A 54,828-nucleotide genomic window follows, 5' to 3' on the forward strand; every position below is an offset into this window, starting at 1 on the left:
ACGTCTCGATCATGACCGTCGCGTCGTCGCTCGGCCTGCTGGCCGGCTTCCTCACCCGCTGGGGCATGTGGTTCGGCGGCGGCAACCGCGACAAGAGCGGTCCGGCCATGATCGTGGTGATCCTGGTCAGCCTGGTCGTCACCGCCATCAGCTTCCTGCTGACGCGTGCGCTCTCGCGCTACCGCGAGCTCAGCGCCGACCGCTCGGGCTCGTACCTGACCGGCCGGCCCTCGAAGCTGGCCTCTGCGCTGGTGAAGATCTCGGGCGACATGGGCCGCATCCCCACCTCCGATCTGCGCGAGGCGCAGCCGATGAACGCGTTCTTCATCGCGCCGGCCGTCAAGGGCGAGACCGCCGCCGTGCTGATGTCGACGCACCCGCCCCTGCAGGCGCGCCTCGACCAGCTGGCCCGCATCGGCGCCGACCTCACCGAGCGGCGCTGAGGTGGGGTTCCTCGACGGCCTCCTCGGTCGCAGCAAGCCGCCCAAGGCCAACCTCGACGTCCTGTTCTCGGTGCCCCAGGCGGCGTTGACGCTGCAGGCCGAGGGCTTCGCCTTCAGCGGCCACGGCGCCGTCTGCTTCCGCGACGCCGAGGGGCGCGCGGACGACGAGGTGATCGCGTCGGCGCAGGAGATGATCCGCACCGACCCGACCGCGACGGTCGAGATGCACCACGACGAGTTCGGCTTCACCTGGCTCGAGGTCGTCCGGCCCTCCGGCGACGTCAGCGGCCTGGTCACCGACCTGCACGCCGTGAACTCGACGATGGCCGACCAGGGCTTCGACACGTCCATGCTGTGCTCGACGGTGGTCTTCGAGTACGAGGGCCGCCGGCTCGCCCTGGTCTACCTGTTCAAGCGCGGCACGTTCTACCCGTTCGTCCCCGATCCGTCGGCGGCCCGACGTCGTGACAACCCCACCGAGCTGCGGGTGCGGGCCCTGGTCGAGAACGACGTGCCCATCGAGCAGGACCTGGGCCGCTGGCTCGCCATCTGGGGTGCCCCCGGACTGTGACGATCTCGGTCTAGACTCAGCGCCCATGGGCGAGGTCCGGGGGGTGCTGCGCGACGCGATCGCCGTGGTCTGGAACGGCTTCCGGCTCGTCGGGGCGCACTGGCCGGTCCTGGCCACGGTCTTCCTGCTGGGCGCCGCGGGCCGCTACGGCTTCCTGTGGCTGGCGGTCGTCCTGAGCAAGGACCACTCCACCCTCGCGGGACTGATCGTTCCGCTGGCGCCGCTGGCGACGCTGGTCTCGATCATCGTGATGCTGCTGGTCGTCTCGAGGTCGCTCACGGCGCTGAGCCCCGACACGAGCGAGCCGTCGCCGGGCACGGAGCCACGCTCCGACGGTTGGCTGGGCGTCCTGGCCGGCGCGCTGCTGCCGTTCCTCACCGTCTACGCCGCCCAGGGCCTGCTCAAGGCCGACGTCCGGGCCTACGTCAACGAGGCGACCTACGACGAGCTCTACGGCAACGCGGGCGTGTTCTACGGCGAGTCCGCCAACATCGACCGCACGGCCATCGCGACCGGGTGGCTGCTGGTGGCCATCGTCGTGATCGCCCTCGTGCTGCGGTTCCTGTTCGACCGCTTCAACCTGCCGGCGCGCAGCCGGCCGCTGGCGTTCGGCGCCGCCTACGTCGAGACGCTGTGGATCGTCACGCTCGGCGTCACCTTCACCCGCTTCCAGGACCGCATCTGGCAGTGGATCACCGAGCGCCGGTTCGTGCAGTGGGTGCAGGACCGCTGGGCCGACCTGCTCGACGTCCTCGGGCCCGTGGGCGATCCGGTGGCCACGGTGGTGGGCTGGATCGGCACGTTCATCGACAACGCCGACGACGTCGTGCTGGTTCCGCTGGCCTGGCTGACGGTCGCCGCGGTCGTCTTCGGCGGCAGCATCGTCCCGCCCCCGCCGAAGGGCTCCTCCCGGTTCAGCCGGGCGCGTCCCATCGCGGCCGTCGGCGCGCGCACCCCCGCGGTCGTGAAGCGCTGGGCCGGCGAGGCGACGTCCGGGTTCCGCAGCAGGTTCAGCGGGCTGCGCGACGGCTTCCGGGTCCTGGCGCTCGGCGGGCTCGTGCCGATGGTGATGTTCTGCCTCGTGTTCGTCATCGCCGACCAGGCCAACGCGCTCGTCAGCGAGGCCGGTCGCTTCCTGCTCGGACCGCGCAGCCGCGACACCGCCCTGGCCTTCTCGCCGTGGGAGGACATCATCGCCTCCGCGCTCGAGTACGTGATCCTGGCCGGACTGCTGGCGGCCGCGATCGAGCGCATCCTCACGAACCAGCGGCGCTGGGCGCAGGAGGCGGCCGAGCGTCAGTCGGCCGAGGCGTCCACCGGCAGCTCGACGTAGCGCGGCAGGGCGTACCAGAGCCGCACGGCGGCCGGGACCGCCTCCGCGGGCAGCACGAACACGGTGTCGGTGCGGTACGTCGGCGGGCGGGGATCCTCACCGTCGGGAACCGCCGGCGGCGCGGTGCTCCCGTACGTCGTCCGGGGCCCGGGCGTGGACTCGGGCACGCACGACGCGAGTCGCGGGGCATCGACGTCGAGTCCGGAGTCGGTCGCGCCGTGACGGTTGCCCGCCGTGTCGACGAGGGCGACGGTGCAGCCGCTCAGGGCGACGTCCGGGTCGGCCTCGACCGCCAGGCTCAGCCGCCACGCGCGGACGCCCGACGGCAGCGGGTCGCCGCCGTAGAGGGTGACGTCGTCGGCGGGACGGAAGGAGGCCACCGAGTAGCGGGCCTCGATCGGGTACCGCAGGTAGCCGTCGTCGTACTCGTCCGTCAGCGTGGCGACGCCGGAGGAGACGGGTGCCTGCTCGTGGAAGCCGCGCTTCCACCAGTACTCGTGCAGGCGCGAGCTGCCGGCGGCGAGGGCCAGGACGAGCGCCAGCGGCAGCGCGACGAGGCCCCACCGGTTGCGCCGCCACCAGCCGCGGCGGTGCTCCATCGTCGAGGTCATGGGGCCTCCGTGCGGGTCATGACGCCGGCCTGGGGCAGGTCGAGGAACTGCTTCCTCGCCGACCACTCGGTGACATCGTCCGCATCGATGCCGAGGTCGACGACGGCCATGGAGTCCCAGCGCTCGTCGATGTCGCTCGGCGCGACGGCGAGGCCGGCCCCGGCGAGTGACGCGGGATCGGCCTCGACGACGGCGAGGCAGCGGGTGGGCCGGTCGACCAGGCGGCCGACGCAGTCGATCGAGCTGCGCCCGCTCGAGCCGAAGAAGGGCAGGACGCGGCCGGAGTTGTCGCGCAGCTCCCCGTACCGCAGCGACGACGACTCGCCGCGGGGCGTGAACGTGAACTCGACCGCCACGAACAGGCCGGGGGAGAGGAGCACCGGACCGTTCTTCCGGGCGACCGAGGGAGCACCGTCCACCGAGAGCACCTCGACGTCGCCGGACCGCAGGCTGGCCGTGCCGCCGACCGCGACCGGCTCCTCGAACGGGCGCGACGCGTCGGCTCGCTCGGGCAGCTGCTGGTGCAGCCACTGGCCCAGGACGAGCGCGAGGACGACGAGGACGCCGGCCGTGGCCTGGGGGCGGCGGACCGTCGGGGCCCTCATGACTCCTCCTTCGCCTTCTCGATGGCGATGGAGCCCGCGTGGGTGACGGTGGGGTCGAACCACAGGTATTGGTCGTCGAGGGTGCTCTGGCGCCATGTGCGGGCGGCCACGGCCACGGTCGCGTCCTCGGGCACCGGCATGTACTCGGCCTGCTCCCAGAGGAAGACCACCTCGTACTCCAGGCCCGGCGCGGCGCTGGCGAGCTCGGAGGCGTCGGCGACGACCAGCACGCGCGGGGTGGCGGCCTCGCTCGGGCCGGTCTCCTTCCCGCTCTCGCGCCGGAAGACCCCGTCGAGACCGTGCAGGCGCATCGTGTCGCGGATCTCGGAGCGGTACACCGGGTGGTCGGAGGTGTTCTTGATCGTGGCGACGACGCTGATGTAGCGGCCCCGCGGGGTCTCGCCCTCCAGACCGAGGTCCGTGAGCCAGCGTGCGCGCTCGACGGTGACGTCGAACGGCTCGGCGTGGACCTGCTCACCGGCCACCAGCTCGGTCGGTCCGGAGGTGCGCGCCGTGGCCAGTCCGCCGAAGAGTCCCGAGGCCAGGACGACCAGCGCGGCGACGGCCGACAGCGCCTGGCGCAGGGTCAGCGTGCGCGACAGCCGGAGCACCCACCGGCGCAGGCGGTTGTCCTCGGCCCCCGTCATGGCCCCGATGGTAGGGCAGCGATGCGGTGGTCCGGTGCGGACGTCGCGAATCGGACGTCGCGCGATACCTTGACCGTGTGACCCTCGACTCCCTCTCCCGAGACCAGATCGACGCGTTCCTGGCCGAGCAGCAGCAGGCGTACGCCGCGCTGCAGCAGGCGGGGCTGAAGCTCGACATCACGCGCGGCAAGCCCTCGGCGGCCCAGCTCGACCTCTCGCAGGACCTGCTGACGACGCCGGTGCAGGACCACGTGTCCGGCGGCGTCGACGTGCGCAACTACGGCGGCGGCACCGGCCTGGCCGAGCTGCGCGCGATCTTCGCCGAACTGCTGGGCGTCCCGGTCGAGCAGCTGCTGGCCGGCAACAACGCCAGCCTGTCGATGATGCACGACTCGATCGTCTTCGCGCTGCTGCACGGCACGCCGGAGCAGCCCACGCCGTGGCGCGACGGCCCGGTCAAGTTCCTGTGCCCGGCGCCGGGCTACGACCGTCACTTCGCGATCTGCGAGCACCTCGGCATCGAGATGATCCCGATCGCGATGCTCGTGGACGGCCCCGACATGGCCGCGGTGCGCGAGCACGTCGCCGACCCGGCCGTGAAGGGCATCTGGATCGTCCCGACCTACGCGAACCCGACCGGCGCGGTCGTCAGCGAGGAGGTCGCGGCCGAGCTCGCCGCCCTGCAGACGGCGGCGCCCGACTTCCGGATCCTGTGGGACAACGCCTACGCGGTGCACGACCTGACCGAGGACCACGCGAAGTCGGCCGACATCCTCGGCCTGTGCTCCGCCGCGGGTCACCCCGAGCGGCCGCTGATGTTCGCCTCGACCTCCAAGATCACGCTGGCCGGCTCGGGCGTGAGCTTCCTGGCCGGATCGCCGGCGAACATCGCCTGGTACCTGTCGCACACGGCGATCCGCACGATCGGCCCCGACAAGGTCAACCAGCTGCGCCACGCCCAGTTCCTCGGCAGCGCCCAGGGCGTGCTGGACCTCATGGCGCGTCACCGCGAGATCCTGGCGCCGAAGTTCGCCACGGTCCTGCGGATCCTGTCCGAGCGGCTCGCCCCGCACGGCGTCGCCTCGTGGACCGAGCCGAAGGGCGGCTACTTCGTCAGCCTCGACGTCGTCGACGGCACGGCCTCGCGCGTCGTGCAGCTGGCCAAGGAGGCGGGCATCTCGCTGACGCCCGCCGGCGCCTCGTTCCCGTACGGCAAGGACCCGCGCGACCGCAACATCCGGATCGCCCCGTCCTTCCCGCCGCTCGACGAGCTGACGCAGGCGATGGAGGGCCTCACGACCTGCGTGCTGCTCGCCGCGGCCGAGAAGGCCGTCGCCGGCTGACGTGCGCATCGTCGTCGCCCCCGACAAGTTCGCGGGCACCCTGACCGCGCCGGAGGCGGCGCGCGCCATCGCCGACGGCTGGCGCCGCGCCGCACCCGGTGTCGAGCTCGTCGAGGCGCCGATGGCCGACGGCGGCCCGGGCTTCGTCGATGCCCTCCACGGGGCCTTCGGCGGTGCCGCGCGCCTGGAGGTCGTCACGGTGCCGGGACCGCTGGGGGAGCCCACGCCGGTCACCCTGCTCGTGGTCGGCGACACGGTCTACCTGGAGTCCGCCCAGGCGTGCGGCCTGCACCTCGTGCCGGAGCCGCGGCCGATGATCGCCTCCACCCTCGGGGTCGGGCTGGCGGTCGCGGCGGCGGTCGACGGGGGAGCACGACGCATCGTCGTCGGACTCGGGGGCAGCGCCACGAGCGACGGCGGTGCCGGACTGCTCGCGGGGCTCGGTGCCCACGCGGACGTGCCGCTCGACGCCGGGCCGGACGGGCTCGAGGGTGTCACCGCGGTCGACCTGGCGCCGGCGCGGGCCCGCCTCGCCGGGGTCGAGCTCGTGGTCGCGGCCGACGTCGAGACCACCCTGCTGGGCATGTTCGGCGCCGCGCGCACCTTCGGACCGCAAAAGGGTCTCTCGGACGAGCAGATCCTCACCGTCGACCACCGCCTCGACCGCTTCGTCGACGCAGTCTGCGGCACGACACCCGCCGAGCGGCGCGTCGCCGACGCGAAGGGTGCCGGTGCGGCCGGCGGCCTCGGGTTCGCCCTGTTGGTGCTCGGTGCCGAGGTCACCTCGGGCATTGGCCTGGTCGCGCGGGAGGCGGGGCTGGACGACCTCGTGGCCGGCGCCGACCTCGTCGTCTCGGGCGAGGGCGCCTTCGACTACTCCTCCCGTGCGGGCAAGGTCGTGCACGGCGTCGCCTCGGTCGCCATGCGGCACGCCACGCCCTGCGTGGTGCTGGCCGGTCGGGTCGACGTCGGCAGCCGCGAGATGCGGGCGCTGGGCGTCGAGTCCGCCTACGGACTGGTCGACCGGGTGGGGGAGCAGGCCGCGCTGGCCGAGCCCGCCCGGCACCTCGCCGACCTCGCCGCCCGGGTCGCCCGGTCCTGGTCGACCTGAGCCCGCCGGTCCGCGGACCGGCCGCGACGCTCGATTCCCACGTCCGGCCGCGTACCATGGGAATCGAACCGGACCGGGCTGTGTTCCAACTGACAGCACCGATCCATCCGAAGACCGAGGAGCCTCGATGACCGCCACGGACCAGACCAGCACCGAAACCGCCACCACGCCCGCCGATGGGATCACCCTGAGCGCCGGGGCGGCCGGCAAGGTCAAGAGCCTGCTCGAGCAGGAGGGCCGCGACGACCTCGCGCTGCGCATCGCCGTGCAGCCCGGCGGCTGCTCGGGCCTGCGCTACCAGCTCTTCTTCGACGAGCGCACGCTCGACGGCGACGAGATCCGCGAGTTCGAGGGCGTCAACGTCGTCGTCGACCGGATGAGCCTGCCGTACCTGCACGGCGCCACCATCGACTTCGTCGACACCATCGAGAAGCAGGGCTTCACCATCGACAACCCGATGGCGACCGGCTCCTGCGCCTGCGGCGACTCCTTCCACTGAGTCGTAGCGCACCGACCTGCGATCGGGGCACGCCACCGGGGTTTCCGGAGGCGTGCCCCGATCGCATATGGTGGCGGCCGTGCACCTCGCCATCGCCGGATCGGTAGCCACCGACCACCTGCAGACCTTCGCCGGGAAGTTCTCCGACTCGCTCGTCCCCGACCAGCTCGACAAGCTGGCGGTGTCGTTCCTCGTGGAGGACCTCGACGTCCGCCGTGGCGGCTGCGCCGCCAACATCTCGTTCGGACTCGGCAGCCTGGGCCTGCAGCCGACCCTCGTCGCTGCCGTCGGGCGCGACTTCGACCTCGGCTACCGCGCGTGGCTCCAGGAGGCCGGCGTCGACTGCGACCGCGTGCTCGTGCACCCGTCGCTGCACACCGCGCTGTGCACCATCACGACCGACGAGGCGCACGCCCAGATCGTGACGTTCTACCCCGGCGCCATGTCGCAGGCCCGCGAGATCGACGTCGCGGCGCTGCACGCCGAGAACCCCATCGACCTCCTCCTGATCGGCCCCGACGACCCGGACGGCATGCTGCGGCACACGCGCACCGCCCGTGAGCTCGGCATCCCGTTCGCCGCCGACCCGTCCCAGCAGCTCGCCTGGGCCGACGGCGAGCTCATCCGCGCCCTGATCGACGGCGCCGCCTACCTGTTCAGCAACGACTACGAGGCCGCGCTCATCGCCAAGAAGACCGGCTGGAGCGACGCCGACATCGCCGAGCGGGTCGGCGTCCGCGTCGTCACGCACGGCAAGGACGGCTGCGTCGTCCACGAGGCCGACGGCACGGTCCACCAGGTCCGCGCCATCGACGGCGTCACCGCCGTCGACCCGACGGGTGTGGGCGACAGCTTCCGCGCCGGCTTCATGGCCGGTGTCGCGGCCGGTCTCCCGCTCGAGCGGGCGGCCCAGGTCGGGTGCACGATCGCGGCCAGCGTGGTCGAGACGATCGGCACGCAGGAGTACGTGCTGGACCGTGCCGGGTTCCTCGACCGGGTCGGCGCCACGTACGGTGATCAGGCGCGCGAGGAGATCGGCGCAGCGCTCTCGATCAGCCATGAGGCCGCCGTCAAGTCAGGCTGACCTAACCCGCCGCGACCCGGTCGTCTGCGTTACTGTTCTTCAAAACCCTGTGTGGTCGAAACCTTCTGAGAAAGGCGCTCCGTGGGTCGCATGAAATTGGCGGTTCTCACCGCCCTGGCCGCCGTGATGCTCGGTGGCTGCTCGCCCCTGGACGAGTCGGACCTGAGCCGACTCGCGCTCCCTGTGGCCGGATCCGACCGATCCATCCACATGTGGTACCTGTGGCTCGGCACCTGGATCGCCGTGCTGGTGGTCTTCCTGCTCGTGTTCGGCATGATCCTCTATGCGCCGATCCGCTACCGCCGGAAGAACGTCGACGATCCCGCGCCCGTCCAGGTTCGCTACAACCTGCCCCTGGAGGCGCTGTACACGATCGCCCCGGTGATCATCGTCGCCGTGTTCTTCTTCCACACCGTGGAGTCGCAGAACGCCCAGCTCGAAGAGGTCGAGAACCCCGACCACACCATCGAGGTCGTCGGCAGCAAGTGGCAGTGGACCTTCAACTACCTCGAGGGCGCGCCCGGCGGTGAGCCGGTCTACGACCAGGGCGACACCGCGAACCTGCCCGAGCTGTGGCTCCCGGTCAACGAGTCGGTCAAGTTCGAGCTGATCTCGCCGGACGTCATCCACTCGTTCTGGGTCCCCGAGTTCTACTTCAAGATGGACGTCGTCCCGGGCAACATCCCCGGCAAGGACGGCAACAACTCATTCACGATGACGCCGAACCGCGAGGGCACCTTCACCGGTCGCTGCGCCGAGCTCTGCGGCGTCTACCACACCCGCATGCTGTTCAAGGTCAAGGTCGTGTCCGCCGACGAGTACGAGGCCCACCTGGCCGAGCTCGAGTCCGCCGGACAGATCGGCACGCCCCAGGGCTCGACCACAGCTGACACCGTCGCCGGCCTCGAGGCCAGCGGCGAGAGCGACACGGAGGACTGATGGCCACCGCAACGTTCGACGCCCCCGAGGCACGGACTCCCGCCAAGGAGCGCACGCTCGGGACGAAGGCCTTCACGCTGCTGACGACGACCGACCACAAGGTCATCGGTCAGATGTACGCCGTCACGACGTTCTTCTTCTTCATCTTCGGCGGCATCCTGGCGCTCATCATCCGCGCCGAGCTCGCCCGCCCGGGTGGACAGTTCGTCGGTGACGAGACGTACAACCAGCTGTTCACGATGCACGGCACGATCATGCTGCTGATGTTCGCGACGCCGCTGTTCTTCGCGTTCGGCAACATGATCATGCCGCTGCAGATCGGCGCGCCCGACGTCGCGTTCCCGCGCCTGAACATGTTCAGCTACTGGCTGTACCTGTTCGGCTCGCTGATCGCGGTCTCCGGCTTCATCGTTCCCGGCGGCGCCGCCAGCTTCGGCTGGTTCGCGTACATGCCGCTGTCGGACTCGATCAACAGCCCCGGCGTGGGTGGCGACCTGTGGGTCATGGGCCTGTACATGTCGGGTCTGGGCACCATCTTGGGCGCCGTCAACTTCATCACCACGATCTTCTGCATGCGCGCCCCCGGCATGACGATGTTCCGCATGCCGATCTTCGTGTGGAACACGCTGGTCACGAGCATCCTGATCATCGTCGTCTTCCCGGTGTTCGCCGCGGCGCTGCTGGCGCTGGGCGCGGACCGCATGCTCGGCGCGCACGTGTTCGACCCGTCGACCGGCGGCCCGATCATGTACCAGCACCTGTTCTGGTTCTTCGGTCACCCGGAGGTGTACATCATCGCGCTGCCGTTCTTCGGCATCATCACCGAAGTGCTGCCCGTCTTCAGCCGCAAGCCGGTCTTCGGCTACGTCGGCCTGGTCGGCGCGACGCTCGCGATCGCCGTCCTCTCGGCCGCGGTCTGGGCGCACCACATGTTCGTCACGGGAGCGGTGAACCTCGCGTTCTTCAGCTTCATGACCTTGTTGATCGGTGTGCCGACCGGCGTGAAGTTCTTCAACTGGATCGGCACGATGTGGGGCGGATCGGTGTCGTTCGACTCGCCCATGCTCTTCGCGCTGGGCTTCCTGACGACCTTCCTCTTCGGTGGCCTCACGGGCATCGTGCTGGCCTCGCCGGCGCTGGACTTCCACCTGTCCGACACCTACTTCGTGGTGGCGCACTTCCACTACGTGGTCTTCGGCACGGTCGTCTTCGCGATGTTCGCGGGCTACTACTACTGGTGGCCCAAGATCACCGGCCGGATGCTCGACGAGAAGCTGGGCAAGATCCACTTCTGGCTGCTGTTCGTCGGCTTCCACCTGACCTTCCTGGTGCAGCACTGGCTCGGCGTCGAGGGCTTCCCGCGTCGCTACGCCGACTACCTGCCCGGTGACGGCTTCACGCGCCTCAACGAGATCTCCACGATCGGCGCGTTCCTGCTCGGCGCCTCGACGCTGCCGTTCCTGTACAACGTCTGGAAGTCCCGTCAGGCGCCCCTGGTCCGCCAGGACGACCCGTGGGGCTGGGGACGCACGCTGGAGTGGGCCACCTCGAGCCCGCCGCCGCGCCACAACTTCGTGTCGCTGCCGCGGATCCGCTCGGAGAGCCCCGCGTTCGACCTGCACCACCCCGACGTGGTCGAGCTGGAGATGGCCCAGAACCCCGACGCCAACGAGCCGCTGGCCGACACCCCCGATCTCGAGGGTCGTCGCGAGGCGCTCGGCGGCAACAACCCCAAGGCTGGTGAGTGAGCGGTGCGCAAGGAGTTCTGGCTGTTCCTGAGCTGTGGCGTCTTCTTCGTCATCGTGACCCCCGTCTACTGGGCGGTCGCGCACGAGGTGACCGGCACGGTCGCCCTCGTCATGGCGATGCTGCTGTTCTTCATGATCAGCTTCTACCTGTGGTTCGTCACCAAGGCGATCCCCGAGCGTCCTGAGGACCGCAAGGACGGCGAGATCGCCGAGGGCGCGGGCGAGCTGGGCTTCTTCCCGCCCTACAGCTGGTGGCCGCTGTTCGCCGCCATGGCGTTCGGCCTGCTCGTGCTCGGTGTCGTGTTCGGCTGGTGGATGTTCATCATGGCCGTGCCGATCGGCGCCATCTGCGTCATCGGGTGGATCTTCGAGTACTACCGAGGCGCGCACGCTCACTGAGTCGTCCGTCTCGCGTCAACGCCCCCGGTGTCTTCACGCCGGGGGCGTTTCGTCGTCCTCCCGGCTGGGGCGGCTGCCTAGACTCTCAGGCGTGAGAAGTGTGGGACGCCTGGTCATGGCCCTGTCCGTCGCGGTGCTCGTGCTGTCGGGCTGCACCGACGGGGGAGTGAGCAACCCGGTCGACGTGATCGCGGCGAAGGATCCGCTGTCGATCTCGACCAGCGTCGAGTCCGGTGACTCCGACGTGCCCGTCGACACGCTGGTCACCGTCGACGGCTTCGACGGCGACCTCTCGGAGGTCTCGCTGGTCTCGCAGGACGGCAAGGCCACAGTCCCCGGGGAGATCCACGGGGTCCGCTGGACCGCTCAGCAGCTCCTCGAGCCGGCGACGTCGTACGTGCTGACGGCCGCAGGCACCGGCGACGACGGCAAGAAGGTCTCGTCGGTGACGCGGTTCACCACGAAGGCGTTGACCCTCGACGAGCAGACGTACCCCGCGGTGGCGCCGCTGCAGGATGAGACCGTCGGGGTCGGCATGCCCGTGATCGTCAGCTTCGACGTCCCCGTCAGGGACCGGGCCGCGTTCGAGAAGCGGATGAAGGTCACGGCCGAGCCGGCGACCGTGGGCGGCTGGTACTGGCTGAGCAACCACACGGCGCACTGGCGTCCGAGGCAGTACTGGAAGCCCGGCACGAAGGTCTCGGTCGACCTGGCGCTCAACAGCGTGCACGCCGGCGAGGGGGTCTACGGCCAGCAGGACCAGCACGTGGACTTCACGGTGGGGCGCTCCGTGGTGCACGTGGTCGACACGAAGCGCCACCGCCTGACCGTGAAGATCAACGGCAAGAACCGCCGGGTGATCCCGGTGTCGACCGGCGACGCGAAGCACCGGAGCCGTAACGGCGTCAAGGTCGTGATGGAGAAGCACCGTTCGATCGACATGGACGCGGCGACCACCGGGGTCGACTCCGACGACCCCGGCTACTACAACCTCAAGGGCGTCAAGTGGGCGATGCGCGTGACGAACTCCGGCGAGTTCCTGCATGCGGCACCGTGGTCGGCCGCCTCCCAGGGCAACGCCAACGTCAGCCACGGCTGCGTCGGCATGAGCACGAAGGACGCGGCGTGGGTGTTCGCCCAGACCAAGCGCGGCGACGTCGTCAACTACATCGGCAGTCCGCGCCGGTTGGAGCCGGGCAACGGCTGGACCGACTGGAACCGGTCGTGGGACGAGTGGCTCGAGGGCTCGGCGCTGGCGGCCGGGGCCGACGCCGCCTGACCCTCAGCGGGCCTTGGCGGCCTTCGCGGCGGCCTTCTGCTCGCGCTTGAACTCCCGGACCTTCGTCAACGACTCCGGGCTCGTGATGTCGGCGACGCTGCGGTACCCGGGCTGGCCGTAGTCCCCGGCCGCCTCGCGCCACCCGTCGCCCGCGTAGCCGTACTGCTTGCCGAGCAGGGCGAGGAAGATCCTGGCCTTCTGCTCACCGAAGCCCGGCAGCGCCTTGAGCCGCTTCAGCACGGTGGCGCCGTCGGGGGAGTCCTGCGTCCAGATCGCGGAGGCGTCGCCGCCCCACTCGTCGCGCACGGTGGCCGCGAGGGCCTGCACCCGGCCGGCCATGGAGCCGGGGTAGCGGTGCACGGCCGGGGTCTGCCGGAAGACCGCCTCGAGCGACTCGGGGTCCTGACCGGCGATCTCGGCGGGGTCGAGCGTGCCCACCCGGTCGCGGATCTTCGCCGGGCCCGCGAACGCGGACTCCATGCTGACCTGCTGGTCGAGCAGCATCCCGACCAGGAGCGCGAAGGGGTCGTCGGTCAACAGCTGGTCGGCCGCGGGGTCGCCGGTGATGGAGAGGCTCATGCCCCCATCCTCGCCCCTACGGCCGGGAGCTGGGCACCGGCCGCCACGTCGCGCATGCGGGCGACGAGGTCGTCGAGCCAGGCACCGACGCTGCGGCGTGCGACGTGGGTGTCCGGGTAGCGGCAGCGCAGGTGCACGCCGGTGTCGTCGATGATGAACCACAGCATGACGCCGCTGGTGGTGATCGCGGCGCTCACGTACTGGGCGTCGAGGCCGGCCGTGTCGATCCGGACCGGCAACCGGCGCATGTCGAGCCACGAGACCGCGAACATCCCCGGAGCCTCCGGCATCCCGCCCCACGGGGTCATGATGTCGGCCAACGGCCACGAGCCGAGCCGGATGGCCTCACGGACGGCGGAGGAGCACGCCTTCGGATCGGGGTCGGGGGACTCGAGCACGGCGTTGGTGATGAACCAGCCCACCGAGTCGTGCCAGCGGTCCTCGTAGCGGCTGTGCACGGGGAACACGGTGCGCAGGGCGATGCCGGCGAGCTCGCGCGTGGTGGCCGTCATCACCGCCACCGCCAGGGCGAGGGTGGAGACGCCCTCGGTGGCGGCCCGCGCCGAGAACGCGGCGAGGCTCTCGAGGTCGAGGACGTCGCGGATGACGACGCGCTCGGGCTGGGGCGTGGGGTCGCCGAGGGGGAGGGGGAAGCGCGGCATCGCGCCGCCTCCGGACTCGATCACCTCCGCCCACCGGCGGTGCACCTCGGCGGGTGCGGGCGGTCGTTGCTCGAGCGCCACGGTGTGCTCGGAGAAGGCCGGGGTCGCGGCCGGGACCGGATCCACGCCCGCGCGGATCTGGTCGAGCGCTGACAGGACGTCTCGGGCGATGACGAGCATGGACCACATGTCGACGTGGGCATGGTCGGCGGCCACGACGAGGGTGGGCCCGTCCGTCGTCTCGATGACGCAGAAGCGATGGGACGGACGCGCGAAGGGTCGGCACCCCGCGTCCAGGACGGCCGCGAGGGCGTGGTTCATCGCCTGGCCCGGCGCCACCTCGTGCTCGGTCCAGTCGCCGGCCGCGACACCGACCTCGTGCAGGGTGGGCGGGCCGTCCTCGTGCGGCACGAAGACGGTGCGCAGCGTCCCGTGCGCCTCCACCACCGCCCGCCAGGCCGCAGCGAGGTCGTCACGGGGGACAGGAGCGGGCAGGCGCATCGCCAGCGCCATCCAGGAGCCCGCGCGGTCGCCGAGACCCACGTGGCGGGCCTGGTCGAAGGAGACCGGCAGCGGCGGACCCGGTTCGGACACCGTCAGGTCGTGGCTGAGCAGCGGACCGAACGGCAGGCGCAGGTGCGCGACGTGCGTGAGTCGCATGCCAGTAACCTATTCCCCTGATCCGACCAGCACCGCGGGAGGCGACGTGCACAGGTTCGTGGTTCCCGGTGCCGAGCTCGCATGGGCCTTCAGCGACGAGTCCGGGCACGCCGTGGTGCAGCTCCACGGGCTGACCTCCAGCCGGTCGCGGGACCGGGTCCTGGACCTCGACCTGGGCCGCGGGCTGTCCGACACCCGGCTGCTGCGCTACGACGCGCGGGGCCACGGTCACTCCACGGGCCGTGCCGTGCCCGAGGACTACACGTGGCCGTCGCTGGCCGACGACCTGCTGCGCCTGCTGGACCACTGGTTCCCGGACGAGCCCGTCCACGGCGTCGGGCCGTCGATGGGCACCGGCACCCTCCTGCATGCCGCCGTGCGCGAGCCGGAGCGCTTCAGCGGCTTCACGCTGCTGCTGCCGCCGACGGCGTGGGCCACCCGGACGGCGCAGGCGGGGGAGTACCGCCAGATGGCCGACCTCGTCGAGTCCGGGGGCCTCCACCAGATCCTCGAGGCGGCCCGGGTGGCCCCGCAGCCCCCGGCCGCCGTCGGCCGTCCCGACACCGTGCCCCACGTCCGACAGGAGCTGTTACCTGCGCTGCTGCGAGGTGCGGCGCTCAGCGACCTACCCGCTCCGGAGGATGTCGCGCGCCTGGACCAGCCGACGACCATCCTGGCGTGGGTGGGCGACCCGGCCCACCCGGTCTCCACGGCCGAGGCGCTCGTCGAGCTGATGCCGCACGCGAGCCTGCAGGTGGCGCAGACGCCCGACGACGTCGACCGCTGGCCGACGATCCTCGCCGCGGACATCGCGCGCTACGCCTGACAACCACGCCCGGACGCACGAGGGCCCCGACCGCAACGGTCGGGGCCCTCGTGAGGTGCGGATCAGTGGACGCGCGGGACGCCCGTCTCGGAGACGCCCTGGAAGTCGTCTCCCAGGACGACCGGGTGCTCGCCGCCACCGGCCAGGTGCTCGGACGCGTGGTCCATGTCGTGGCTGGTCGGCTTGTCGACGGAGCCGTCGTAGTAGAACTTCCGCATCTTCTGCCGGAAGGACTGCTTGCGGTAGTCCGGGTTGCGGACACCGTACGCGTCGCTCTTGTGCACGGTCTCGGCCTCGAGCTCGGGCAGACGCTCGCGCGAACCGGTGAGCGCGTACGCCGCCGTGTCGGGCAACGGGGCGTGACGCTCGGCGTACCCGCCGTCGGGGGAGCGGTCGATGACACCGGTCTCCCAGCCGTGGGTGAGCGTCTCGTTGTCCTTGCGCTGCAGCGAGATGCAGATGCGCTTGGTGACGATGAACGCGATGACCGGGAAGATGAACAGCCCGAACCGCAGCACCCACGTGATCGCGAAGATGTCCAGGCCGAACTTCAGCGCGATGATGTCGTTGCCGCCGGCGATGAGGCCGACGACGTAGGCGGTGATGCCCGCGGCGCCGAGGGCGGTGCGCACCGGCGCGTTGCGGGGACGCTCGAGCAGGTGGTGCTCACGCGTGTCGCCGGTGATCCAACGCTCGATGAACGGCCACAGGGCCAGCGACGTGAACAGGACGCCCAGGCCGCCGACGCCCGGCAGGAAGACGCTCCAGGTCCACGTGCGGTTGAACCACGTGGTCTCGAGCGGCGGCATGAGGCGCACGAGGCCCTCGGACAGGCCCATGTACCAGTCGGGCTGCGAGCCGGCCGTGACCTCGGACGGGTTGTACGGGCCGTACGCCCACACCGGGTTGATCTGGATCAGCGCGCCCATGAGGGCCAGGAAGCCGAACACGATGAAGAAGAAGCCGCCGGCCTTAGCCATGTAGACGGGGAGCATCGGGTAGCCGACGACGTTCTCGTTGGTGCGACCGGCGCCGGGCCACTGCGTGTGCTTGTGGTAGACGAGCAGCAGCATGTGCGCGCCGATCAGGCCCAGCAGGATCGCGGGGATCAGCAGGATGTGGGCCATGTAGAGGCGCGGGATGATGATCTCTCCGGGGAACTCGCCACCGAAGATGAAGAACTCCAGGTACGAGCCGACCAGCGGGATCGAGCGGATCAGGCCGTCGACGAACCGGAGGCCGGTGCCCGACAGCAGGTCGTCGGGCAGCGAGTAGCCCGCGAAGCCCTCGACCATGCCCAGCGCCAGCAGGCCGACGCCGATCATCCAGTTGATCTCACGCGGCTTGCGGTACGCGCCCGTGAAGAACACGCGCAGCATGTGCACGATCATCGCGGCCACGAACAGCAGCGCCGCCCAGTGATGGATCTGGCGCATCAGCAGGCCGCCGCGGATGTCGAACGAGATGTCCAGCGTCGAGGCGTAGGCCGCCGACATGTCGATGCCGTACAGCGGCGCGTAGGAGCCGGTGTACTCGACCTCGGCCATGCTCGGGTCGAACCAGAGCGTGAGGAAGACGCCCGTGAGCAGCAGGACGACGAAGCTCCACAGGGCGATCTCGCCGAGCATGAAGGACCAGTGCTCGGGGAAGACCTTGCGCAGGTTCTTCTTGCCCGCCGCAGCCAGGCCGAGGCGGTCGTCGAGCCAGCCGACGGGGCCGGCCAGCTTCTTGCCGGTCGGGGAGTCCTCGACCCGGGTGAAGGTGTTCTGACTCATGCGTCACCGCCGGTCTTCTCGTTGAGCTTCTTCTGGTCGCGAGCGAGCTCGGGGTAGCTCGGGGCCACGATCTCGGGGAAGTCGCTGACCGCGACCAGGTAGCCCTCGCCGTCGACCGCGAGCGGCAGCTGCGGCAGGGAGCGGACGGCGGGACCGAAGATCACCTTGCCGTTGTCGGCCAGGTCGAACGTCGACTGGTGGCACGGGCACAGCAGGTGGTGGGTCTGCTGCTCCCACAGGCTGATCGGGCAGCCGACGTGGGTGCAGATCTTGGAGTAGCACAGGATGCCGTCGACACCCCAGTTCTCGCGGCCCTTGGCCGGAGTGATGTCCTGCGGGCGCATTCGCACGACGATGACCGCGGCCTTGGCCTTGGCGGCCAGCAGGTCGTGACCGTGGACGACGGGGTGACCCTCGTCGTCGGTTTCGAAGAAGATGGCCGGCTCGGCGTTGACCAGCTGGCCGACCTCGAGGTCGGCGGGCTTGATCGGCTCGCCCGAGACGTCGTTGACGACGCGCATGCCCTTCTTCCAGACCGTCTCGGCCTGGCTGTGGGGGAGCGGACCGAGGTCGCGCAGCAGGACGATCGCCGGCAGGCCCATCGCGCCGACGGCGCCGAGCAGGCTGTTGCGGATCAGGGGACGACGACCGATGCCGCTCTCCTGGATGCCGGCGTTGATGTCGGCCATGACGGCCGAGCGGTCGCCGTCGCTGGACCGGACGGGGTGGCGCATCTCGACCATCTCGTGATCGCCCATGAGCTTCTTCGCCCACTGGATGATACCGATGCCGATCAGCAGCAGTGCGCCGCCGAGCGTGGTGCCGAAGGCGAAGTTCTGGGCGGACCAGCCACCGAAGGCGTTGCCCTCCGCCGGGTCGCCGAAGGCGAAGATGCGCATGTCGCCGTCGATCGTGAAGTAGGCGACGCAGAAGCCCAGCAGCAGCAGGGTCGCGAGGCCGAACATCGAGGCGATCTGGCGCTCGGTGCGGCGCTCCTGGGCGCCGTCGACGTCCTGGGGGCGGTACTGGTGCGGCTGCAGTCCCGGGTCGGCGACGGGGTCGCCGGGGGTGCGTTCGATTTCCGTCGTCATCGCTTCTTCGACCTCGTTCCGTGCATACCGATCCAGACCGAGAAGCCGACGAGTCCGCCAATGCCGATCAGCCAGATGAACAGGCCGTCGGCGACGGGGCCGAGGCCGCCACCACCGAGGCCGCCATCGTTGCCCTGCTGCTGCACGGTCTTGACGTAGGCGATGATGTTGCGCTTGTCCTCGGGGGTCAGCACCTCATCGGAGAAGACGGGCATCTGCTGCGGTCCGGTCAGCATCGCCTCGTAGATGTGGATCGCGTCGACGCCCTTGAGCGTCGGGGCGTAGCGGCCGCTCGGCAGGGCGCCGCCGGCGCCGACCGAGTTGTGGCACGCGGTGCAGTTCGTGCGGAAGAACTCTCCACCCTCGGAGATGCCCTCCTTGTCCACGCTCTGCCAGTTGAGCTCCTCGTCGGACGGGCGGGCCGGTCCGGGGGCCAGGGAGGCGACGTAGGCCGCGATCTGGTTGATCTCGTCCTGCGTGTACTCGACGTGCTTGCGCGGGGCCTGGGGCGCGGTCTGCGCCATCGGCATGCGGCCGGTCTCCATCTGGAAGCCGACGGCGGCGGCGCCGACGCCGATCAGGGAGGGCCCGTAGTTGCCGGCCTCGTCCTCGTCGCCGGCGGTCGTGATGCCCTGGGCGTTGAGGCCGTGGCAGCTGGCGCAGCCCACCACGAAGAGCTGGCGTCCGGCCTCCACCTCGGAGACCGAGGAGGCGGACTCGGCCGTGGCCGTTTCCGGTGCGACCGTCGCGTACGCCGCGCCGGTCAGCAAGAGCGCCAGGGCCAGAAGCGCCAGAAGCGCCATGGGATGCCGGCGGCGTGTCGACAGTTTCCGCACCGAAAACCTCGTTCCTGAGTGTCAAAAAGGGGCCAGGGTGAGGACGGCTTCAGACGGTCGTCCCCATGACGTTGTGGACCCTCATGCTTCGCTCCAGCGTAGCGAGGGCCGACGAATGACTGTGTAGTTAGGTCCGCCTATCCCCGAGGGGTCAGCGGATGATGTAGATGGCCGCGAACAGGGCCACCCAGACGACGTCGACGAAGTGCCAGTAGTAGGACACGACGATGGCCGACACGGCCTGCTCGTGGGTGAACTTGCGCGCCGCGTAGGTGCGCGCGATCACCAGCAGGAAGGCCAGCAGGCCGCCGATGACGTGGAGGCCGTGGAAGCCGGTGGCGAGGTAGAAGAGGCTGCCGTAGGCGGAGCTCTGGATGGTCAGGCCCTCGTGGATCAGCTCGGCGTACTCGGTGGCCTGACCGGCGATGAAGACCGCGCCCATGATGAAGCTGATGATGAACCACTTGCGCATCCCGGCGGCGTTGCCCTTGGCCGCGGCGTAGACGCCGAGCTGGCAGGTGACCGACGACAGCACCAGGATCGTGGTGTTGGCAGTGGCGAACGGGATGTTCAGCAGCTCGGTCTCGGCCGCCCACAGGTCCGGGGCGACACTGCGCACCGTGAAGTAGGCCGCGAACAGCGTCGCGAAGAACATCAACTCACTGGACAGCCACACGATGGTGCCGACCGTCACGTAGGACGGACGGCCCTCGACGCCGTGGAGCCGGGACGCGGGGATCGCAGAAGTAGTTGCCACACGCTCATTATGTACGATGCCATCGTGAGCCAGCACCAGCCCCTTCGTGTCCTGCTCTACAGCGACGATCCGGGCGTCCGTTCCGCCGTCATCGCAGCGCTGGGCACGCGGCCGCACCCCGATCTGCCGTCCGTCGAGTTCGTCGAGTGCGCCACCGAGCCGGTGGTGTGGCAGCAGCTCGACGCCGGGGGGATCGCCCTGGCCATCCTCGACGGCGAGGCCGTCCCCGCCGGAGGCATGGGCATCGCCCGCCAGATGAAGGACGAGCTCTACCAGGCGCCGCCGAGCCTCGTGCTGACCGGCCGTCCGCAGGACGCGTGGCTCGCCACGTGGTCGCGCGCCGACGCCGTGGTGCCGCAGCCGCTCGACCCGTTCCGGCTGGCCGAGTCGGTCATCGCGCTGCTGCGCGACGCCGTCGTGTCCGGCACGCGTCCTTGAGCGGCCGGGCCGGGGCCCTGTCGTGGCCCGTCGTGCTGACCGAGCTGCTCGCCGGGCGCGACCTCGATGCGTCCGCCACGGCGTGGGCGATGAACGAGATCCTGTCCGGCGACGCCACGGGCGCGCAGGTCGCCGGCTTCGCCGTGGCGCTGCGGGCGAAGGGTGAGACCGCCACCGAGCTGCTGGGCCTCGTCGACGCGATGTACGCCAAGGCCACGCTCCTCGAGCTGTCCGACCGCGTCGTCGACATCGTCGGCACCGGTGGCGACATGGCCAAGACGGTCAACATCTCGTCCATGGCCGCCGTCACCACCGCCGGCGCCGGGATCGGCGTCGTCAAGCACGGCAACCGGGCCGCCTCCAGCCAGACCGGCACCGCCGACGTGTTCCAGGAGCTGGGCGTGCGCCTCGACGTCCCGGCCGAGCACGTCCTCGACGTGTACCGCGAGGCCGGCATCACCTTCTGCTTCGCGCCGGTGTTCCACGCCTCGATGCGGTTCGCCGGGCCCGCCCGCCGTGAGCTGGGCGTGCCCACCTTCTTCAACTTCCTCGGCCCGCTGACCAACCCGGCCCGCCCGGCCGCCTCGGCCATCGGCTGCGCCGACGCGCGGATGGCGCCGCTCATGGCCGACGTGCTGGCCCGCCGCGGCAGCAGCGCCTTCGTGTTCCGCGGCGACGACGGGCTCGACGAGATCACGGTCTCCACCACGACGCGGGTCTGGCTGGCCGGTGCCGCCGGGGTCGAGGAGCAGGTGCTCGACCCCCGGGACCTCGGCTTCGAGCTCGCGCCGGCCGACGCCCTGCGCGGCGGCGAGCCCGCCCACAACGCCGACGTGTTCCGTCGGGTGCTCGGGGGCGAGTCCGGTCCGGTGCGCGACGCGGTGGTGCTCAACGCCGGTGCGGCGATCGCCGCCCATGAGGACGCCGAGGGCACGCTCGTCGAGCGACTGGCGGCCGGCGTGGCCCGGGCGACGGAGTCGATCGACTCCGGCGCGGCGCGCGACGTCCTGGCGCGCTGGGTCGAGGCCACCTCGCGCCACGCGGCCTGACCCGCGGCGGACTGACCGAGGTCAGTCCAGGCCGATGCTGAACGCGTCCTCGAGGTCGTGGCGGCTGAACGCGCGGAACGCGATCTGGGTCTGGGTCGACTGGACGCCGGGCACCTTGTTGAGGCGGTCGGCGACGACCGAGGCGATCTCATCGTGGTTGCGCACGCGCACCATCGCGATGAGGTCGTGGTCGCCCGTGACGGAGTAGACCTCGCTGACCCCCGGGATGTCGGCGATCGCTGCGCCGGTCTCGGGGATGGACGAGACCTCGGCCTGGATGAAGACGATGGCGGTGATCACGGGGCCAGCCTAGCCGCGCGGCTCAGGCCAGCCGGGCGACCTGCAGGTCGACGTCGAAGCGGTCGAGGTGGCGCGCGGCCGCCGGCCACGGCGACTGCCAGGCGCCGCGGACCATCCGCACGCCGGGCGACTCGAGCCAGCGCAGCAGGCTCTCGGTCTCCTCGACCAGGGCCGACGGCATCGGCCGCAGGGCCGGCTCGACCGACTCGGCCGTGGCGAGCAGGGTGTCGACCCATCCGGCTGTGGCTCCGCGGGTGGTGGCCACCTGCCGCGGCAGGATGGCCGCCGCCGCCAGGCGGCCGTGCCGGATCACGTGCACCTGCCAGCCGCCGTCGTGGGGCGCGGCCGCGATCACCTCGGGCTCGCGGGCGAGGGAGTCGAGGCGCTGCGTGCGGCGCACCGCGCGGATAAGGCTGGCGGCGCGGTCGCGCAGGACGGCGGCGTCCTCGAAGCGCTGGGACTCGGCCAGGTGGGCCATCCGCCGCTCGAGATGACTGACGACCTCGACCGGGTCGGCCGTCATGGCCGTGCGGACCCGGCCCACCTCGTGCAGGTAGACCTCGGACGTGACCGCTCCGTCGCAGGGGGAGAGGCACTGACCCAGCTCGGCCAGCACGCAGGCGGCCCGGCTGGGCAGGATCGGGAGCCGGCCGGTGCACTGCCGGATCCGGAAGGCGTCGTGCAGGGTGGCCAGCGCCGCCTCGGCCTGGCGGCGACTGCCGAACGGCCCGATGTGGGTGGCGGCCCCCTCGGTGACCTTGCGCACGACCGAGACCCGGGGCCACGGCTCGTCGGTGAGGCGCAGCCACGAGACGCGCTCGGGGAACTTCGACCGACGGTTGTACGGGGGGCGGTGGCGGTCGATGAGCCGCAGCTCGCGGACGCGCGCCTCGGTGTCGGTGGCGCACACGACCGTGTCGACCCGCTCGGCCAACGAGATCATCTCGCCCATCCGGGTGCGGGTCTCGGCCTTGGTGAAGTACGAGCGCACGCGCGTGCGCAGCGACCGGGACGTGCCGACGTAGAGCACCTCGTCGCGGGCGTCGCGGAAGAGGTAGACGCCGGGGGCGTCGGGCACGCCGTCGGCGAGGTGGCGCTTGCGACGCTGCTGGGGCGTGACCTTGGACGTGAAGGTGGCCACGTCCTCGACGGTCGCGACGTTCCAGGTGCCGAGCCGCTCGAAGAGGGCGTGCAGCACGTCGACCGTGGCACGGGCGTCGGTGAGCGCGCGGTGGTCGGGCTGGACGGGGGAGAAGCGGGCGGCCAGCGTGGCCAGCTTGACGTTGGGGACCTCGTCGCGCAGCAGGACTCGGCGGGCCAGGGGGACGGTGTCGATGACGTCGAAGCCCGGCCAGGTGATGCCGAGCTCCTTCGAGGCGTGCTTGAGGAAGCCCACGTCGAACGGCGCGTTGTGGGCGACGAGCACGGTGCCGTGGGCGAACTCCAGGAAGCTGGGGAGCGCCTCGGCGATGCGGGGCGCCTCGATGAGCATCTGGTCGGTGATGCCGGTCAGCACCGTGATGAAGGCGGGGATCAGCTGGTCGGGGTTCACCAGCGTCTGGAACTCGCCCAGGATCTCACCGCCGCGCACCTTGACCGCACCGATCTCGGTGATCCGCGACCCCTTCGCGGGCGATCCGCCGGTCGTCTCGAGGTCGACCACGCAGAAGGTGGTGTCGTGCAGCGGCCGACCGCCCCAGTCGATGTCGGGGTCGTCGAAGGCGGGTTGGTGCGTTGCCATGGGTCAGACCGTAGGTCGCGGGTCCGACGAATCCGGTCAGGCGGCGCCGGGTGACGAAACTGTCGGTCGTCACACCTAGCGTCGCGGACATGAACGACATGGAACCCACGACCCCGATGGTGGTCGACTGCGACAGCTGCCTGGTCCGCTGCCCGGCGGTGTGCGGCGACTGCGTCGTCTCCGTCCTGCTCGGCCCGCCCAGCGACGTCGCGTTCGACGCCGACGAGCGCGCCGCCCTCGACACGCTCGCGGCCTCGGGCCTGGTGCCCCCGCTGCGCCTCGTGGTGGGGCTCAACGATCCGGAGCCGCACCGCGATGCGGGTTGAACCCGGTTGCCGGAGCCACGTACAGTGACGTCTTGTGTCGCCGACGGTGACACCGCCGAATCGTCAGGCCGTCCGCGGCCGATGACGAGCCGGGGAACCAAGGTACGTGGGGTGAATCGACCGGCTCGCCGGTCGTAGGGCAGCCAAGGCCCGAATCCGTCAGCTCACCTGGTAGGCGTCTAGGTACTCAGGAGTTCTCTTCGTGCGCTTCCGCACTGCTGCAGCCGCCATGGCTGCCTCGGCCTTCGTGGCCGGTTCCTTCATCGTCGTCTCGCCGGCCATCGCCGAGCCCGAGGTCACGCGGGCCGATGTCGAGAAGGCCTTCGACCGCGCCGAGGCGGCCAACGAGACCCTCAACCAGCTCACGGCCGATGCCGACGCCCTCGATGCGCGCATCGACGAGGTCGGCTCGGAGATCCGCTCGATCCGCAAGGTCTACAAGGTCCAGCGCAACGAGCTCGGCGCCGACATCGTCCAGCAGCAGATGGAGCAGCCGCTCGGCCCCACCGTCGGCCTGCTCGGCAGCCAGGACCCCGACCTCTTCATCGAGGGCCTCAGTGCGATCGACGCGCTGAACACCACCCGCGCCGACGCGCTCGAGTCCTTCACCCGCACGCGGGTCGAGCTCGAGAAGCGCCAGGCCCAGCTCGACGAGCACCAGCGCGAGCTGGACGCCAAGCTGGGCAAGGCCGAGAAGACCCAGAAGAAGCTGACCGCCGCCTACCGGGAGGCGAAGTCCGACCTCGCCCGGCTGTCGGCGGCCGAGCGGACCGAGATGAACCAGGGCGGCGACGTCACGCCCGTGAGCAACGCCGGCGCCGGCGCGGCCAAGAAGGCCATCGCCTTCGCCATGAGCCAGCTGGGCGACCCGTACGTGTACGGCGGGACCGGCCCGAACGGCTGGGACTGCTCCGGTCTGATGATGAAGGCCTACGCGGCCGCCGGGGTCTCGATCCCGCGCGTCGTCGGTCCGCAGATCGCCGCCGGCCGCAAGGTCTCGGCCGGTGAGCTGCAGCCGGGCGACCTCGTCGCCTACCCGAGCATGGCCCACATCGGCATGTACCTCGGCGGCGGCAAGGTCATCCACGCACCCCGCCCGGGCAAGAGCGTCGAGATCACGAGTCTCTCCTCCGGCTTCGGCGTGTACGCCCGCGTCTCCTGACACCGGCGGCACCGCCCGCAGCATCCACGACGAAGGCCCCCGGCATCACGCCGGGGGCCTTCGTCGTTCCTGGTGGATCAGCGCACGTACAGCGACTCGATCGTGTCGTGCAGGTCGCGCACGACCATGTGGCGCTTCACCTTGAAGGAGGGGGTGAGGTAGCCGTTCTCCTCGGTCCAGTCCTCCTCGACGATCGCGAACTTGCGGATCGCCTCGGCGCGGGACACCTGGCTGTTGGCGTCGTCGACGGCCTTCTGGACCTCGGCGAGCAGCGCGGGGTCGTCCAGGCTGCCCTCCCAGGTCTCGGTGTCGATCGTGACGAGCGCGCCGACGAACGGCTTGCCCTCGCCGACGACCAAGCACTGGCTGACCAGCGGGTGCGAGCGCACGCGGTCCTCGAGGATCGCGGGGGAGACGTTCTTGCCGCCGGCGGTGACGATGAGCTCCTTCTTGCGGCCGGTGATCTTGACGAAGCCCTCGTCGGTGACCTCGCCGAGGTCGCCGGTGGAGAACCAGCCGTCCTCGCTCAGGACGTTGCGCGTGGCCGTCTCGGCGTTCCAGTAGCCGACGAACACCTGCGGGCCGCGGAACTGCAGCTCGCCGTCCTCGGCCACGCGGACCTCGACGCCGGGCAGGGGCGGACCCACGGTGCCGATGCGCTGGGCGCCCGGGTGGTTCACGGTGAGCGCGGCGGTGGTCTCGGTGAGGCCGTAGCCCTCCAGGACGTTGACGCCGATGGCCCGGTAGAAGTGGCCCAGCCGGTCGCCCAGGGGAGCGCCGCCGGAGATGGCGTACTCGGCGCGTCCGCCCAGGGCGGCGCGCAGCTTGCCGTAGACGAGCTTGTCGTACAGCGCGTGCTTGGCCTTGAGCGGCAGCGACGCCTTGCCGGTCTCGGTGGCCCGGCTGTAGGCGATCGCGGTGCGCACCGCGGCGTCGAAGATCTTGCCCTTGCCCTCGGCGTACGCCTTCGTGCTGGCGGTGTTGAAGACCTTCTCGAACACGCGCGGGACGGCGAGCACGAAGGTGGGGCGGAACTCGCCCAGGTGCTGCACGAGGTTGGCGATGTCGGCGGTGTGGCCGAGCACCGAGCCGTAGCGGATGGCGCCGACCTGGATGATGCGGGCGAACACGTGCGCCAGCGGCAGGAAGAGCAGCGTGGCGGCACCCTCGGCGGCGAACATCGGCTCGAGGCGCTCGTGGGCCCCGTGCAGCTCGGCGCGGAAGTTCGCGTGCGTGAGCTCGCAGCCCTTCGGGCGGCCCGTGGTGCCGGACGTGTAGATGAGGGTGGCGAAGTCGGACGAGACGACCTCGGCGCGCCGCGCCTCGAGGTCCTCGTCGGTGACGGCCGTGCCCTCGGCGGACAGCGACGTCAGGACGTCGTCGATCAGCCGGATCGAGGTCAGCTCGGGAGTCTCGGGGCGCGCCTCGTCGATGCGCTTCCGGTGCTCCTCGTTCTCGTAGAAGATGTGGGTCGCGCCGGAGTCGGCGAGGATCCACGCGATCTGCGAGGACGAGGACGTCTCGTAGATCGGCACGGTGACCGCGCCGATCCACCAGTTGGCGTAGTCCAGGACGGTCCACTCGTACCGCGTCTTGGCCAGGACGGCGACGCGGTCGCGGTGGCCGACGCCGCCGGCGAGGAGGCCCTTGGCGGCCGCCGTCACCTCGGCGTGGAACTGGCCCAGGGTGACGTCGACCCACGCGCCGTCGACGACACGGCGCAACGCCAGCTTGTCGCGATCGGCGTCGAGGCGGTCGAGGATGTCCTGGCTGAGCGTGCCCCAGTCCTGGACGGAGGAGGCGGCGGGATTCTGCGTACTCACAGAGAGCACCGTACCGTCCCCGTCGCGGGCGCCGACGCGCCGATAGGCTGAGCGATAGTCGAGGAGGTGGACATGGCGCGCACGGTCAGCGACATCGTGGTCGAGGCTCCGTTACATGCTGTGATGTCGGTCATATCGTCGTTCGACGACTACCCCGACTGGGCCACCGGCATGCAGCAGGTCACCGTCCTCGGGACGACCTCCGACGGGCGCCCGCGCGACGTCCGATTCGTGGTCGACTCCGCGCCGATCCGCGACACCTTCACGCTGCGCTACGACTGGCGCGACGAGCGCGTGGTCGCGTGGAGTCTCGTGCCGGAGGACGCGACGATGCTCTCGGCCATGGACGGCTCGTACACGCTCGACTCCGTCGCCGGGGGCCGGACGCGCGTGACCTACCAGCTCGCCGTCGAGCTCAAGCTGCCGCTGCTGGGCATGCTCAAGCGCAAGGCCGAGAAGGTCATCGTCGACACGGCGCTCAAGGGGCTCAAGCGCCGGGTCGAGAGCCGGGCCGGTGCCTGAGCGCCTCGCGGTCGGGATCGACATCGGCGGCACGAAGATCGCCGGTGGTGTCGTCGACGAGGACGGGCGCGTGCTCGCGCGCACCCAGCGGGCGACCCCCACGACGGATCCGGCGGCCGTCCTCGACGCGATCAGCGCGATCGTCGACGAGTTCCGTGGCGACTTCGCGGTCCGCGCCGTGGGTGTGGGCGCCGCGGGCTACGTCGACGTCACCGGCTCCACGGTGGTGTTCAGCCCCCACCTGGCGTGGCGGAACGAGCCGCTGCGCGACGCCGTCGTGCGCCGCACCCGGCTGCCGGTGCTCGTCGACAACGACGCCAACGCGGCGGGCTGGGCCGAGTGGCGCTTCGGCGCCGCCCAGAACCACCCGGACGTGGTCCTGGTGAACCTCGGCACGGGCATCGGCGGCGCCATGGTCCTCGACGGCCGCCTCTACCGGGGGCACTCGGGCATGGCCGGCGAGTTCGGACACCAGCGCGTCGTGGCGGACGGGCGCCCGTGCGAGTGCGGAAACCACGGCTGCTGGGAGCAGTACGCGAGCGGCCGGGTGCTGGAGCGCCGCGCGCTGGAGGCGGTGGACGCCGGCTCGGACATCGGGCGTGCCCTCGTCGAGCTCGCGGGTGCCCCCGAGCGCGTCGACGGGGCCGCCGTGGGCCGCCTGGCCGTAGCGGGCCACGAGGAGGCGGGGGCCTGGGTGGCCGAGGTCGGCCAGTGGCTGGGGATCGGCCTGGCGAACCTCGCCGCAGCGCTCGACCCGGGGATCTTCGTCATCGGTGGAGGCGTCAGCGAGACCGGGGAGGCACTGCTGCGTCCGGCCCGCACCGCGTTCGCCGACCACCTCACCGGCCGTGGCTATCGCGCCGAGGCGCGCATCGTCGCCGCCCACCTGGGCAACGACGCCGGGCTGGTCGGCGCGGCCGACCTCGCCCGGCTCAGAGCGCGGCGCCGTCGTCCGGCCAGTCCGGGTTACTCGGTCCGCGGTCCGGCAGTTGCGAGATCAGATAGACGACGGAGACGACGACCCCGATGAAGACGGTCGCCACGAGCATCGGAGGCAGCCGCACCGACGCCATCGTGGCGATCAGCAGCAGCGCCGGGCCGCCCACGAAGACGAGCCACGCGATGCGGGTGGAGCCCTTCGCGCGGAACTCGGCCGGTCCGACCTCGCGGTAGAACTGGTCGTCGGCGGGCTCGGCCGCGTCGGCGGCCTCGCGGCGCTTCTGCTCCTCCTGCTCGTCGCGCTCGCGGGCGGCCGCGGCCCGCGCGGCCGAGGCGTCGAAGTCCTCCAGCCCCGACAGGTCCAGGTCGAGGCCCTCGACGATGCGGTCGAAGTCGTCCGAGGACGACGACGCGTCGGTCATGGCACCCTCCCGGTGCGACGAGGAGCGCGCACCGTCACGGGAGCGGTGCGTGGTCGGCGATGAACTGTGCCGACCTCTCCATGATGAACTCCGCATCGTGATCCAGCGTGGCGACGTGGTAGCTGTCCCGCAGTTCGACCAGCTCGCGCTGCGACGACGACACCCCCTTCATCACGAGGTCGGCGGTCGTCGCATCGACGACGTGGTCCTCCAGCGAGCGGAACATGAGCAGCGGCGCGGTCACCCGGTCGAGGTTCTCGCGGACGTCGCGCCACAGCTGCAGCTGCGACGCCAGCGCCTTCAGCGGCGTCCTCGCGTAGGCGACCTCGTCCTGGCCCGGCTGCTTGATGTCGTTGCTGATGCCGCCGATCGACGGCAGCACGCGGCTCAGCAGGGGGACGGCCTTGAGATCGAGTCGCTTCATGGCGATCGCCGGGTTCACCAGGACGAGCGCGTCGACGTCCTCGGGTCGCTGCTCGGCCAAGCGCAACGCCAGCGCCCCACCCATGGAGAGGCCGCACACCGCGACCCAGTCGCACTGCTCGCGCAGGTCGGTGAGCGCCGCGTCGAGCTCGCCGTACCAGTCACGCCACGTGGTGGTGTTCATCTCCTGCCACGTGGTGCCGTGGCCCGGGAGCAGGGGCACCGTGACCGTGTGTCCCAGCTCGGCCAGGCGCCGACCCCACGGCACCATCGAGGCCGGCGAGCCGGTGAAGCCGTGGCTGAGCAGCACGCCGACGCGGCCGCCGGGCGCGATGAACGGTTCGGCGCCCGCGCGGACGGGGGAGCGGCCGTGCGTGGAGGAGTCGGACATGACGCCATGGTGCCCCATGTCCCGCTCGGCGGCGGACCGGCGCGGTAATGTCTCGTGCGTGTTCTATTGGTTCCTGAAGTTCCTGGCGCTGGGTCCGGTGCTCAAGCTGATCTTCAGGCCGTGGGCCGAGGGCACCGAGAACGTCCCGCGCGAGGGCGCCGTGATCCTGGCCAGCAACCACCTCTCGTACAGCGACTGGCTCTTCATGCCGCTGGTGATCCCGCGTCGCGTCACCTTCGTGGCCAAGGCCGAGTACTTCGAGGGCACCGGCCTCAAGGGGTTCCTGCAGCGCTCCTTCTTCTCCGGCTCGGGCCAGGTGCCGATCGACCGCAGCAGCGGCAGCGCGGCGGCCGGCGCCATCCGCACCCAGTTGCGGCTGCTCGCCGACGGCGAGGTCTGCGGCATCTACCCCGAGGGCACCCGCTCGCACGACGGCAAGCTCTACCGCGGCCGCACCGGCGTCGCCCGCCTGGCCCTGGAGGCCAAGGTGCCGGTGATCCCCGTCGCGGTGATCAACACCGACGTCGTGGCGCCCCCCGGCCGGATCTTCGGTCGCTACGCCCGGCCCGGCGTGCGCTTCGGCAAGCCGCTCGACTTCAGCCGCTACGAGGGCATGGAGGACGACCGGTACATCCTGCGCGCGATCACCGACGAGATCATGTACGAGATCATGAACCTCGCCGGCCAGGAGTACGTCGACCTCTACGCGACCGACGCGAAGAAGCGCGACAAGGAGCTCGAGAAGCAGGCGGCGCGCGAGCGCGAGAAGGCCGAGGCCGAGGAGGTCTGGGAGGAGATCGCCGAGTAGCTCGGCCCGACCCCGCGGCGCGTTCCCCCATCTGGACGTCGTCCGGGACCGTGCACCGGGTCGCGTATCCTTGCTTGGTGAGCATTCCCAGCCTTGAAGACCTGCGTGCGGTCGGTGCTGCCCAGCAGCCGACGTACCCCGACCTCGACGCGCGCGACCGTGCCGTCGAGAAGCTGAGGAAGATGCCGCCGCTGGTCTTTGCCGGCGAGTGCGACGCCCTGCGCGACAAGATGGCCGCCGTCACGCGCGGCGAGGCCTTCCTGCTGCAGGGCGGCGACTGCGCCGAGACGTTCGAGGGCGTCACCGCCGAGAACGTCCGCAACAAGCTGCGGGTCCTGCTGTCGATGGCCGTCGTCCTCACCTACGCCGCGAGCGTGCCGGTCGTCAAGGTCGGCCGCCTGGCCGGGCAGTACGCCAAGCCGCGCTCCAGCGACACCGAGACCCGCGACGGCGTCACGCTGCCGGCCTACCGCGGCGACGCGGTCAACGGGTTCGACTTCACGCCCGAGGCCCGTCACCCCGACCCGCAGCGCCTGCTGGACGTCTACCACGCCTCCAGCGCCACGCTGAACCTCGCGCGCGCCTTCACGACCGGCGGCTACGCCGACCTGAAGCAGATGCACGCCTGGAACACCGACTTCGTGCGCAACAGCCCCGTGCGCGAGCGCTACGAGCGCATCGGCGACGAGATCGACCGTGCGCTGGCGTTCATGGAGGCCATCGGCGCCGACCCCGACGAGCTGCACACCGTCGACTTCTACTCCTCGCACGAGGCCCTGGTGCTGGAGTACGAGCACGCGCTCACGCGCATCGACTCGCGCACCGACCAGCCGTACGACGTCTCGGGTCACTTCGTGTGGATCGGCGAGCGCACGCGCCAGCTGGACGGCGCGCACGTCGAGCTGCTCAGCCGCATCGCCAACCCGATCGGCGTGAAGCTCGGCCCCACGACCACCGCCGACGACGCTCTCGCGCTCTACGAGAAGCTCAACCCCGAGCGCATCCCGGGCAAGATCACCTTCATCACCCGCTTCGGCGCCGACAAGATCCGCGACCTGCTGCCGACGCTGGTGGAGAAGGTCACGGCGGCGGGCGCCGAGGTCGCGTGGGTCACCGACCCGATGCACGGCAACACGTTCGCCACCGACAACGGCTACAAGACCCGTGAGTTCGACGCCGTCATCGACGAGGTCCGCGGCTTCTTCGAGGTGCACCGGGCCCTAGGCACGTGGCCCGGCGGCATGCACGTCGAGCTGACCGGCGACGACGTCACCGAGTGCCTGGGCGGCGGCATGAAGCTGTCGGCGCAGGATCTCGAGCACCGCTACGAGACGCTCTGCGACCCGCGCCTGAACCGCGCGCAGTCGCTGGAACTGGCGTTCCTCGTGGCGGAGATGCTCGCCGGCCGGTCCTGACCTCTCGGGTCAGGACAGGAAGACCGTCACGGTCGACCCGCGCTTGACCTTCTTGCCCGCGTCGGTCATCTGGTACTGGACCGTGGCGTCGCTGCCCGCGAACGGGTTGCGGGCAGCGTTGAGCTTGAGGCCGAGGGCCGCCAGCGCCGTGCGGGCCTCGGCCTCGGTCTTGCCCTTCAGTTCGGGCACGGCGACCAGGGCCGGGCCCTTCGACACCGTGAGCGCGATCGTGTCGCCGCGGACGCCGGTGCCCGCCGAGGGGGTCTGCGCGATGACGCGGCCCTCCTTGACGGTGTCGCTGAACTCCTCGGTGACGCGGACGGTGAAGCCCAGGCCCTCCAGGTCGGCGGTGGTTTCGTCGGCCGGCTGACCCGTGTGGTCCTTGATCGCGATCGGCTTCGGGCCCTTGCTGACCACGAGGTCGACCTCGGTGTCGCGCTTGACCTGGTCGCCGACCTTGTGGCTGGTGGACTTGATGACCCCGTCGGTGGGGACCTTGTCGCTGAACTGCTGCGTGACCTCGCCGACCTTGAGGTTCAGGGAGCCCAGGATCGTCTCGGCCTCGGTGAGGGTGCGGCCCTGGATGTTGGGGATCTCGTACCGCTCCTTGCCCTGGGAGATCGTGAGGGTGATGACCTCGTCGGGCAGCAGGCGGCTGCCGGCGTCGGGGTCGGTGGACACGACGGCGCCCTTCTCGACCACCTCCGAGTACGCCGGATCGCCCAGCTCGACCTCGAAGCCCGCGGCCTCGGCGGTCTTGACGGCCTCCTGGCGGTCGAGCGACACGAGGTTCGGCACGGTCTCGTAGCGGCCGATCGCCAGGTACCAGCCCAGGAGCGCCGTGGCGGCGAGGGCGGCCAGGGCGACGAGCAGCAGTATGGGTCCACGGCGCCGGGGCGACCGCGCCGGGGGCTCGACGGTCGTGGCGACGGTGCCCGTCGTCGGCACGCCGAAGGTCGTGGTGGGCTCCGGGACGGCCGTGGTGGGCTGCTCGCGGCCGACGTCGGACCAGGCGCGGACGGGTGCGGTCATCTCGACATCGGCGGGCAGCGGATCGAGGGTCGGCATCTCGGCCGGCGTGGGACCGGCTCCGGGCAGCAGGTCCTGGGTGAGGTCGGGGTCGTCGGCCAGGCCGGCCGCCAGGGCGCGCTGCACCTGACGCAGCTGGTGCAGGAAGACGCGGGCGTCGGGCGAGCGGCGATCGCGGTCGCGCGTCATCGCCCGCAGGACCAGCGCGTCGAGGTAGGGCGGCAGGCCCGGCTGCAGGTGCGACGGCGGCTCGACGTCCTCGTTGACGTGCTTGTGCGCGACCGCGAGCGGGGAGTCCGCCACGTGCGGCTTCGCGCCGGTGAGCATCTCGAAGAGCATCGCGCCGCACGCGTACACGTCGGTGCGCGCATCGGCGCCCTGGTGGGTGATGACCTCGGGAGCGAGGTACGAGACGGTGCCCACGAGGACGCCGTCGAGGGTGGAGTCGTGGCTGATCGCGCGGGCCAGGCCGAAGTCGGCCAGCTTGACCTCGCCGGTGGTGGAGATCAGGACGTTCTCGGGCTTGATGTCGCGGTGGATGAGGCGGGCGTCGTGCGCGGCCGACAGCGCCATCAGCACGGGCTCGAGGTACGACAGCGCACGCCGCGCCGTCATCGGCGCCTCGTCACGCATCACGTCGCGCAGGGTGCGGCCCGGCACGTACTCCATGACGAGGTAGATCGTCTCGCCGTCGACGCCCTGGTCGTACACCGAGACGATGCCGCGGTGGTTCAGCTTGGCCGCGGACTGGGCCTCGCGGACGAACCGCTCGGCGGTGTCCTCGAGCTCGGTGTCGGGGTGCATGATCTTGACCGCGACGATGCGGTCCAGGCGCAGGTCGGTGGCCCGGAAGACGCTGGCCATGCCCCCGCGGGCGATGCGTTCGTGGATCACGTACCGCCGGTCGAGCGTGCGCCCGACCAGTGCGTCGTCATCCGTGACCGTCATCCACGCCTCCTGGAACACCTCGATTCTAGGGGTCGGTGCCCCAACAACCGTGGTGCGGCGGGTCAGCGGACGCGTCGCGTGGCGGCGTCGACCAACGGGTCGAGCAAGGACGCCGCCTCGTCGCCGAGCACCGCGATGGCCTGCTCGGCCTGCGTCACGAGGCGGTCGATGTCCACCTCGACCGCGGCGAGGGCGCCGCTGGACTCGATCAGGTCGTGCAGCTCGTCGACGCCCTCGGCCCGGCCCAGCAGGGACAGGACGCGGTCGTGGCCGCACACCTGCGCCGTGCGCGCGACGAGGACCGTGCGCTTGCCCTCGCGCAGGTCGTCGCCGGCCGGCTTGCCGGTGTCGGCCGGGTCGCCGAAGACGCCGAGCACGTCGTCGCGGAGCTGGAACGCCTCGCCGAGGGGGAGGGCCACGTCGGTCAGCCGGGACAGCAGGGTTTCGTCGCCGCCGGCGAGCGCCGCACCCACGTGGAGCGGCCGCTCGATCGTGTACTTGGCGGACTTGAACCGGATGACGTGCATGGCGCTGGCGACGTCGAGGGTGTCGCGGGTCTGCGACAGGACGTCGAGGAACTGGCCGGACACGACCTCGGACTTGCAGGCGTCCCACAGGCTCGCCGTCCGCGCGTCGGGGTCGGCGCGACGGAAGTGCTCGTCGGCCCAGGCCAGCATGAGGTCGCCGAGCAGGATCGCCACCCGGGCGCCGTACTGCTCGGCGTCGCCGAAGCCGCCGGCCGCGGCGTGCCGCGCCTCGAAGTCGCGGTGGACGCTGGGGCGCCCGCGGCGGGTGTCCGAGCCGTCCATCAGGTCGTCGTGCGCGAGCGCGCTGCCCTGGAGCCACTCGAAGGCGGCGCCGGCGGCGGCGATGCGCGGGTCGGCGGGGGTGCCGCCGGCGAGCAGCCAGCCGGCGTGGCAGAACGTGGGGCGGAACAGCTTGCCGCCGACGGTGAAGTCGACCGCGGCGTCGACCAGGTCGCCGACCGCCGGGTCGAGATCGGTCAGCAGCAGGCGCTGGTCCGCGACGAAGGTGTCCAGCTGTCGGGCGACAGCTGTCCGAAAGGTGGAATCGGCTGCCGGGCTGCTCACCTCGGTGACGATACCGTTGGCGCCATGCCCGCCACCGACGACGCCGCGCACCACGACCCGATCCTGCAGGCCCTGGCCGCAGACCGGCCCGCGGTCTCGTTCGAGTTCTTCCCGCCCAAGGACGACGAGGGCGAGGCGCAGCTGTGGCGCACGATCGACGACCTCGCGCCGCTCGAGCCGACCTTCGTCTCGGTCACGTACGGGGCGGGCGGCACCAGCCAAGACCGCACCGTGCGCATCACCGAGCGGATCGCCCGCGAGGCCTCGATGCCGCCGGTCGGCCATCTCACCCTCGTGGGCCAGAGCCGCGGCGAGATCGAGACCGTGCTCAAGCAGTACGTCGCCGCAGGGGTCCAGCACGTCCTGGCGCTGCGGGGCGACCCGGCGGGCGGCCCGCGCGCGCCGTGGGAGGCGCACCCGGACGGCATGAGTCACGCGATCGAGCTGGTCGAGCTGGTGCACCAGGTGGGCGGGCTCTCCGTGGGCGTCGCCGCGTTCCCCGAGGGGCACCCCGACTGCGGCGGCCTCGACGCCGACGCGGACGTGCTGGTCGCCAAGGCGCAGGCCGGCGCCTCGTTCGCGATCTCGCAGCTGTTCTTCCGCGCCGACGACTACTTCGGCCTGGTGCGGCGCGTGCGCGACCGTGGCTGCGACCTGCCGATCATCCCGGGCATCATGCCGATCCTGAACCTCAAGCAGGTGGCGCGGATGGCCGAGCTCTCCGGCGCCGACATGCCGCGCGAGGTGCTCGACCAGATCGAGCCGCTCGCCGAGGACCGCGCCGCGGTGCGGGCGAAGGGCATCGAGCTGGCCACCCAGCTGTGCCGCGACCTGCTCGCCGGCGGCGCGCCGGGCCTGCACTTCATGACCCTCAACCGCTCGCCCGCGACTCGCGAGATCTTCGAGCAGCTCCGCGCCGACGACCTGGTCTGACAGCGCCTACCGCGGCGCGGCGCCCAGGTGGGCCGCCAGGGCGGCGGTGCCCATGCCGGTGACCTCGAGGGAGGCGCCCGGGACGGCGGCGGCGCCGACGAGCCACCGGCCCGGCCCGGGGCTGCGCGCCGGCCGGGGCAGGGCGTCGGAGGTCGGGGGAGCGGCGACGGTGTGCTGCCACGTCACCGCCGACCGCACGTCGCGCCCGTGCCGGGCCAGCAGCTCCAGCGGATCAGCGCCGGTCGGGGCCTCGAGCACCCAACCGTCCTCGCCCGACCGCCAGCCCCGCACGACGGCGCGGCCGTGCACGACGAGGTCGTCGGGCAGGGTCGCGCCACCCAGCCTGAGGAAGGTGCGGGTCCGGGTCGACCCGCCGGGCGCCGCTGGGTCGGAGCCGGCGGCCCACACGACCACGTCGGCCTCGCGCACGGAGCCGTCCGCGAGCTCGACCCCGGCGTCCACCGCCCGGGCCACGTCCACGCCGGTCTCGATCGTCACCTTCCGCTCGCGCAGTCGCGTCAGCAGCGCGGCGGCCAGGCCGGCGCTGCCGCCGTCGAAGCGCCAGCGACCGAAGTTGCGCTCGACGTAGTGCCACACGGCCAGGACGCCCGGGGCCGCCGCGGTGACGCCGGGCAGGTCGGCGGCGAGCCGGCGCAGGCGCGGGTCGCGCAGTCCTCGGGCGACCCGCTGCAGCGACCGGTCGCTCCCCATCAGGTCGGGCACGGGGGAGTCGTGCGGGTGCGCCGACTCGAGCACCGTGCGGCGCAGCTCGTTCCACGGGTCGGCGAGCTGGTCCACCCACGGCGACCAGGGGTCGCGGCCGAGCGCCTGCGCCACCGCGTCGTGCTGGGCGCCCCGGGTGCCGAACGGGAGGTCGATCACCGCGGTGCCTCGGGGCCACCGGGCCGGGAGGACGTGGTGGCGCGGACCCGCCGGCGAGATCGCGATCAGCGCGTCCATCGGCCGACCCGACTTGCGGAAGAGGTCACGGAAGACGCCCGGCAGCGTCACGCTCTCGGGTCCGGCGGCCCACCGCTCGTCGCCGACGGAGGTGCCGAGCAGCAGGCCGCCGGGCTCGACGGCGCGCTCCAGGACGGTGACGTGGTGCCGTAGCTTCGCCAGCCGGGCCGCGGCCGACAGGCCGCCGAAGCCACTGCCGACGACGAGGACCTTCGCCACCCTCAGGCCCTCCGCTCGTGCCGACGTCGCAGGCGCCGGACCGTGCGCCACAACCACACGACCAGCGCGAGGCCGAGCACGAGCGCGACGGCCGTGATCGTGAAGGCGACCCACGGGTTGGTCAGCGCCAGGAGGACGACGGCGATCACGCCCACGTCCTCACCCGTGCTGAGGGCGACGTTGGAGAACGGCTCGGGGGAGGTGTTCACCGCCGCGCGCACCCCGGACTTCACCCCGTGCGAGGCCAGCGCGGTGCCGCCGCCCAGTGCCGCGAGCAGCGCCGGGTCGATCGTGCCGCCGCTCTCGGCGAGCTTCCACGCGACGACCGCGCCCACGACGGGACGGACCACCGTCGAGACCCCGTCCCAGGCCGAGTCGAGCCACGGGACCTTGTCGACGACGAACTCGACGGTGAACATCGCCAGGCCCAGGCCGATGACCCACCAGTCGCCGAACCCGGTGGGCACCCACTCCGAGCCGCCGGCCCGCGCCACGATGCCGAGCACCGCGACGGTCGCCCAGGCGTTGACGCCGCTGGCCCAGCCCGTCGCGAAGACCAGGGCTGCGAGATCCATGCCGCGACCGTACCGCGAGCGGCCCGTCGCCACGCCCTGTGGGAAGGTGGCGTCATGGGTCCGATCCGTGGCGCGCTGGCGTGGCAGTCCGTGCTCGATGCGTTGGTCAAGGCCGGCGCGGCCGAGGACGGATCCGGAGCACTCGACGTCCTCGACCTCGGGGGCGGCACGGGCCACGACGCCGTCCGCGTCGCGCGCCTCGGCCACCGGGTGGTCGTCGTCGATCCGAGCCCCGACGCCCTGGCCGCCTCCGCCCGACGCGCGGCCGAGGCCGGCGTCGAGGTCGAGGGACGCCTCGGCGACTCCACCGACCTGACCGAGCACGTGGCGCCCGCGAGCATCGATCTGGTGATCTGCCACGGCGTCCTCGAGCACGTCCCCGACCCGGCCGAGGCCGTCGACGCCGCCTGCGCCGTGCTGCGGCCCGGGGGATGGCTCAGCCTGCTGGTCCCCGGACGCGTCGCCGCGGTCGCGGGACGCGCCGCCGCGGGCGACTTCGCCGGCGCGCAGGCCCTGCTGGGCGCGGTGCCCGACGCCTCGTGGGACCTCGCCGGGCTGGGGCCGCGACGCTGGCTGCCCGAGGAGCTCGACGCCCTGCTGTCGGGCCGCGGGCTCACCCCGGGGTTCACCCGCGGGGTGCGCGTCCTGAGCGACGAGGTCCCCGGCGTCGTGGTCGACGGCTCGGCCGGTGCGCGCGAGGAGTTGTTCGCCCTGGAGCAGGCGATTCGCTCGATTCCCCAGTTCGCCGGGCGTTCGGCTGGTTTGCAGACCATGGCCCGCCTAGAATCGACGTCACACCCCTGATCAAGGAGTCCACCGTGCCACTGTCGGACGAAGAGGCCCGACTGCTCGCCCAGTTGGAGCAGTCGCTGGCCGCAGAGGATCCCGAGTTCGCGTCCACGTTGCGCGGCTCGAAGTTGATCGCGCACAACCGTCGTGTCGCCGTCATCTGCGTCGTGGGCTTCCTCGCCGGCATCGCCATGCTGCTGGGCGGAGCCGTGTCCAAGATGACCTGGGTCGGGGCCGTCGGCTTCGTCGCCATGGTCGGGGCCGCGTACTTCTTCGTCCGGGCCTGGCGCCGCGGCATCACCGGCGGCCAGGAGGTCACCGGACCCGCCCCCAGCTCTCCTCGCGGTCCCAAGGGATCGGGCTCGTTCGTCGAGCGCATGGAGGAGCGCTGGCAGCGTCGTCAGGACGACGGCTACTGATCCGCTCCCACCCCAGCACCACCACGTAGGGCCCCGCCACCGGCGGGGCCTTCGTCGTCTCCTCCCTCGTCCTCCCCGGGGGCCGAGATTCTCCCCACTTCGCACCACCGGCCCGCCGTCCCCGTGACGGCGGGCTTTTTCGCGCGTCGTCCCACCCGACACGCCCGTCTCTTGACGGAAAGTGGGTGGATGGTGGAGCGTTGTGGGTTAAGGTGGGGCGTAGTGGTGGAAACACCGGACTTCGACCTCGAAGGAGAGCGACGTGGAGCAAGGAGGACGCGATGACCGCACCGGCATCAGCGCACTTCTTCGGCACGTTCACGCCGCGCCTGGACGAGAAGGGTCGGCTCTTCCTGCCGGCGAAGTTCCGCCCACTGCTGACGGACGGCGTGGTCCTGACGCGCGGTCAGGAGCACTGCATCTACGGCTGGACGCCCGAGGCGTTCGACGACTTCTCGGGGCGTGCCCGACAGGCCTCCTTCACGAACCGGCAGGCGCGCAACTTCGTCCGCATGCTGTTCGGCGGAGCGGCGCACGAGACGCCGGACAAGCAGGGTCGGGTTCCCGTGTCGCAGCTGCTGCGCGACTGGGCCGGCCTGGACCGCGACTGCACGGTCGTGGGCACGGGCGAGCGGTTCGAGATCTGGGACTCCGCCCGATGGAACGACTTCTCCGACGAGCACGAGGAGGGCTTCGCCGACTTGTCGGAGGAGATCTTCCCCGGGATCTTCTGAGCGCGCACACGGTGGGGCGCGATGCCCGCCTGAGGGGTTCTGACGTCACTTCCCCGGCGTCAGAACTCTGCAGGCGGGGATCGGGCCCCATCGGTCGTGCCCGGACGGCGAGCGGGGCGCGCGCATGAGCCCCCGGCACGTCCCGGTGATGCTGGACCGCGTCGTGTCGGAGTTCGCCCCCGTCATGGAGCGGGTCGATCATCCCGTCGTCATCGACGCCACCCTCGGTCTCGGCGGACACACCGAGGCGCTGCTCACCCGCTACGAGAACCTGCACGTCATCGGCGTCGACCGCGACACCGAGGCACTGCGCCGGGCGGGGGAGCGGCTCGCACCCTTCGGCGACCGGTTCGAGGCCGCGCACGCGGTCTACGACGAGCTCCCCGAGGTGGTCGAGGCCGCCGGTCGCACCAGCGTCGACGGCGTCCTGTTCGACCTGGGCGTCTCGTCGATGCAGCTGGACGTCGCCGAGCGCGGGTTCGCCTACGCCCAGGACGCGCCACTGGACATGCGGATGAACTCCGAGGACGACCTCACCGCGGCCGACGTGCTCAACACGTACGCCGAGGCCGACCTGGCGCGGATCCTGCGCGAGTACGGCGAGGAGAAGTTCGCCCGCCGGATCGCCAAGGAGATCGTCCGCGAGCGCGAGACCCGGCCCTTCGAGCGCAGCGACCAGCTGGTCGACCTGATCCGCCGCTGCATCCCGATCCCGGCCCGGCGCACGGGTGGCAACCCCGCCAAGCGCACGTTCCAGGCGCTGCGCATCGAGGTCAACGACGAGCTCGGCGTCTACCGCCGGGCGCTGCCGGCCGCGCTGGACCTGCTCGCGGTCGGGGGCCGCGTCGTCGTCCTGTCGTACCACTCGCTGGAGGACCGCATCACGAAGCGCGTGATCACCTCCGTCACCACCACCACGGCACCGCGGGACCTGCCCGTCGTGCCCGAGTCCATGCAGGCCCGCTTCCGCTCCCTCACCCGGGGCGCGGAGCTGGCCGGCGAGGACGAGATCGCCGACAACCCCCGCGCGCGTTCGGTCCGGATGCGTGCTGTCGAACGGATCGCTGAGTCATGAACGAGCGCGAGCGAGAGAACCGAGAGACCCTCATGACGACATCGTCGTACCTTGCTCTTCCCACGGCGGTGGCGTCATGAGCACTGCCACGTCCCCCCGCTTCAGCCGGACCGCGGTCGCGCGGTCGTCCGCGCTCGCCTCCGGCCTGGCCGCCCGCGGCCGTGACGCCCGCGAGGTCGGCCTGAAGCTGGTCGGTCCCGTCCGCGTGCGCGCGCGCCGCGCTCCGTTCGTCGTGGTGGTCCTCTCGGTCCTTGCGGTCGGCCTCGTCGGCCTCATCCTGCTCAGCACCGCGATGCAGGCCCAGGCGTTCCGGATCGACGAGCTGCAGCAGCGCTCCACCCTGCTCCAGGCCCAGAAGGAGCAGCTGGCCGCCGAGGTCGACCGGATGCAGAGCCCGTCCGGCCTCGCCGACCGCGCCCTCACCGAGGGCATGGTGCCCAACGCCAACCCGGTCTTCCTGCGCCTCTCCGACGGCAAGGTCATCGGCGAGCCGGTCCCGGCCGAGCCCGACACCAACGTCAGGAGGGCCGGTTGATGCCCCTCTCGCTCACCCGGACCCGGCTGCGCGTCCTCATCATCGGCATGCTCGCACTGTTCGCGCTGTTCGCGGGGCGGCTGTTCCAGATCCAGGCGGTCGACTCCAAGGCGTACGCCGCGATGGCGGTCGAGGCCGGCACCCGCAAGGCCGTCGTGCCCGCGCCCCGCGGCGACATCGTCGACCGCAACGGCGAGGAGCTGGTCACCAGCACCCACGGCCTGACGATCACCGGCGACCCGTCGATGGCGGCCGAGAAGGCCCCCGAGATCGCGCGCATCCTGCACGAGAAGCTCGGCGACGAGATCGACTACTTCGACACGATCCAGAAGCTGCGCACCCCGAAGTCGCGGTTCGTCTACCTGGCCAAGGACCTGCCGGCCTACGAGGCCCGCAAGGCCGTCCAGGCCGTCGCCAAGGCCGGCTACACCGGCGTCTTCACCGAGACCGAGAGCCTGCGCAGCTACCCCGGCGGCTCCCTGGCGGCCAACGTCCTGGGCATCACCGAGGAGAACGGCAAGGGCATCGCCGGCCTGGAGATGCAGTACGACGAGAAGCTCACCGGCACGGACGGCTCGTCGACCTACGAGGTCTCCTCGACCGGCCAGCGCATCCCGATGGCCGACTCGACGGTCAAGGAGATGATCCCCGGCAGCGACGTCCACACGACGCTCGACCGCGACCTGCAGTGGTACGCCGACCAGCGGCTGCGCGACGTCGTCAGCTCGGCCGGCGCCGACTACGGGCTCGCGGTGACGATGGACGTGCGCACCTGCCAGATCGTGCAGATGTCGCAGGCACCGACGTACAACCCCGACACCCGCGCCGGCGTGACCGACAAGACGCTCGTCAACCGCGCCGTGTCGAACGTCTTCGAGCCCGGCTCGGTCATGAAGACCATCACGATGGCGGCCCTGGCCGACCAGGGCAAGGTCACCGCCGACACCAAGATCAAGGTCCCGTCGGGCATGGTCGTCGACGGCTTCCCGATCGGCGACTACTGGCAGCACGGCTCGCTCAACCTCACCGCCTCCGGCGTCATCGCCAAGTCCTCGAACCTGGGCACGATCGTGGCGGCCGAGCAGATGTCGAACTCGACGTTCTACTCCTACCTGCGCAAGTTCGGCTTCGGCTCCCTGAGCGGTGTGGACCTGCCCGAGGAGTCCGTGGGCATCGTCTCGCCGGCGCGCGAGTGGACGAAGGCCAAGCACGCCACCACCTCGTTCGGCCAGGGCGTCTCGGTCAACGCGATCCAGATGGTCCGCGCCGTCGGCGCGATCGCGAACGGCGGCGTCATGTGCACGCCGCGCGTCGTCGACAAGCTGGCGAAGGGCGACGGATCGGTCGAGAAGCCCGCGGCGGGGGAGTCGCGCCGCGTCGTCTCCCGCGAGGCTGCCGCCGAGGTCACCCGGATGATGGAGGCCGTCACGGCCGACGACGGCACGGCCCCCGCGGCCCAGATCGACGGCTACCGCGTGGCGGGCAAGACCGGCACGGCGTGGCGCGTCAACCCGGTCACGGGTCGCTACGTGCGAGGCCAGAACACGATCTCCTTCATGGGCTTCGCCCCGGCCGACAACCCGCGGTTCATCACCTACGTCGTGATCGACAAGCCCCCGGCCAACGCCGGCGGCGGCTCGATGGCCGGCCCGGTGTTCCAGGACATCATGTCGATGGCCCTCGAGCGGTTCGGCGTCGCGCCGACCGGTGCGAAGCCGCCGAAGATCAAGCAGGACTGGTAGCCGTCGTGCCGCCCGGTAGGTTGGAGCGGGTGGACGAGATGAGGGTCAGACCGCTCGACGTGCCCGCCTGGAGCCTCGCGCAGGTGGTGCAGGCCGTCCCCGGAGCGACGGCCTCGGGCGAGGCCACCGTCACCGGCATCAGCCTCTCGACCCGCGACGTCGTGGCCGGCGACCTGTTCGCCGCCCTCCCCGGAGCCACCACCCACGGCGTGCGGTTCGCCGCCCAGGCGCTCGAGGCCGGGGCCGTCGCCGTGCTCACCGACGCGGAGGGGGCCGCCGAGCTGGCCGAGGACGTCCCACGGGTCGTCGTCGACCGTCCGCGGGCGCGGCTGGCGGAGTTCGCGGCCGACTTCTACGGCCGGCCGAGCGACCGCTTCACGACGATCGGCGTCACGGGCACCCAGGGCAAGACCACCACCACGTACCTGGCCGAGGCGGCGCTGGGGGAGTCCCGCGCGGCCGTCATCGGCACGATCGGCACGCGCATCACCGGCCGGCCGGCCGCCAGCAGCCTCACCACCCCCGAGGCGCCCGCGCTGCAGGCCCTCTTCGCCGTCATGGCGGAGGAGCAGGTGGCGGCCTGCGCGATGGAGGTGTCGAGCCACGCGATCGTGCAGGGTCGCGTCGACGGCTTCGTGCTCGACGCGGCGGTCTTCCTCAATCTCGGTCGCGACCACCTCGACTTCCACCATGACGTGGAGTCCTACTTCGCGGCCAAGGCGGAGCTGTTCACCCCCGCCCACGCCCGCCGCGCGGTGATCAACCTCGACGACGAGCACGGGCGCCGGCTCACCGGGCTGACCTCGCTGCCGGTCACGACGTTCTCCACCGAGGGGGCGGCGGCCGACTGGCGGGCCGTCAACCTCCGCGCCCACCGCACGGGCAGCGTCGTCACCCTCGTCGCGCCCGACGGCCGCGAGGTCGAGCTGTCCGTGCCGTTGGCCGGCGCGTTCAACGTCTCCAACGCCGTGGCCGCCGTGGTCGCGCTGGCCGGCGAGGGCCACGACCTGCAGGACCTCGTCGACGGCATCGCCACTGCGCGCGGCGTGCCGGGCCGCATGGAGCGCGTCGATGCCGGACAGCCCTTCACCGCGGTCGTCGACTACGCCCACAAGCCCGAGGCGGTCGAGGCGGTGCTGCGGGCACTGCGTCCCGTGACGGCCGGACGGCTCATCGTCGTCATCGGGGCCGGCGGCGACCGCGACCGGGGCAAGCGCCCGCTGATGGGCGAGGTGGCCGCACGCCTGGCCGACGTGCTGATCGTCACCGACGACAACCCGCGCAGCGAGGACCCGGCCCTCATCCGCGCCGAGGTCCTGGCCGGCGCCGAGGGCGGCGCGGCGCAGGTGCTGCAGGTCGGCGACCGGCGCGAGGCCATCGCCGCCGCGGTCGAGCAGGCCGCCACCGGCGACACCGTCGTGGTGGCCGGGAAGGGTCACGAGCGCGGCCAGCAGGTCGGTGACGTCGTGCACCCCTTCGACGACCGCGAGGTGCTCCTCGAGCTGATCGGGGAGCGCGCATGATCCGCACGACCCTGGCCCAGATCGCCGCCGCGACGGGCGGCCGCATCATCGGCGACGACACCCTGGCGGTCGAGGGTCCCGCGGTGGTCGACTCGCGCCGTGCGGTGGCGGGCTCGCTGTTCGTGGCCGTCCCGGGCGAGCACGTCGACGGGCACGACTTCGTCCGGACGGCGCTGGAGGCGGGCGCCGTGGCCAGCCTCGCCACCCGTGAGGTGCCCGGGCCGCACGTCCTCGTCGACGAGCCCGTCCACGCCCTCGGCCGGCTCGCGACCGACCGGCTGGCCGACCTGCGGTCCTCGTCGGGGCTGGACGTCGTGGCGGTCACGGGCTCGCAGGGCAAGACCAGCGTCAAGGACCTCGTGTCCCACGTCCTCGCCGCGCACGGGCCCACCGTCGCGCCCGAGGGGTCGTTCAACAACGAGCTCGGCGTGCCGCTCACGATCCTGCGCGCCGACGCCGACACCGCGCACCTCGTGCTGGAGATGGGCGCCCGCGGGATCGGCCACATCGCGACGCTGTGCGCGATCGCCCCGCCCGACGTGGCGGTCGTGCTCAACGTGGGCACGGCCCACGCGGGGGAGTTCGGCGGACTCGACCGCACCGCCCAGGCCAAGGGCGAGCTCGTCGAGGCGCTCGACGCCGACGGCGTCGCCGTCCTCAACGCCGACGACGAGCGGGTCGCGGCGATGGCCGCGCGCACCCGCGGTCGCGTGGTCACGTTCGGTCGCGGCGGCGACGTCCGCCTCGTCGGCGACGTGACGCTGGACGGCCTCGGCCACCCGCACTTCGCGCTGGAGGTTGCCGGCGAGCGGTTCGACGTCACCGTCCCGCAGTTGGGTGAGCACCACGCGATGAACGCCGCCGCCGCCGTGGCCGCGACCACCGCACTCGGCGTCCCCGCCGCGGACGTGGTCGCCGCGCTGGCCGGCGCCCACGCCGTCTCGCCGATGCGGATGGAGAGCCACCGCGCCGCCAACGGCGCCGTCGTGGTCAACGACGCCTACAACGCCAACCCCGAGTCGATGGCCGCGGCGCTGCGCACGCTGGCCGGACTGGCCCCGGGACGCGGCATCGCCGTGCTCGGTGAGATGCTGGAACTCGGTGAGGAATCGCCGGAACAGCACCATCGCATCGGCCGGCTCGCCGCCGACCTGGGCATCGCGCGCGTGATCGCGGTGGGCCCCGCCGCTGCCGAGATCGCTCGGGGCGCGGGATCCGTCGGCGAGGCCGTCGCGGACGTCGGGGCCGCCGTCGAGGCGGTCTCCGCGAGCCTGGGCGCCGATGACGTCGTGCTTGTGAAAGCATCGAGGGGTGCGCGGCTCGAACGCGTCGCCGATGCGCTGTTGCACGACTGAACCACGTACGGAAGGAACGAACGGAAGCGATGCTGGCCGTATTGATCGCGGGGGTCGTCGGGCTCGTCGGAACGCTCGTCGGCACCCGATTCGCGATCTCCGTCCTCGTCAAGAAGGGCTACGGGCAGCTGATCCGTGACGACGGTCCCACGTCGCACCACGTCAAGCGCGGCACGCCCACGATGGGCGGCCTCGTCATCATCGTCTCGACGCTGCTCGGCTACGCGATCGCCAAGCTCTTCACCGGCTACGAGCCCAGCGCGTCGGCGCTGCTGCTGCTCTTCCTGTTCGTCGGCCTGGGTGTCATCGGCTTCCTCGACGACTGGATCAAGGTCGCCAAGCAGCGCAGCCTCGGCCTGCGCAGCAAGGCCAAGATGGTCGGCCAGATCCTCGTGGGCCTGGTCTTCGCCGTCCTGGCCATCGGCTGGGAGGACGGCAACGGCCAGACCCCGATCACGCACAACATCTCGTTCACCCGCGACCTGCCGTGGGAGCTGCCCACGTTCCTGCTGCTGATCTGGGTGCTGCTGATGATCGCCGGCACCAGCAACGGCGTGAACCTCACCGACGGCCTCGACGGCCTCGCCACGGGCGCCTCGGTGATGGTGTTCGGCGCGTACGTCCTGATCAACGTGTGGCAGTCGAACCAGAGCTGCTTCCTGGCCGACCCCGGCCCCAAGTGCTACGAGGTCCGCGACCCCCTCGACCTCGCCGTGGTCGCGTCGGCGGTGACCGGGGCATGCTTCGGCTTCCTGTGGTGGAACGCCTCGCCGGCCAAGATCTTCATGGGTGACACCGGCTCGCTGTCCCTCGGAGGACTCATGGCCGGGTTCGCGCTCATGACCCGCACGGAGCTGCTGCTCGTGGCCCTGGGCGGCCTGTTCGTCATCATCACGTTCTCGGTGATCCTGCAGGTCGGGTACTTCAAGCTCAGCGGGGGCAGGCGGATCTTCCGGATGGCTCCGCTGCAACACCACTTCGAGCTCAAGGGCTGGGCCGAGATCACGATCGTGGTCCGCTTCTGGATCATCAGCGGCATCTGCGTCGTCTCGGGCATCGGCCTCTTCTACTGGGAGTGGGTCGTCGGTGCCTTCTGACCGCGACGTCACCACGCTCGGGCGCGAGTCGGCCTGGGACGGCGTCCGCGCCGTCGTGGCGGGCTTCGGGGTCAGCGGCTTCGCCGCCGCCGACACCCTGAACCACCTCGGTGCCGACGTCGTCGTGCTCGATGAGTCCGAGGGCGACGCGCACCGTGCCGAGCAGGCCCACCTGCTGGAGGTGCTCGGCGCCGACGTGCGCCTCGGTCCGGGCTCCACGGCCGCCCTGCCGCAGGACGTCGACCTCGTCGTCACGTCGCCGGGCTGGCGACCGACCGCGCCGCTGCTGGCCGAGGCCGCCGCGCGGGGGATCCCCGTCTGGGGCGAGGTCGAGCTGGCCTGGCGCCTGCGCGGCCCCGACGCCGCTCCGTGGCTCGCCGTCACGGGCACCAACGGCAAGACCACCACGGTGCAGATGCTCGAGTCGATCCTGCAGGCCGCCGGGCTGCGCGCCCAGGCGGTGGGCAACGTCGGCACGCCGATCCTCGAGGCCGTCATGGACCCGGCCGGTCGCGACGTGCTGGCCGTCGAGCTCTCGAGCTTCCAGCTGCACTGGACCCAGTCGATGTCGGCGCAGGCGGCGGCCGTGCTCAACCTCGCGCCCGACCACTACGACTGGCACGGCGGGGCCGACGCCTACGCCGCCGCCAAGGGCAAGGTCTACGAGCGCGCCCAGCTGGCGTGCGTCTACAACGTGGCCGACGACGCCACGATGCGCCTGGTCGAGGAGGCCGACGTGGTCGAGGGCGCCCGGGCGATCGGCTTCACCCTGGGCATCCCCGAGCCCGGCATGGTCGGGATCGTCGACGACCTGCTCGTCGACCGTGCGTTCGTCGGCAACCGCGCCACCAGCGCCGCCGAGCTAGCCGCACTGGCCGACCTCGACAACGCGTCGCCGCACAACGTCCAGAACGCCTTGGCGGCCGCCGCGCTGGCCCGGGCCCACGGGGTGCCGGCCGCCGCGGTCCGCGACGGGCTCCGTGCCTTCCGGCTCGGGCCGCACCGCATCAGCACCGTCGCCGAGTCCGGTGGCGTCCGCTGGGTCGACGACTCCAAGGCCACCAACCCGCACGCCGCCCGCGCCTCGCTGCTCGCCTTCGAGCGCGTGGTGTGGATCGCGGGCGGACTGGCGAAGGGCGCCGCCTACGGCGACCTCGTCCGCGACGTGCGCGAGCGGCTCGCCGGCGCCGTGCTGATCGGCGCCGACCGCGACCTGATCGCCGCCGCCCTGGCCGAGCACGCGCCCGACGTCCCGGTCGAGGTCGTCGACGCGGACGACGCCGACGTCCTCATGGACGCGGTGGTCGTCGCCGCCGCGCGGCTCGCCCGTGCCGACGACACGGTGCTGCTGGCTCCCGCGGCCGCGTCGATGGACCAGTTCCGCGACTACGCGCACCGCGGTGACGCCTTCGCGGCGGCCGTCCAGCGTCGCTCCTGACCGAGGGCGCTAGGTCCCGCGGCCGGCGTCGTCGAACGGCTGAGGATCGGGGAACGGCGGTCGGGGAAGGCGTTCGCGCAGGAACCGTCGTGCGGCGATCGCCGCGACCACGGCCCCGCCCGTGACCGACGTGGCGATCACCAGGTCGCGCCACCAGGGCGGCCCGGGGGAGTCGGTGTTGTCCACGCAGTCGTGCATCGGGTGCGGGGCGTCCTCGTTCAGCAGGAACGTGCGCGCCGTCGAGACGTAGGCCGACGTCGCCGTCGGGTCCCAGCCGGCCGGATTCCAGAGCTTGTACCAGGAGCCGTTGCGCCGGGAGATGCGGCACGTGACGTTGGTCGCGGCCGAGTGGAAGCTGTCCGCAGGGCCGAGGTGACCGATGACCCGTCGTCCGGACCAGATCGGGACGTGGTCGGCCGGATCGCTGATGCGTGCCGCGGGGAAACCCGCGTCGAGGCCCATCGCTCCACGCTACGCCGCCGCCAGGGCGCTGACCAGAGCGTGCGCGGGCGTGACCCGGGTCCTGCGGCGACACGCGTGGCAGGTCCACGCTGCGTGGCGCCCCACGGGTCACACTTGTCGAAGTTTCTCTTCTCTTCCCCGAAGGAACGCCATGAGTACCACCGCTTCTCGGCGGTCGTCGAGCACGCTCGAGACCGTGCGGACCATGCTCGAGCGTCCGCTCGCGTCGTACCAGCTCGTGCTGGGCACGACCGGGCTGCTGCTCGGCCTGGGCCTCATCATGGTGCTCAGCGCCAGCTCGGTGCTGGCCCTGCGGGTCTACGGCAACTCCTTCGAGATCTTCCTGCGCCAGGGGATCTTCGCCGTGGTCGGCCTCCTCGCGATGGTCATCGCGATGCGCATCCCGCTCGAGCGAGTCCGCCAGCTCGCGCGTCCGGCGCTGGTCGCCGTGGTCATGCTCATCGGCCTGACCTTCACGCCCCTGGGCATGGAGATCAACGGCAACCGCAACTGGATCCCGCTGTTCGCCGGCTTCAACCTGCAGCCGTCGGAGTTCGCGAAGCTCGCGATCTGCCTGTGGATCGCCGACCTCTACACGCGCCGCCACCGCCACCTCGGCACCCCGCGGTACGTCATCACGCCGGTGGTGCCGATCGCCGGCGCGGTCTCGGCGCTGGTCGTGTTCCAGAAGGACCTCGGCACCGCCGTCATCATGTTCGCGATCATCGCCGGACTGCTGTGGGTGGCCGGCCTGCCGCTCAAGCCGATGCTCGGCTTCGGCGCCGGCCTGGTCGTCCTGCTGCTGTTCTTCGTCGCCACGGCCCAGCACCGCGTCGACCGCTTCATGAGCTTCCTCAACCCGATGGCCGACCCCGAGAAGTCGGGCTACCAGGCGATCAAGGCGATGATGGGCTTCGCCCGCGGCGGGTTCTGGGGCCTCGGCCTCGGCAGCAGCCGACAGAAGTGGGGCGCGCTGCCCGAGGCCCACACCGACTTCATCCTCGCCGTCATCGGCGAGGAGCTGGGCCTGGCCGGCAGCCTCGTCGTGCTCGCCCTGTTCGGTCTGCTGGCCTACACCGGCTTCCGCATCGCGCATCGCAGCCGCGACCGCTTCGCGCGCTACCTGGCCGCCGGCATCACCATCTGGATCACCACGCAGGCGGTCATCAACATCGGCATGGTGCTCGGCCTGCTGCCGGTCATCGGCGTGCCGCTGCCGCTCATCTCGTACGGTGGTTCCAGCATGCTCGCCACTCTCGCCGCGCTCGGCCTGCTCGCCAACTGCGCCACCACCGAACCGGGTGCCTCCCGCGCCCTGGCCACCTCGCGCCGTGCCAAGGCGCGCACGAAGCGCAAGGCGGGTCGCTGACCGTGCGGGTCCTGCTCGCCGGTGGTGGTACCGCCGGCCACACCTCTCCGCTGCTCGCGACGGCGGCGGTCCTGGCCGACGCCGGCGACGAGGTCGTCTGCCTCGGCACGCCGAAGGGCCTCGAGGTCACGCTGATCCCGCAGGCCGGCTACGCCCTCGAGCTCGTGCCGCCCGTGCCCCTGCCGCGGCGTCCCAACGCCGACCTCGTGCGCCTGCCGCGCAACCTGCGCCGGTCCGTCGCGGCCACGGTCGAGGTCATCGACCGGTTCCGCCCCGACGTCGTCGTCGGCTTCGGCGGGTACGTCTCGGTGCCGGCCTACCTGGCGGCGCGCCGCCGCAAGGTGCCCCTCGTCGTGCACGAGGGCAACGCCCTGCCGGGCATCGCGAACAAGCTCGGCGCCCGGTTGACGAGGCACGTCGCCACGAGCTTCCCCGACACGCCCCTGCGCGGGGCCACCTACGTCGGCCTGCCGATCCGCCGCCAGATCGCCGACCTCGACCGTGCGGCGATGCGGGCGCAGGGCCGGGCCCACTTCGGCCTCGACCCCGAACGCCCGACGATCCTCGTCACCGGGGGCTCGCAGGGCGCGCGCCGGATCAACACCACGATGGCGGCCGCCTCCCGCGACCTCGCCGACGCAGGCGTCCAGGTGCTGCACGCCGCGGGACGTCCCGACGAGGTCACGCTCCAGCGCCGCGCCGGCGACCCGCCCTACGTCGTCGAGCAGTACATCGACCGGATCGACCTGGCGTACGCCGCCGCCGACCTCGTCGTCTGCCGGTCGGGCGCCAACACCGTCACCGAGGTGGCCTCCGTCGGACTGCCGGCCGTGTTCGTGCCGCTGCCGATCGGCAACGGAGAGCAGGCGCTCAACGCCCATCCCGTCGTCGGCGCCGGCGGTGCGCTGCTCATCGAGGACGCCGCCTTCACGCCGGCCTGGGTCGACAGCGCGGTGCGGTCGCTCGTGACCTCGCCCGAGCGCCTCGAGCGCATGTCGCAGGCGGCCTCCGGCATCGTCCGGCGCGACGCCGCCGAGCTGCTGGCGGCGATGGTCCACCGGGCGGGGGAGGAGCGGCGATGAGGATCGACGTCCCCGACGAGGTCCTGCCCGCCGACCAGCTCGGCCGCGTGCACTTCATCGGCATCGGCGGCGCCGGGCTCTCGGCGATCGCGCTGCTCATGCACGAGGCCGGGATCGACGTCGTCGGCAGCGACGGCAAGGACTCCGCCGTCCTGGCACGCTTGCGGGCCGCGGGCGTCACCTGCCACGTCGGCCACGACGGCGCACGGGTGGCCGATCGCGACACGGTCGTGGCGTCGACCGCCGTGCCGCAGGACAACCCCGAGGTCGTCGAGGCGCTGCGGCGGGGCCTGCGCCTGTGGCCGCGGTCCGCCGCCCTCATGTCGACGATGCTGCACGACCGCCGCGTGGCGGTGGCCGGCACGCACGGCAAGACGACCACCACCGCGATGCTGACGTTCGCGCTCCGTGGCGCCGGTGCCGACCCGTCCTTCGCGATCGGCGCCGAGGTGGCCGGTCTGGGCACCAACGCCCGTCGCGGCGCCGGCCCGGAGTTCGTCGTCGAGTCCGACGAGAGCGACGGGGCGTTCCTGCACTACCGGCCGCACGCCGCGGTCATCACGAACATCGACGCCGACCACCTCGACACCTGGGGCACGGTCGAGGCGTACGAGCAGGCGTTCGCCGACTTCGCCGCGACGGTGGACGAGGTCGTCGCGGTGTCCGCCGACGACGCGGGCTGCCGCCGCCTCGTCGAGGCCGGCACGGCCGCGCGCCTGGTCACCGCCGGCTTCGCCCCCGACGCCGACGTCCGGGGCACGGACGTGGTCGTCGAGGGCTCCTCGACGCGCTTCACGGTGACGGCGGCCGGCCTGCCGCCCACCGAGGTCGTCCTGGCGGTGCCCGGGCGGCACTACGCCGCCGACGCGCTGCTCGCCCTCGCGATCGGCATCGAGCTGGGTCACGACCCCGCCGGTCTGGTAAACGGCCTGGCCGCGTACACCGGCGCGTCGCGCCGGATGGAGCCCAAGGGCGAGGCAGGCGGCGTGCGCGTCGTCGACTCCTATGCGCACCATCCGACCGAGATCGCCGCCGACCTGGCCGCCGCGCGTGCCCTGGCCGGCGACGACCGTCTGGTCGTCGTCTTCCAGCCGCACCTGGTCAGCCGCACCCGCCTGTTCGGCGCCCGGATGGGCGAGGAGCTGGCCGCCGCCGACCTGGTCGTCGTGGCCGACCTGTACCTCGCCCGCGAGCAGGCCGACCCCGACGTGACCTCGGCCCTCGTGGTGGAGGCCGCCGGCGACCACGCGCTCGCCGGGGGACCGGTCGCGGACGTGCCGGCGTTCGTCGCTCCGCTGCTGCAGCCCGGCGACCTCGTGCTGACGCTGGGGGCCGGTGACGTCACGACCGTGGGTCCGGCGCTGCTGGACCTGCTGCGGGCGAGCGCTCGATGAGCGATCGCTTCACCGAGAAGCTGCGCCAGCAGCGACGCCGCCGGCGCTGGCGGATCGCCGCCGTGGCCGCGGCGGTCGTCCTCGTCCTCGCCGGCGCCTGGGCGGTCTGGTTCTCGAGCCTGTTCGAGATCCGGGGCGTCGACGTGACCGGCACCGAGCACCTGCCGGCCGAGCGCGTCGTGCGGGTCGCCGACGTCCCGCTGGGCACGCCGCTGCTGCGGCTCGACACCGAGACCACGGCCGAGGCGCTGCGCGAGCTGCCGCCCGTCGAGTCGGTGCGGATCGACCGCGACTTCCCGCACACCGTGCGCATCAGCGTCACCGAGCGCAGCGCCGTCGCCTGGGTCGACCGCTCGGGTACGCCGTGGGCGGTGGACCCCTCCGGTGTCGTGTACCGGCCGCTGAACCGCAAGCCCTCGCACCTGCCGCTGCTGGACGTCGACGCCGACGACCGCCGGGTCGTGGCCGCCACGGCCCGGGTGGCGGCCGACATCGCCGACGGCGACCGCGCGCTGCTGGGGGACACGAACACCATCACCGCCGAGACGCGCGACTCCATCGAGCTGGCCCTCACGAAGGGCCGCACCGTCGTGTGGGGGAGTGCGGAGGATGCGCGCGCCAAGCTCGCCGTCCTCGGTCCGCTGCTGCAGATCAAGGCCAGCGGCTACGACGTCAGCGCCCCCGAGCGCCCCACCACGCTGAAGTGACGCGGCGTCGGAGAATCCGACGAACAACACACCCGCGACACGGCGTGTCATCACCGATCGCCCGGCGTCCCCACCTACTGTCAAGACATCGACGAGGTTGACATAACTATAAGCCTCGACTTGAGGGTTAAGCTTGAAGGGGAACGACATGGCGGTCCAGAACTACCTTGCGGTGATCAAGGTCGTCGGCATCGGCGGTGGCGGTGTCAACGCCGTCAACCGCATGATCGAGGCCGGGCTCAAGGGTGTGGAGTTCATCGCGATCAACACCGACGCCCAGGCCTTGCTCATGACCGATGCGGACGTGAAGCTCGACGTGGGCCGCGACTCCACGCGCGGACTCGGCGCCGGCGCCGACCCGGAGATCGGCATGAAGGCCGCTGAGGACCACGCGGAGGAGATCGAGGCCGCCATCAAGGGCGCCGACATGGTCTTCGTCACCGCGGGCGAGGGCGGCGGCACCGGCACCGGCGGCGCGCCCGTCGTGGCCCGGATCGCCCGGTCGCTCGGCGCCCTGACGATCGGCGTCGTGACGCGCCCGTTCAAGTTCGAGGGACGCAACCGCGCGGCGCAGGCCGACGTGGGCGTCCAGCGGCTGCGCGAGGAGGTCGACACCCTCATCGTCATCCCGAACGACCGACTGCTCTCGATCAGCGACCAGAGCATCAGCCTGCTCGACGCCTTCCGCCAGGCCGACCAGGTGCTCTACCAGGGCGTCTCGGGCATCTCCGAGCTCATCACCACGCCCGGCCTGATCAACGTCGACTTCGCCGACGTCAAGTCGATCATGAGCGACGCCGGCTCGGCCCTCATGGGCATCGGCTCGGCGCGCGGCGAGCACCGCGCCGCCACGGCCGCCGAGCTGGCCGTCTCCAGCCCGCTGCTCGAGGCGTCCATCGAGGGCGCGCGCGGCGTGCTGCTGTCGATCGCCGGTGGCTCCGACCTCGGCCTGTTCGAGATCAACGAGGCCGCCGAGCTGGTGCAGGAGGCCGTCCACGACGACGCCAAGATCATCTTCGGCACGGTCATCGACGACTCGCTCGGCGACGAGGTGCGCATCACCGTCATCGCCGCCGGCTTCGACGGCGGTGAGCCCAAGCAGCGCGACACGGCTCAGCCGGCGCTGCGCAGCCGTGAGCAGCAGCAGGCGGCGCCGGCGGCCCGTGAGTCCGCCCCCGCGCCGCAGCGTCAGAGCGAGCGCCCGGCCGAGCAGCGCGTGGTGTCCGAGCCCGTCCCGGTCAGCCAGCCCGCCGGCCAGGAGTTCGGCGACGGCCTCGACATCCCGGACTTCCTGCGCTGACCGTGGACGACACCCCCGCGCCGTTCTGGTTCCGGGCCGACCTGGGTGTCGCGCGGTTCGGCTTCACCGACGCCCGGACCGATCTCGGCCGCGGTCCGGTGGCCGACGGGTCGCGTCCCGAGGGGATCGACGTCCTCGGCGCGGCCCTGGGTGGGCGACCGTCGCTGATGCGCCAGGTGCATGGCGCGTCCGTGGCGGTCGCCGACCCTGACGGCCCGACGCCTGAGGCCGACGCCCTCGTTGTCGACCGCCCGGGAGTCGTGGCGATCGTCCGCGTCGCCGACTGCACCCCGGTCGTGGTCGTCGCCCCCGACCGCCCGCTGGCCGCCGTCGTGCACGCCGGCCGGGTCGGGATGGCATCCGGGGTCGTGACAGCGGCGGTCGACGCGCTGCGGTCGCGCGGCGCCGAGCGACTCGAGGCCTGGGTCGGCCCTCGCGCCTGCGGCGCCTGCTACGAGGTGCCCCAGTCGATGGCCGACGAGGTGGGCGCGGCCG

Annotated in this window: 56 protein-coding genes and 1 riboswitch (2 of these 57 cut by a window edge); of the genes, 37 read left to right on the plus strand and 19 right to left on the minus strand. The window is 71.8% G+C overall.

Features of this window, described 5'->3' with window-relative positions; translation table 11 throughout:
- The 3 genes in view from htpX to AFL01nite_RS00300 are tightly spaced (at most 25 nt apart) and all read left to right on the plus strand, a layout consistent with a single transcriptional unit that may run on beyond the window.
- Nucleotides 1-443: the 3' end of a zinc metalloprotease HtpX gene (htpX, locus tag AFL01nite_RS00290; RefSeq protein ID WP_146825095.1), read on the plus strand. 448 nt of this gene lie to the left of the window's left edge; the window shows 443 of its 891 coding nt (coding positions 449-891); the start codon falls outside the window, past its left edge; it ends in the stop codon at nucleotides 441-443.
- Between the two features lies 1 nt (nucleotide 444).
- A complete protein-coding gene (gene pspAB, locus AFL01nite_RS00295) occupies nucleotides 445-1,014 on the plus strand; it encodes a PspA-associated protein PspAB (protein ID WP_146825096.1) in 570 nt (189 codons plus the stop codon).
- A 25-nt stretch (nucleotides 1,015-1,039) separates the two neighbouring features.
- Nucleotides 1,040-2,347 carry a hypothetical protein gene (locus AFL01nite_RS00300; protein ID WP_146825097.1) on the plus strand — a complete coding sequence of 436 codons (1,308 nt, stop codon included), beginning with the start codon at nucleotides 1,040-1,042 and terminating at the stop codon, nucleotides 2,345-2,347.
- Here the strand turns inward: AFL01nite_RS00300 and AFL01nite_RS00305 are convergent.
- Genes AFL01nite_RS00305 through AFL01nite_RS00315 form a run of 3 tightly spaced genes read right to left on the minus strand, consistent with a single transcriptional unit; the run spans nucleotide 2,311 to nucleotide 4,210 of the window.
- Nucleotides 2,311-2,958, minus strand: coding sequence for a hypothetical protein (locus AFL01nite_RS00305; protein WP_146825098.1), 648 nt, complete (start codon nucleotides 2,956-2,958; stop codon nucleotides 2,311-2,313). The two genes, AFL01nite_RS00300 and AFL01nite_RS00305, sit on opposite strands and share 37 nt — an antisense overlap.
- Nucleotides 2,955-3,563: a hypothetical protein gene (locus tag AFL01nite_RS00310; RefSeq protein ID WP_146825099.1), complete on the minus strand. Its 609-nt coding sequence runs from the start codon at nucleotides 3,561-3,563 to the stop codon at nucleotides 2,955-2,957. Before AFL01nite_RS00310 ends, AFL01nite_RS00305 begins: the two co-directional genes overlap by 4 nt.
- A complete protein-coding gene (locus AFL01nite_RS00315) occupies nucleotides 3,560-4,210 on the minus strand; it encodes a hypothetical protein (RefSeq protein ID WP_146825100.1) in 651 nt (216 codons plus the stop codon). Before AFL01nite_RS00315 ends, AFL01nite_RS00310 begins: the two co-directional genes overlap by 4 nt.
- A gap of 77 nt (nucleotides 4,211-4,287) precedes the next feature.
- On the opposite strand from AFL01nite_RS00315, the gene AFL01nite_RS00320 reads away from it, so the two are divergent.
- The 8 genes from AFL01nite_RS00320 to AFL01nite_RS00355 all read left to right on the plus strand — a co-directional run bounded on the left by AFL01nite_RS00320 (nucleotide 4,288) and on the right by AFL01nite_RS00355 (nucleotide 12,612).
- Nucleotides 4,288-5,553: an aspartate aminotransferase type Ic gene (locus AFL01nite_RS00320; protein WP_146825101.1), complete on the plus strand. Its 1,266-nt coding sequence runs from the start codon at nucleotides 4,288-4,290 to the stop codon at nucleotides 5,551-5,553.
- Nucleotide 5,554: 1 nt separating this feature from the next.
- Nucleotides 5,555-6,664, plus strand: a complete 1,110-nt coding sequence (locus AFL01nite_RS00325) for a glycerate kinase family protein (protein WP_146825102.1) — start codon at nucleotides 5,555-5,557, stop codon at nucleotides 6,662-6,664.
- A 127-nt stretch (nucleotides 6,665-6,791) separates the two neighbouring features.
- Entirely contained in the window at nucleotides 6,792-7,163 is a 372-nt protein-coding gene (locus AFL01nite_RS00330; RefSeq protein WP_146825103.1) for a HesB/IscA family protein, read from the plus strand.
- 79 nt (nucleotides 7,164-7,242) lie between these two features.
- The gene (locus AFL01nite_RS00335) at nucleotides 7,243-8,247 is read left to right on the plus strand and encodes a carbohydrate kinase family protein (protein ID WP_146825104.1); all 1,005 of its coding nucleotides are present in this window, start codon (nucleotides 7,243-7,245) and stop codon (nucleotides 8,245-8,247) included.
- A 90-nt stretch (nucleotides 8,248-8,337) separates the two neighbouring features.
- Nucleotides 8,338-9,186, plus strand: a complete 849-nt coding sequence (ctaC, locus tag AFL01nite_RS00340; protein ID WP_146825105.1) for an aa3-type cytochrome oxidase subunit II — start codon at nucleotides 8,338-8,340, stop codon at nucleotides 9,184-9,186.
- Nucleotides 9,186-10,934, plus strand: coding sequence for an aa3-type cytochrome oxidase subunit I (gene ctaD, locus AFL01nite_RS00345; protein ID WP_146825106.1), 1,749 nt, complete (start codon nucleotides 9,186-9,188; stop codon nucleotides 10,932-10,934). The genes ctaC and ctaD overlap by 1 nt, the downstream gene beginning before the upstream one ends.
- Nucleotides 10,935-10,937: 3 nt before the next feature.
- Entirely contained in the window at nucleotides 10,938-11,333 is a 396-nt protein-coding gene (locus tag AFL01nite_RS00350; protein ID WP_146825107.1) for a cytochrome c oxidase subunit 4, read from the plus strand.
- 91 nt (nucleotides 11,334-11,424) lie between these two features.
- On the plus strand, nucleotides 11,425-12,612 hold the full coding sequence (locus AFL01nite_RS00355) for a L,D-transpeptidase (RefSeq protein ID WP_246119528.1): 1,188 nt from the start codon (nucleotides 11,425-11,427) through the stop codon (nucleotides 12,610-12,612).
- Between the two features lie 3 nt (nucleotides 12,613-12,615).
- On the opposite strand, the gene AFL01nite_RS00360 is transcribed toward AFL01nite_RS00355, so the two are convergent.
- On the minus strand, nucleotides 12,616-13,191 hold the full coding sequence (locus AFL01nite_RS00360) for an HhH-GPD-type base excision DNA repair protein (protein WP_146825108.1): 576 nt from the start codon (nucleotides 13,189-13,191) through the stop codon (nucleotides 12,616-12,618).
- Nucleotides 13,188-14,513: a condensation domain-containing protein gene (locus AFL01nite_RS00365; RefSeq protein ID WP_146825109.1), complete on the minus strand. Its 1,326-nt coding sequence runs from the start codon at nucleotides 14,511-14,513 to the stop codon at nucleotides 13,188-13,190. Before AFL01nite_RS00365 ends, AFL01nite_RS00360 begins: the two co-directional genes overlap by 4 nt.
- Before the next feature lie 46 nt (nucleotides 14,514-14,559).
- Between AFL01nite_RS00365 and AFL01nite_RS00370 the strand changes: the two genes are divergently transcribed.
- Nucleotides 14,560-15,339 (plus strand): alpha/beta fold hydrolase, encoded by a 780-nt coding sequence (locus AFL01nite_RS00370; protein WP_146825110.1) that lies wholly within the window; start codon nucleotides 14,560-14,562, stop codon nucleotides 15,337-15,339.
- A gap of 62 nt (nucleotides 15,340-15,401) precedes the next feature.
- Here AFL01nite_RS00370 and qcrB read toward each other — a convergent pair whose 3' ends face one another.
- The 4 genes from qcrB to ctaE all read right to left on the minus strand — a co-directional run bounded on the left by qcrB (nucleotide 15,402) and on the right by ctaE (nucleotide 19,798).
- A complete protein-coding gene (gene qcrB / locus AFL01nite_RS00375; RefSeq protein WP_146825111.1) occupies nucleotides 15,402-17,114 on the minus strand; it encodes a cytochrome bc1 complex cytochrome b subunit in 1,713 nt (570 codons plus the stop codon).
- Complete coding sequence (gene qcrA / locus AFL01nite_RS00380) at nucleotides 17,111-18,205, minus strand: cytochrome bc1 complex Rieske iron-sulfur subunit (protein WP_146825112.1); 1,095 nt, start codon at nucleotides 18,203-18,205, stop codon at nucleotides 17,111-17,113. Before qcrA ends, qcrB begins: the two co-directional genes overlap by 4 nt.
- Nucleotides 18,202-19,041: a cytochrome bc1 complex diheme cytochrome c subunit gene (gene qcrC / locus AFL01nite_RS00385; protein ID WP_146825113.1), complete on the minus strand. Its 840-nt coding sequence runs from the start codon at nucleotides 19,039-19,041 to the stop codon at nucleotides 18,202-18,204. The genes qcrA and qcrC overlap by 4 nt, the downstream gene beginning before the upstream one ends.
- Nucleotides 19,042-19,192: 151 nt before the next feature.
- Entirely contained in the window at nucleotides 19,193-19,798 is a 606-nt protein-coding gene (gene ctaE / locus AFL01nite_RS00390) for an aa3-type cytochrome oxidase subunit III (RefSeq protein ID WP_146825114.1), read from the minus strand.
- Nucleotides 19,799-19,822: 24 nt separating this feature from the next.
- Here ctaE and AFL01nite_RS15520 point away from each other — a divergent pair, with 24 nt between their 5' ends.
- Nucleotides 19,823-20,236 carry a response regulator gene (locus AFL01nite_RS15520; RefSeq protein ID WP_246119529.1) on the plus strand — a complete coding sequence of 138 codons (414 nt, stop codon included), beginning with the start codon at nucleotides 19,823-19,825 and terminating at the stop codon, nucleotides 20,234-20,236.
- Nucleotides 20,233-21,285 carry an anthranilate phosphoribosyltransferase gene (trpD, locus tag AFL01nite_RS00395; RefSeq protein ID WP_246119530.1) on the plus strand — a complete coding sequence of 351 codons (1,053 nt, stop codon included), beginning with the start codon at nucleotides 20,233-20,235 and terminating at the stop codon, nucleotides 21,283-21,285. Before AFL01nite_RS15520 ends, trpD begins: the two co-directional genes overlap by 4 nt.
- Nucleotides 21,286-21,306: 21 nt before the next feature.
- Here the strand turns inward: trpD and AFL01nite_RS00400 are convergent, their stop codons facing one another.
- Together AFL01nite_RS00400 and AFL01nite_RS00405 are read right to left on the minus strand one after the other, a co-directional pair.
- The gene (locus AFL01nite_RS00400) at nucleotides 21,307-21,585 is read right to left on the minus strand and encodes an Lrp/AsnC family transcriptional regulator (protein ID WP_146825116.1); all 279 of its coding nucleotides are present in this window, start codon (nucleotides 21,583-21,585) and stop codon (nucleotides 21,307-21,309) included.
- A 22-nt stretch (nucleotides 21,586-21,607) separates the two neighbouring features.
- A complete protein-coding gene (locus AFL01nite_RS00405; RefSeq protein WP_146825117.1) occupies nucleotides 21,608-23,326 on the minus strand; it encodes a DEDD exonuclease domain-containing protein in 1,719 nt (572 codons plus the stop codon).
- A gap of 89 nt (nucleotides 23,327-23,415) precedes the next feature.
- On the opposite strand from AFL01nite_RS00405, the gene AFL01nite_RS00410 reads away from it, so the two are divergent.
- Both AFL01nite_RS00410 and AFL01nite_RS00415 read left to right on the plus strand, forming a co-directional pair.
- Nucleotides 23,416-23,652, plus strand: coding sequence for a hypothetical protein (locus tag AFL01nite_RS00410; RefSeq protein ID WP_146825118.1), 237 nt, complete (start codon nucleotides 23,416-23,418; stop codon nucleotides 23,650-23,652).
- Between the two features lie 43 nt (nucleotides 23,653-23,695).
- Nucleotides 23,696-23,845: riboswitch (cyclic di-AMP (ydaO/yuaA leader) on the plus strand.
- Nucleotides 23,846-23,854: 9 nt separating this feature from the next.
- Nucleotides 23,855-24,814 carry a C40 family peptidase gene (locus AFL01nite_RS00415; RefSeq protein WP_146825119.1) on the plus strand — a complete coding sequence of 320 codons (960 nt, stop codon included), beginning with the start codon at nucleotides 23,855-23,857 and terminating at the stop codon, nucleotides 24,812-24,814.
- A 77-nt stretch (nucleotides 24,815-24,891) separates the two neighbouring features.
- Here the strand turns inward: AFL01nite_RS00415 and AFL01nite_RS00420 are convergent, their stop codons facing one another.
- The gene (locus AFL01nite_RS00420) at nucleotides 24,892-26,637 is read right to left on the minus strand and encodes an AMP-dependent synthetase/ligase (protein ID WP_146825120.1); all 1,746 of its coding nucleotides are present in this window, start codon (nucleotides 26,635-26,637) and stop codon (nucleotides 24,892-24,894) included.
- A gap of 72 nt (nucleotides 26,638-26,709) precedes the next feature.
- Between AFL01nite_RS00420 and AFL01nite_RS00425 the strand changes: the two genes are divergently transcribed.
- On the plus strand, nucleotides 26,710-27,159 hold the full coding sequence (locus tag AFL01nite_RS00425; RefSeq protein ID WP_146825121.1) for an SRPBCC family protein: 450 nt from the start codon (nucleotides 26,710-26,712) through the stop codon (nucleotides 27,157-27,159).
- Nucleotides 27,152-28,189 carry an ROK family glucokinase gene (locus tag AFL01nite_RS00430; RefSeq protein WP_146825122.1) on the plus strand — a complete coding sequence of 346 codons (1,038 nt, stop codon included), beginning with the start codon at nucleotides 27,152-27,154 and terminating at the stop codon, nucleotides 28,187-28,189. Before AFL01nite_RS00425 ends, AFL01nite_RS00430 begins: the two co-directional genes overlap by 8 nt.
- On the opposite strand, the gene AFL01nite_RS00435 is transcribed toward AFL01nite_RS00430, so the two are convergent.
- Nucleotides 28,092-28,520, minus strand: coding sequence for a hypothetical protein (locus AFL01nite_RS00435; protein WP_146825123.1), 429 nt, complete (start codon nucleotides 28,518-28,520; stop codon nucleotides 28,092-28,094). The two genes, AFL01nite_RS00430 and AFL01nite_RS00435, sit on opposite strands and share 98 nt — an antisense overlap.
- Nucleotides 28,521-28,554: 34 nt before the next feature.
- Nucleotides 28,555-29,334 (minus strand): alpha/beta hydrolase, encoded by a 780-nt coding sequence (locus AFL01nite_RS00440; protein WP_146825124.1) that lies wholly within the window; start codon nucleotides 29,332-29,334, stop codon nucleotides 28,555-28,557.
- 58 nt (nucleotides 29,335-29,392) lie between these two features.
- Here AFL01nite_RS00440 and AFL01nite_RS00445 point away from each other — a divergent pair, with 58 nt between their 5' ends.
- Nucleotides 29,393-30,142 carry a lysophospholipid acyltransferase family protein gene (locus tag AFL01nite_RS00445; RefSeq protein WP_146825125.1) on the plus strand — a complete coding sequence of 250 codons (750 nt, stop codon included), beginning with the start codon at nucleotides 29,393-29,395 and terminating at the stop codon, nucleotides 30,140-30,142.
- A 77-nt stretch (nucleotides 30,143-30,219) separates the two neighbouring features.
- Nucleotides 30,220-31,557 (plus strand): class II 3-deoxy-7-phosphoheptulonate synthase, encoded by a 1,338-nt coding sequence (locus tag AFL01nite_RS00450; RefSeq protein WP_371862801.1) that lies wholly within the window; start codon nucleotides 30,220-30,222, stop codon nucleotides 31,555-31,557.
- A gap of 9 nt (nucleotides 31,558-31,566) precedes the next feature.
- Here AFL01nite_RS00450 and pknB read toward each other — a convergent pair whose 3' ends face one another.
- Both pknB and AFL01nite_RS00460 read right to left on the minus strand, forming a co-directional pair.
- Nucleotides 31,567-33,534, minus strand: a complete 1,968-nt coding sequence (gene pknB, locus AFL01nite_RS00455; protein ID WP_146825127.1) for a Stk1 family PASTA domain-containing Ser/Thr kinase — start codon at nucleotides 33,532-33,534, stop codon at nucleotides 31,567-31,569.
- Between the two features lie 62 nt (nucleotides 33,535-33,596).
- On the minus strand, nucleotides 33,597-34,625 hold the full coding sequence (locus tag AFL01nite_RS00460; RefSeq protein ID WP_222593338.1) for a polyprenyl synthetase family protein: 1,029 nt from the start codon (nucleotides 34,623-34,625) through the stop codon (nucleotides 33,597-33,599).
- Between the two features lie 24 nt (nucleotides 34,626-34,649).
- Between AFL01nite_RS00460 and metF the strand changes: the two genes are divergently transcribed.
- Nucleotides 34,650-35,558 (plus strand): methylenetetrahydrofolate reductase [NAD(P)H], encoded by a 909-nt coding sequence (metF, locus tag AFL01nite_RS00465; protein ID WP_146825128.1) that lies wholly within the window; start codon nucleotides 34,650-34,652, stop codon nucleotides 35,556-35,558.
- Between the two features lie 6 nt (nucleotides 35,559-35,564).
- Here the strand turns inward: metF and AFL01nite_RS00470 are convergent, their stop codons facing one another.
- Entirely contained in the window at nucleotides 35,565-36,737 is a 1,173-nt protein-coding gene (locus AFL01nite_RS00470; RefSeq protein ID WP_186813759.1) for a phytoene desaturase family protein, read from the minus strand.
- Between the two features lie 2 nt (nucleotides 36,738-36,739).
- A complete protein-coding gene (locus AFL01nite_RS00475) occupies nucleotides 36,740-37,312 on the minus strand; it encodes a DUF4126 domain-containing protein (protein ID WP_146825130.1) in 573 nt (190 codons plus the stop codon).
- Nucleotides 37,313-37,366: 54 nt separating this feature from the next.
- Here AFL01nite_RS00475 and AFL01nite_RS00480 point away from each other — a divergent pair, with 54 nt between their 5' ends.
- The 10 genes from AFL01nite_RS00480 to murD all read left to right on the plus strand — a co-directional run bounded on the left by AFL01nite_RS00480 (nucleotide 37,367) and on the right by murD (nucleotide 48,019).
- Complete coding sequence (locus AFL01nite_RS00480) at nucleotides 37,367-38,116, plus strand: class I SAM-dependent methyltransferase (RefSeq protein ID WP_146825131.1); 750 nt, start codon at nucleotides 37,367-37,369, stop codon at nucleotides 38,114-38,116.
- A gap of 14 nt (nucleotides 38,117-38,130) precedes the next feature.
- Nucleotides 38,131-38,520, plus strand: a complete 390-nt coding sequence (locus AFL01nite_RS00485) for an SCO2097 family morphological protein (RefSeq protein ID WP_146825132.1) — start codon at nucleotides 38,131-38,133, stop codon at nucleotides 38,518-38,520.
- A gap of 281 nt (nucleotides 38,521-38,801) precedes the next feature.
- Complete coding sequence (gene mraZ / locus AFL01nite_RS00490; protein ID WP_146825133.1) at nucleotides 38,802-39,254, plus strand: division/cell wall cluster transcriptional repressor MraZ; 453 nt, start codon at nucleotides 38,802-38,804, stop codon at nucleotides 39,252-39,254.
- Nucleotides 39,255-39,378: 124 nt separating this feature from the next.
- Nucleotides 39,379-40,329, plus strand: a complete 951-nt coding sequence (gene rsmH, locus AFL01nite_RS00495; RefSeq protein WP_146825134.1) for a 16S rRNA (cytosine(1402)-N(4))-methyltransferase RsmH — start codon at nucleotides 39,379-39,381, stop codon at nucleotides 40,327-40,329.
- A gap of 76 nt (nucleotides 40,330-40,405) precedes the next feature.
- Nucleotides 40,406-40,864, plus strand: a complete 459-nt coding sequence (gene ftsL, locus AFL01nite_RS00500) for a cell division protein FtsL (protein WP_146825135.1) — start codon at nucleotides 40,406-40,408, stop codon at nucleotides 40,862-40,864.
- Nucleotides 40,864-42,606: a peptidoglycan D,D-transpeptidase FtsI family protein gene (locus AFL01nite_RS00505; RefSeq protein ID WP_146825136.1), complete on the plus strand. Its 1,743-nt coding sequence runs from the start codon at nucleotides 40,864-40,866 to the stop codon at nucleotides 42,604-42,606. The genes ftsL and AFL01nite_RS00505 overlap by 1 nt, the downstream gene beginning before the upstream one ends.
- Before the next feature lie 38 nt (nucleotides 42,607-42,644).
- Entirely contained in the window at nucleotides 42,645-44,129 is a 1,485-nt protein-coding gene (locus AFL01nite_RS00510; protein ID WP_146825633.1) for a UDP-N-acetylmuramoyl-L-alanyl-D-glutamate--2,6-diaminopimelate ligase, read from the plus strand.
- Entirely contained in the window at nucleotides 44,126-45,484 is a 1,359-nt protein-coding gene (locus AFL01nite_RS00515) for a UDP-N-acetylmuramoyl-tripeptide--D-alanyl-D-alanine ligase (protein ID WP_146825137.1), read from the plus strand. Before AFL01nite_RS00510 ends, AFL01nite_RS00515 begins: the two co-directional genes overlap by 4 nt.
- A gap of 29 nt (nucleotides 45,485-45,513) precedes the next feature.
- Nucleotides 45,514-46,581 carry a phospho-N-acetylmuramoyl-pentapeptide-transferase gene (gene mraY, locus AFL01nite_RS00520; RefSeq protein WP_146825138.1) on the plus strand — a complete coding sequence of 356 codons (1,068 nt, stop codon included), beginning with the start codon at nucleotides 45,514-45,516 and terminating at the stop codon, nucleotides 46,579-46,581.
- Nucleotides 46,571-48,019, plus strand: a complete 1,449-nt coding sequence (murD, locus tag AFL01nite_RS00525) for a UDP-N-acetylmuramoyl-L-alanine--D-glutamate ligase (protein WP_146825139.1) — start codon at nucleotides 46,571-46,573, stop codon at nucleotides 48,017-48,019. The genes mraY and murD overlap by 11 nt, the downstream gene beginning before the upstream one ends.
- A 9-nt stretch (nucleotides 48,020-48,028) precedes the next feature.
- On the opposite strand, the gene AFL01nite_RS00530 is transcribed toward murD, so the two are convergent.
- On the minus strand, nucleotides 48,029-48,481 hold the full coding sequence (locus AFL01nite_RS00530; RefSeq protein WP_146825140.1) for a hypothetical protein: 453 nt from the start codon (nucleotides 48,479-48,481) through the stop codon (nucleotides 48,029-48,031).
- Nucleotides 48,482-48,632: 151 nt separating this feature from the next.
- Between AFL01nite_RS00530 and ftsW the strand changes: the two genes are divergently transcribed.
- From ftsW to AFL01nite_RS00560, 6 genes are all read left to right on the plus strand, one after another.
- Entirely contained in the window at nucleotides 48,633-49,850 is a 1,218-nt protein-coding gene (ftsW, locus tag AFL01nite_RS00535; protein WP_146825141.1) for a putative lipid II flippase FtsW, read from the plus strand.
- 2 nt (nucleotides 49,851-49,852) lie between these two features.
- Nucleotides 49,853-50,932, plus strand: coding sequence for an undecaprenyldiphospho-muramoylpentapeptide beta-N-acetylglucosaminyltransferase (gene murG, locus AFL01nite_RS00540; RefSeq protein ID WP_146825142.1), 1,080 nt, complete (start codon nucleotides 49,853-49,855; stop codon nucleotides 50,930-50,932).
- A complete protein-coding gene (gene murC / locus AFL01nite_RS00545; RefSeq protein WP_146825143.1) occupies nucleotides 50,929-52,326 on the plus strand; it encodes a UDP-N-acetylmuramate--L-alanine ligase in 1,398 nt (465 codons plus the stop codon). Before murG ends, murC begins: the two co-directional genes overlap by 4 nt.
- Nucleotides 52,323-53,033: a cell division protein FtsQ/DivIB gene (locus AFL01nite_RS00550; protein WP_146825144.1), complete on the plus strand. Its 711-nt coding sequence runs from the start codon at nucleotides 52,323-52,325 to the stop codon at nucleotides 53,031-53,033. The genes murC and AFL01nite_RS00550 overlap by 4 nt, the downstream gene beginning before the upstream one ends.
- Before the next feature lie 148 nt (nucleotides 53,034-53,181).
- Entirely contained in the window at nucleotides 53,182-54,333 is a 1,152-nt protein-coding gene (gene ftsZ, locus AFL01nite_RS00555; protein WP_146825145.1) for a cell division protein FtsZ, read from the plus strand.
- 2 nt (nucleotides 54,334-54,335) lie between these two features.
- Nucleotides 54,336-54,828, plus strand: the 5' portion of a protein-coding gene (locus AFL01nite_RS00560; RefSeq protein ID WP_146825146.1) for a purine nucleoside phosphorylase YfiH/LACC1 family protein. Its footprint extends 221 nt past the window's final position; the window shows 493 of its 714 coding nt (coding positions 1-493); its start codon is at nucleotides 54,336-54,338; its stop codon lies beyond the right edge, outside the window.

The organism is Aeromicrobium flavum, assembly GCF_007992115.1.
Classification (GTDB): domain Bacteria; phylum Actinomycetota; class Actinomycetes; order Propionibacteriales; family Nocardioidaceae; genus Aeromicrobium; species Aeromicrobium flavum.

What these genes read in the sequence shown, in the direction of transcription:
- AFL01nite_RS00300 (WP_146825097.1), top strand. Translation starts at nt 1,040, where the DNA reads ATGGGCGAGGTCCGGGGGGTGCTGCGCGACGCGATCGCCGTGGTCTGG.
- AFL01nite_RS00305 (WP_146825098.1), bottom strand. Translation starts at nt 2,958, where the DNA reads ATGACCTCGACGATGGAGCACCGCCGCGGCTGGTGGCGGCGCAACCGG.
- AFL01nite_RS00310 (WP_146825099.1), bottom strand. Translation starts at nt 3,563, where the DNA reads ATGAGGGCCCCGACGGTCCGCCGCCCCCAGGCCACGGCCGGCGTCCTC.
- AFL01nite_RS00315 (WP_146825100.1), bottom strand. Translation starts at nt 4,210, where the DNA reads ATGACGGGGGCCGAGGACAACCGCCTGCGCCGGTGGGTGCTCCGGCTG.
- AFL01nite_RS00330 (WP_146825103.1), top strand. Translation starts at nt 6,792, where the DNA reads ATGACCGCCACGGACCAGACCAGCACCGAAACCGCCACCACGCCCGCC.
- ctaC (WP_146825105.1), top strand. Translation starts at nt 8,338, where the DNA reads ATGAAATTGGCGGTTCTCACCGCCCTGGCCGCCGTGATGCTCGGTGGC.
- ctaD (WP_146825106.1), top strand. Translation starts at nt 9,186, where the DNA reads ATGGCCACCGCAACGTTCGACGCCCCCGAGGCACGGACTCCCGCCAAG.
- AFL01nite_RS00360 (WP_146825108.1), bottom strand. Translation starts at nt 13,191, where the DNA reads ATGAGCCTCTCCATCACCGGCGACCCCGCGGCCGACCAGCTGTTGACC.
- AFL01nite_RS00365 (WP_146825109.1), bottom strand. Translation starts at nt 14,513, where the DNA reads ATGCGACTCACGCACGTCGCGCACCTGCGCCTGCCGTTCGGTCCGCTG.
- qcrB (WP_146825111.1), bottom strand. Translation starts at nt 17,114, where the DNA reads ATGAGTCAGAACACCTTCACCCGGGTCGAGGACTCCCCGACCGGCAAG.
- qcrA (WP_146825112.1), bottom strand. Translation starts at nt 18,205, where the DNA reads ATGACGACGGAAATCGAACGCACCCCCGGCGACCCCGTCGCCGACCCG.
- AFL01nite_RS00405 (WP_146825117.1), bottom strand. Translation starts at nt 23,326, where the DNA reads ATGGCAACGCACCAACCCGCCTTCGACGACCCCGACATCGACTGGGGC.
- AFL01nite_RS00410 (WP_146825118.1), top strand. Translation starts at nt 23,416, where the DNA reads ATGAACGACATGGAACCCACGACCCCGATGGTGGTCGACTGCGACAGC.
- AFL01nite_RS00425 (WP_146825121.1), top strand. Translation starts at nt 26,710, where the DNA reads ATGGCGCGCACGGTCAGCGACATCGTGGTCGAGGCTCCGTTACATGCT.
- AFL01nite_RS00435 (WP_146825123.1), bottom strand. Translation starts at nt 28,520, where the DNA reads ATGACCGACGCGTCGTCGTCCTCGGACGACTTCGACCGCATCGTCGAG.
- AFL01nite_RS00440 (WP_146825124.1), bottom strand. Translation starts at nt 29,334, where the DNA reads ATGTCCGACTCCTCCACGCACGGCCGCTCCCCCGTCCGCGCGGGCGCC.
- pknB (WP_146825127.1), bottom strand. Translation starts at nt 33,534, where the DNA reads ATGACGGTCACGGATGACGACGCACTGGTCGGGCGCACGCTCGACCGG.
- metF (WP_146825128.1), top strand. Translation starts at nt 34,650, where the DNA reads ATGCCCGCCACCGACGACGCCGCGCACCACGACCCGATCCTGCAGGCC.
- AFL01nite_RS00475 (WP_146825130.1), bottom strand. Translation starts at nt 37,312, where the DNA reads ATGGATCTCGCAGCCCTGGTCTTCGCGACGGGCTGGGCCAGCGGCGTC.
- AFL01nite_RS00480 (WP_146825131.1), top strand. Translation starts at nt 37,367, where the DNA reads ATGGGTCCGATCCGTGGCGCGCTGGCGTGGCAGTCCGTGCTCGATGCG.
- mraZ (WP_146825133.1), top strand. Translation starts at nt 38,802, where the DNA reads ATGACCGCACCGGCATCAGCGCACTTCTTCGGCACGTTCACGCCGCGC.
- rsmH (WP_146825134.1), top strand. Translation starts at nt 39,379, where the DNA reads ATGAGCCCCCGGCACGTCCCGGTGATGCTGGACCGCGTCGTGTCGGAG.
- ftsL (WP_146825135.1), top strand. Translation starts at nt 40,406, where the DNA reads ATGAGCACTGCCACGTCCCCCCGCTTCAGCCGGACCGCGGTCGCGCGG.
- AFL01nite_RS00505 (WP_146825136.1), top strand. Translation starts at nt 40,864, where the DNA reads ATGCCCCTCTCGCTCACCCGGACCCGGCTGCGCGTCCTCATCATCGGC.
- AFL01nite_RS00510 (WP_146825633.1), top strand. Translation starts at nt 42,645, where the DNA reads ATGAGGGTCAGACCGCTCGACGTGCCCGCCTGGAGCCTCGCGCAGGTG.
- AFL01nite_RS00515 (WP_146825137.1), top strand. Translation starts at nt 44,126, where the DNA reads ATGATCCGCACGACCCTGGCCCAGATCGCCGCCGCGACGGGCGGCCGC.
- mraY (WP_146825138.1), top strand. Translation starts at nt 45,514, where the DNA reads ATGCTGGCCGTATTGATCGCGGGGGTCGTCGGGCTCGTCGGAACGCTC.
- AFL01nite_RS00530 (WP_146825140.1), bottom strand. Translation starts at nt 48,481, where the DNA reads ATGGGCCTCGACGCGGGTTTCCCCGCGGCACGCATCAGCGATCCGGCC.
- ftsW (WP_146825141.1), top strand. Translation starts at nt 48,633, where the DNA reads ATGAGTACCACCGCTTCTCGGCGGTCGTCGAGCACGCTCGAGACCGTG.
- murC (WP_146825143.1), top strand. Translation starts at nt 50,929, where the DNA reads ATGAGGATCGACGTCCCCGACGAGGTCCTGCCCGCCGACCAGCTCGGC.
- AFL01nite_RS00550 (WP_146825144.1), top strand. Translation starts at nt 52,323, where the DNA reads ATGAGCGATCGCTTCACCGAGAAGCTGCGCCAGCAGCGACGCCGCCGG.
- ftsZ (WP_146825145.1), top strand. Translation starts at nt 53,182, where the DNA reads ATGGCGGTCCAGAACTACCTTGCGGTGATCAAGGTCGTCGGCATCGGC.